Source organism: Paractinoplanes globisporus DSM 43857 (assembly GCF_000379645.1).
GTDB classification, from domain to species: Bacteria; Actinomycetota; Actinomycetes; order Mycobacteriales; family Micromonosporaceae; genus Actinoplanes; species Actinoplanes globisporus.
In genome coordinates this window covers 1047-58297 of record NZ_KB903312.1, presented here as the reverse complement: position 1 = coordinate 58297, position 57251 = coordinate 1047, and the positions used below count along the sequence as shown (strand labels likewise).

Annotated in this window: 52 protein-coding genes, 1 tRNA gene and 1 pseudogene (1 of these 54 only partly in view); 16 read left to right on the top strand and 38 right to left on the bottom strand. The window is 70.8% G+C overall.

Translation table 11 applies throughout. The features are described 5' to 3' along the window. The 4 genes in view from A3CQ_RS0126855 to A3CQ_RS0126840 are tightly spaced (at most 47 nt apart) and all read left to right on the top strand, a layout consistent with a single transcriptional unit that may run on beyond the window. On the top strand, positions 1-408 hold the final stretch of the coding sequence (locus tag A3CQ_RS0126855; protein WP_020514045.1) for a bifunctional DNA primase/polymerase. The gene continues 459 nt to the left of window position 1, outside the view; the window shows 408 of its 867 coding nt (coding positions 460-867); the start codon falls outside the window, past its left edge; the stop codon is at positions 406-408. After that, the gene (locus A3CQ_RS0126850; RefSeq protein WP_020514044.1) at positions 408-1517 is read left to right on the top strand and encodes an AAA family ATPase; all 1110 of its coding nucleotides are present in this window, start codon (positions 408-410) and stop codon (positions 1515-1517) included. Before A3CQ_RS0126855 ends, A3CQ_RS0126850 begins: the two co-directional genes overlap by 1 nt. 2 nt (positions 1518-1519) lie before the next feature. Next, the gene (locus A3CQ_RS63025) at positions 1520-1936 is read left to right on the top strand and encodes a helix-turn-helix transcriptional regulator (RefSeq protein WP_245577341.1); all 417 of its coding nucleotides are present in this window, start codon (positions 1520-1522) and stop codon (positions 1934-1936) included. Positions 1937-1983: 47 nt separating this feature from the next. Then, the gene (locus A3CQ_RS0126840; protein ID WP_020514042.1) at positions 1984-3141 is read left to right on the top strand and encodes a site-specific integrase; all 1158 of its coding nucleotides are present in this window, start codon (positions 1984-1986) and stop codon (positions 3139-3141) included. 332 nt (positions 3142-3473) lie between these two features. Here A3CQ_RS0126840 and A3CQ_RS61765 read toward each other — a convergent pair whose 3' ends face one another. From A3CQ_RS61765 to cmk, 5 genes are all read right to left on the bottom strand, one after another. Beyond that, complete coding sequence (locus A3CQ_RS61765) at positions 3474-4178, bottom strand: hypothetical protein (protein ID WP_169516310.1); 705 nt, start codon at positions 4176-4178, stop codon at positions 3474-3476. Further along, complete coding sequence (locus A3CQ_RS59380; protein WP_084699233.1) at positions 4151-4486, bottom strand: helix-turn-helix transcriptional regulator; 336 nt, start codon at positions 4484-4486, stop codon at positions 4151-4153. The genes A3CQ_RS61765 and A3CQ_RS59380 overlap by 28 nt, the downstream gene beginning before the upstream one ends. Before the next feature lie 242 nt (positions 4487-4728). Beyond that, positions 4729-4802: transfer RNA gene (locus tag A3CQ_RS0126835), tRNA-Pro, on the bottom strand. A 53-nt stretch (positions 4803-4855) separates the two neighbouring features. Next, positions 4856-6253 (bottom strand): ribosome biogenesis GTPase Der, encoded by a 1398-nt coding sequence (gene der, locus A3CQ_RS0126830; protein ID WP_040432915.1) that lies wholly within the window; start codon positions 6251-6253, stop codon positions 4856-4858. Then, positions 6250-6930, bottom strand: a complete 681-nt coding sequence (gene cmk / locus A3CQ_RS0126825) for a (d)CMP kinase (RefSeq protein WP_026206241.1) — start codon at positions 6928-6930, stop codon at positions 6250-6252. The genes der and cmk overlap by 4 nt, the downstream gene beginning before the upstream one ends. A gap of 109 nt (positions 6931-7039) precedes the next feature. On the opposite strand from cmk, the gene A3CQ_RS0126820 reads away from it, so the two are divergent. Further along, on the top strand, positions 7040-7750 hold the full coding sequence (locus A3CQ_RS0126820; RefSeq protein ID WP_020514039.1) for an enoyl-CoA hydratase-related protein: 711 nt from the start codon (positions 7040-7042) through the stop codon (positions 7748-7750). Here A3CQ_RS0126820 and A3CQ_RS63020 read toward each other — a convergent pair whose 3' ends face one another. From A3CQ_RS63020 to A3CQ_RS0126800, 4 genes are all read right to left on the bottom strand, one after another. Beyond that, on the bottom strand, positions 7751-7954 hold the full coding sequence (locus A3CQ_RS63020; RefSeq protein ID WP_040432976.1) for a DUF397 domain-containing protein: 204 nt from the start codon (positions 7952-7954) through the stop codon (positions 7751-7753). It abuts the gene before it with no gap. Positions 7955-8429: 475 nt separating this feature from the next. Then, the gene (locus A3CQ_RS0126810) at positions 8430-8774 is read right to left on the bottom strand and encodes a hypothetical protein (RefSeq protein ID WP_157296366.1); all 345 of its coding nucleotides are present in this window, start codon (positions 8772-8774) and stop codon (positions 8430-8432) included. A 173-nt stretch (positions 8775-8947) separates the two neighbouring features. Further along, the gene (locus A3CQ_RS54115; protein ID WP_020514036.1) at positions 8948-9844 is read right to left on the bottom strand and encodes a helix-turn-helix domain-containing protein; all 897 of its coding nucleotides are present in this window, start codon (positions 9842-9844) and stop codon (positions 8948-8950) included. Positions 9845-10141: 297 nt separating this feature from the next. Next, the gene (locus A3CQ_RS0126800) at positions 10142-10744 is read right to left on the bottom strand and encodes a TetR/AcrR family transcriptional regulator (RefSeq protein WP_020514035.1); all 603 of its coding nucleotides are present in this window, start codon (positions 10742-10744) and stop codon (positions 10142-10144) included. Between the two features lie 84 nt (positions 10745-10828). On the opposite strand from A3CQ_RS0126800, the gene A3CQ_RS0126795 reads away from it, so the two are divergent. Further along, a complete protein-coding gene (locus A3CQ_RS0126795; RefSeq protein ID WP_026206240.1) occupies positions 10829-11740 on the top strand; it encodes an NADP-dependent oxidoreductase in 912 nt (303 codons plus the stop codon). Positions 11741-11756: 16 nt separating this feature from the next. Here the strand turns inward: A3CQ_RS0126795 and A3CQ_RS0126790 are convergent, their stop codons facing one another. From A3CQ_RS0126790 to ald, 7 genes are all read right to left on the bottom strand, one after another. Then, positions 11757-12518, bottom strand: coding sequence for a pseudouridine synthase (locus A3CQ_RS0126790; RefSeq protein WP_051115363.1), 762 nt, complete (start codon positions 12516-12518; stop codon positions 11757-11759). Beyond that, positions 12487-13512, bottom strand: coding sequence for an SMC-Scp complex subunit ScpB (scpB, locus tag A3CQ_RS59370; protein ID WP_370657625.1), 1026 nt, complete (start codon positions 13510-13512; stop codon positions 12487-12489). Before scpB ends, A3CQ_RS0126790 begins: the two co-directional genes overlap by 32 nt. Before the next feature lie 488 nt (positions 13513-14000). Further along, positions 14001-15092: a segregation and condensation protein A gene (locus A3CQ_RS54110; RefSeq protein WP_245577339.1), complete on the bottom strand. Its 1092-nt coding sequence runs from the start codon at positions 15090-15092 to the stop codon at positions 14001-14003. 97 nt (positions 15093-15189) lie between these two features. Continuing rightward, positions 15190-15858, bottom strand: a complete 669-nt coding sequence (locus A3CQ_RS0126775; RefSeq protein WP_020514030.1) for a zinc metalloprotease — start codon at positions 15856-15858, stop codon at positions 15190-15192. Between the two features lie 3 nt (positions 15859-15861). Beyond that, positions 15862-16794 carry a ParA family protein gene (locus A3CQ_RS0126770; protein WP_026206239.1) on the bottom strand — a complete coding sequence of 311 codons (933 nt, stop codon included), beginning with the start codon at positions 16792-16794 and terminating at the stop codon, positions 15862-15864. A gap of 115 nt (positions 16795-16909) precedes the next feature. Beyond that, positions 16910-17809, bottom strand: a complete 900-nt coding sequence (xerD, locus tag A3CQ_RS0126765; RefSeq protein ID WP_026206256.1) for a site-specific tyrosine recombinase XerD — start codon at positions 17807-17809, stop codon at positions 16910-16912. Continuing rightward, the gene (ald, locus tag A3CQ_RS0126760) at positions 17806-18921 is read right to left on the bottom strand and encodes an alanine dehydrogenase (RefSeq protein WP_020514027.1); all 1116 of its coding nucleotides are present in this window, start codon (positions 18919-18921) and stop codon (positions 17806-17808) included. Before ald ends, xerD begins: the two co-directional genes overlap by 4 nt. Positions 18922-19069: 148 nt before the next feature. Between ald and A3CQ_RS0126755 the strand changes: the two genes are divergently transcribed. Continuing rightward, on the top strand, positions 19070-19858 hold the full coding sequence (locus tag A3CQ_RS0126755; protein ID WP_157296362.1) for an SAM-dependent methyltransferase: 789 nt from the start codon (positions 19070-19072) through the stop codon (positions 19856-19858). Between the two features lie 3 nt (positions 19859-19861). Here A3CQ_RS0126755 and A3CQ_RS0126750 read toward each other — a convergent pair whose 3' ends face one another. Next, positions 19862-20131, bottom strand: a complete 270-nt coding sequence (locus A3CQ_RS0126750; RefSeq protein WP_157296360.1) for a hypothetical protein — start codon at positions 20129-20131, stop codon at positions 19862-19864. 137 nt (positions 20132-20268) lie between these two features. Between A3CQ_RS0126750 and A3CQ_RS0126745 the strand changes: the two genes are divergently transcribed. The 3 genes from A3CQ_RS0126745 to A3CQ_RS0126735 all read left to right on the top strand — a co-directional run bounded on the left by A3CQ_RS0126745 (position 20269) and on the right by A3CQ_RS0126735 (position 23607). Continuing rightward, positions 20269-20712, top strand: coding sequence for a Fur family transcriptional regulator (locus A3CQ_RS0126745; RefSeq protein WP_020514024.1), 444 nt, complete (start codon positions 20269-20271; stop codon positions 20710-20712). Beyond that, complete coding sequence (katG, locus tag A3CQ_RS0126740; RefSeq protein ID WP_370657624.1) at positions 20621-22897, top strand: catalase/peroxidase HPI; 2277 nt, start codon at positions 20621-20623, stop codon at positions 22895-22897. The genes A3CQ_RS0126745 and katG overlap by 92 nt, the downstream gene beginning before the upstream one ends. A 191-nt stretch (positions 22898-23088) precedes the next feature. After that, positions 23089-23607 (top strand): DUF3455 domain-containing protein, encoded by a 519-nt coding sequence (locus A3CQ_RS0126735; protein ID WP_040432970.1) that lies wholly within the window; start codon positions 23089-23091, stop codon positions 23605-23607. Here A3CQ_RS0126735 and ileS read toward each other — a convergent pair. After that, complete coding sequence (ileS, locus tag A3CQ_RS0126730) at positions 23577-26687, bottom strand: isoleucine--tRNA ligase (protein ID WP_020514021.1); 3111 nt, start codon at positions 26685-26687, stop codon at positions 23577-23579. The genes A3CQ_RS0126735 and ileS overlap by 31 nt on opposite strands. Before the next feature lie 370 nt (positions 26688-27057). Here ileS and A3CQ_RS0126725 point away from each other — a divergent pair, with 370 nt between their 5' ends. Continuing rightward, the gene (locus A3CQ_RS0126725; RefSeq protein ID WP_211216690.1) at positions 27058-27657 is read left to right on the top strand and encodes a TetR/AcrR family transcriptional regulator; all 600 of its coding nucleotides are present in this window, start codon (positions 27058-27060) and stop codon (positions 27655-27657) included. 47 nt (positions 27658-27704) lie between these two features. On the opposite strand, the gene A3CQ_RS0126720 is transcribed toward A3CQ_RS0126725, so the two are convergent. From A3CQ_RS0126720 to A3CQ_RS0126710, 3 genes are all read right to left on the bottom strand, one after another. Then, positions 27705-28496, bottom strand: a complete 792-nt coding sequence (locus A3CQ_RS0126720; protein ID WP_020514019.1) for an SDR family NAD(P)-dependent oxidoreductase — start codon at positions 28494-28496, stop codon at positions 27705-27707. Positions 28497-28672: 176 nt separating this feature from the next. After that, positions 28673-31945, bottom strand: a complete 3273-nt coding sequence (locus A3CQ_RS0126715; RefSeq protein WP_020514018.1) for a TIM-barrel domain-containing protein — start codon at positions 31943-31945, stop codon at positions 28673-28675. Positions 31946-32070: 125 nt separating this feature from the next. Continuing rightward, positions 32071-33597, bottom strand: a complete 1527-nt coding sequence (locus tag A3CQ_RS0126710; RefSeq protein ID WP_026206237.1) for a cellulase family glycosylhydrolase — start codon at positions 33595-33597, stop codon at positions 32071-32073. 110 nt (positions 33598-33707) lie between these two features. On the opposite strand from A3CQ_RS0126710, the gene A3CQ_RS0126705 reads away from it, so the two are divergent. The 3 genes from A3CQ_RS0126705 to A3CQ_RS0126695 all read left to right on the top strand — a co-directional run bounded on the left by A3CQ_RS0126705 (position 33708) and on the right by A3CQ_RS0126695 (position 36703). Beyond that, positions 33708-34493: an alpha/beta fold hydrolase gene (locus A3CQ_RS0126705; RefSeq protein ID WP_040432913.1), complete on the top strand. Its 786-nt coding sequence runs from the start codon at positions 33708-33710 to the stop codon at positions 34491-34493. 52 nt (positions 34494-34545) lie between these two features. Further along, positions 34546-35754 carry a helix-turn-helix domain-containing protein gene (locus A3CQ_RS0126700; RefSeq protein WP_040432912.1) on the top strand — a complete coding sequence of 403 codons (1209 nt, stop codon included), beginning with the start codon at positions 34546-34548 and terminating at the stop codon, positions 35752-35754. A 289-nt stretch (positions 35755-36043) separates the two neighbouring features. Then, a complete protein-coding gene (locus tag A3CQ_RS0126695; protein ID WP_040432967.1) occupies positions 36044-36703 on the top strand; it encodes an NUDIX domain-containing protein in 660 nt (219 codons plus the stop codon). An 18-nt stretch (positions 36704-36721) separates the two neighbouring features. Here the strand turns inward: A3CQ_RS0126695 and A3CQ_RS0126690 are convergent, their stop codons facing one another. The 13 genes from A3CQ_RS0126690 to A3CQ_RS0126630 all read right to left on the bottom strand — a co-directional run bounded on the left by A3CQ_RS0126690 (position 36722) and on the right by A3CQ_RS0126630 (position 51610). Further along, on the bottom strand, positions 36722-37318 hold the full coding sequence (locus tag A3CQ_RS0126690) for an NUDIX domain-containing protein (RefSeq protein ID WP_020514013.1): 597 nt from the start codon (positions 37316-37318) through the stop codon (positions 36722-36724). Beyond that, entirely contained in the window at positions 37315-39003 is a 1689-nt protein-coding gene (pyrG, locus tag A3CQ_RS54105; protein ID WP_040432911.1) for a CTP synthase, read from the bottom strand. The genes A3CQ_RS0126690 and pyrG overlap by 4 nt, the downstream gene beginning before the upstream one ends. Before the next feature lie 135 nt (positions 39004-39138). Then, positions 39139-41307, bottom strand: coding sequence for a hypothetical protein (locus tag A3CQ_RS54100; RefSeq protein ID WP_020514011.1), 2169 nt, complete (start codon positions 41305-41307; stop codon positions 39139-39141). Next, the gene (locus tag A3CQ_RS0126675; RefSeq protein ID WP_020514010.1) at positions 41304-42407 is read right to left on the bottom strand and encodes a glycosyltransferase family 4 protein; all 1104 of its coding nucleotides are present in this window, start codon (positions 42405-42407) and stop codon (positions 41304-41306) included. Before A3CQ_RS0126675 ends, A3CQ_RS54100 begins: the two co-directional genes overlap by 4 nt. Positions 42408-42424: 17 nt before the next feature. Continuing rightward, on the bottom strand, positions 42425-43990 hold the full coding sequence (murJ, locus tag A3CQ_RS0126670) for a murein biosynthesis integral membrane protein MurJ (RefSeq protein WP_020514009.1): 1566 nt from the start codon (positions 43988-43990) through the stop codon (positions 42425-42427). Then, positions 43987-44802: a hypothetical protein gene (locus tag A3CQ_RS63015; RefSeq protein ID WP_020514008.1), complete on the bottom strand. Its 816-nt coding sequence runs from the start codon at positions 44800-44802 to the stop codon at positions 43987-43989. Before A3CQ_RS63015 ends, murJ begins: the two co-directional genes overlap by 4 nt. Before the next feature lie 25 nt (positions 44803-44827). After that, positions 44828-45763, bottom strand: a complete 936-nt coding sequence (locus A3CQ_RS0126660) for a copper transporter (protein ID WP_020514007.1) — start codon at positions 45761-45763, stop codon at positions 44828-44830. A gap of 20 nt (positions 45764-45783) precedes the next feature. Continuing rightward, positions 45784-46962: a putative cytokinetic ring protein SteA gene (gene steA / locus A3CQ_RS0126655; RefSeq protein ID WP_020514006.1), complete on the bottom strand. Its 1179-nt coding sequence runs from the start codon at positions 46960-46962 to the stop codon at positions 45784-45786. Between the two features lie 141 nt (positions 46963-47103). Then, positions 47104-48849, bottom strand: a complete 1746-nt coding sequence (gene recN, locus A3CQ_RS0126650; protein WP_020514005.1) for a DNA repair protein RecN — start codon at positions 48847-48849, stop codon at positions 47104-47106. A 96-nt stretch (positions 48850-48945) separates the two neighbouring features. Beyond that, positions 48946-49833, bottom strand: a complete 888-nt coding sequence (locus tag A3CQ_RS0126645; RefSeq protein WP_026206233.1) for an NAD kinase — start codon at positions 49831-49833, stop codon at positions 48946-48948. Next, the gene (locus A3CQ_RS0126640; RefSeq protein ID WP_020514003.1) at positions 49830-50687 is read right to left on the bottom strand and encodes a TlyA family RNA methyltransferase; all 858 of its coding nucleotides are present in this window, start codon (positions 50685-50687) and stop codon (positions 49830-49832) included. Before A3CQ_RS0126640 ends, A3CQ_RS0126645 begins: the two co-directional genes overlap by 4 nt. Before the next feature lie 4 nt (positions 50688-50691). Then, complete coding sequence (locus A3CQ_RS0126635; RefSeq protein ID WP_020514002.1) at positions 50692-50955, bottom strand: hypothetical protein; 264 nt, start codon at positions 50953-50955, stop codon at positions 50692-50694. A gap of 4 nt (positions 50956-50959) precedes the next feature. Next, positions 50960-51610, bottom strand: coding sequence for a phasin family protein (locus A3CQ_RS0126630; RefSeq protein WP_026206232.1), 651 nt, complete (start codon positions 51608-51610; stop codon positions 50960-50962). A 124-nt stretch (positions 51611-51734) separates the two neighbouring features. Here A3CQ_RS0126630 and A3CQ_RS0126625 point away from each other — a divergent pair, with 124 nt between their 5' ends. Further along, the gene (locus tag A3CQ_RS0126625) at positions 51735-52070 is read left to right on the top strand and encodes an SCP2 sterol-binding domain-containing protein (protein WP_020514000.1); all 336 of its coding nucleotides are present in this window, start codon (positions 51735-51737) and stop codon (positions 52068-52070) included. Here the strand turns inward: A3CQ_RS0126625 and A3CQ_RS0126620 are convergent. The 4 genes from A3CQ_RS0126620 to A3CQ_RS63010 all read right to left on the bottom strand — a co-directional run bounded on the left by A3CQ_RS0126620 (position 52048) and on the right by A3CQ_RS63010 (position 56162). After that, positions 52048-52689: a flavin reductase family protein gene (locus A3CQ_RS0126620; RefSeq protein WP_020513999.1), complete on the bottom strand. Its 642-nt coding sequence runs from the start codon at positions 52687-52689 to the stop codon at positions 52048-52050. The genes A3CQ_RS0126625 and A3CQ_RS0126620 overlap by 23 nt on opposite strands. A gap of 77 nt (positions 52690-52766) precedes the next feature. Then, the gene (locus A3CQ_RS0126615) at positions 52767-54041 is read right to left on the bottom strand and encodes a methyl-accepting chemotaxis protein (RefSeq protein WP_051115362.1); all 1275 of its coding nucleotides are present in this window, start codon (positions 54039-54041) and stop codon (positions 52767-52769) included. A 55-nt stretch (positions 54042-54096) separates the two neighbouring features. After that, on the bottom strand, positions 54097-55101 hold the full coding sequence (locus A3CQ_RS0126610) for an HAD-IIA family hydrolase (RefSeq protein WP_020513997.1): 1005 nt from the start codon (positions 55099-55101) through the stop codon (positions 54097-54099). Beyond that, positions 55098-56162 carry a hypothetical protein gene (locus tag A3CQ_RS63010; RefSeq protein ID WP_020513996.1) on the bottom strand — a complete coding sequence of 355 codons (1065 nt, stop codon included), beginning with the start codon at positions 56160-56162 and terminating at the stop codon, positions 55098-55100. The genes A3CQ_RS0126610 and A3CQ_RS63010 overlap by 4 nt, the downstream gene beginning before the upstream one ends. On the opposite strand from A3CQ_RS63010, the pseudogene A3CQ_RS61760 reads away from it, so the two are divergent. Further along, positions 56112-57251 (top strand): annotated as a pseudogene (locus tag A3CQ_RS61760) (hypothetical protein); the annotation flags it as partial. The gene A3CQ_RS63010 and the pseudogene A3CQ_RS61760 sit on opposite strands and share 51 nt — an antisense overlap.

The following is a 57251-nucleotide window of genomic DNA, read 5'->3' as shown; positions in this document are numbered from 1 at the left end:
GCCGGCTCGATCGTCGCCGGACGGCCGTACACGGTCCGGCAGGACACCCGCACGGCCGTGTTGCCCGGCTGGCTGGCCGAGCGGCTACAGCCCGCACCGCTGCGGCCCGCGGGACCACCGGTGGTCGTCGAGCTGCCTGCCGATCGGCGCGGCGCGTACCTGCGGGCTGCGATCGACGGCACGTTGGGCAAGCTCGGCGAGGCGGGTGAGGGCGGCCGGAATCGGGCGCTGTTCATGGCCGCGCAGACCCTCGGCCAGCTCGTTGCCGGTGGCGCGGTGGCCGAGGACACCGTGACCAGCGTGCTCACCGACGCCGCGGCCCGGCTCGGACTCGGCCCGCGCGAGGTTGAGAACACGATCCGGTCCGGACTGGCCGCCGGTGCCCGTCGGCCGCGGCAGGTGGCGTGATGACCGCCCCGACCCCGGCCGAGCGGCCTGCGCTGCGGGTGGCCGGGCCGGACGACGCCGCGGCGGTGCTGTCCGCGGCCGACCAGACCGCCCGGCTGCGCACCGCGTGGACCGCCGCGGACATCATGGGCATGCACTTCGCGCCGCCCCGGTGGGCCGTGCCCGGCGTGATCTCCGAGGGTTTCAACCTGCTGTGCGGACCGCCGAAGGTCGGCAAGTCGTGGATGTCGCTGGCCCTCGGCGTGGACGTCGCTCGCGGCGACCGGGCGTTCGGTGCGATCGACGTTGAGCCCGGCCCCGTGCTCTATCTCGCCCTGGAAGACACCGCCCGGCGCCTGCAGACCCGGCTGCGCAAGGTCCTCGGCGACCGGGACGCTCCCGCCGGCCTCACTCTCGCCACCCAGTGTCCGCCGCTGCCGCAGGGCGGCGACGTGGCCATCGCGGCGTGGCTCGACAAGCACCCGTCCGCCCGGCTCGTGATCATCGACGTGTTCGCCAAACTGCGGGGCAGCGCCCCGCCGGGGATGTCCGCGTACGACGGTGATTACTGGGCCGTGAGCAAGGCGAAGAAGGTCGCCGATGACTACGGCGTCGCCGTCGTCGCCGTGCACCACGTGCGCAAGGCCGGCGCGGACGACTTCCTGTCCGAGGTGTCCGGCACCAACGGCCTTGCTGGCGCGGCCGACGCGACCCTCGTGCTCAAGCGGGCGCGCAACCAGGGCGACGGTGTCTTGCACGTGACCGGCCGGGACGTGGACGAGGCCGAGTACCCGCTGACCTTCGACCCTTCCGCGGGCGCGTGGCGAATGCTCGACGGCCCGGCCGAGGACTACCAGGTCAGTGACACCCGCGCGGCGATCCTGCGATGGCTGCGCGGCGCGCCCGGCTCGACGCCCAAGGTCATCGCCGAGGGCGTCGGACTCAAGGCGGACACCGTGCGGCAGACCTGCTCGCGGATGCTCGCGGACGGGCAGCTTGCCGCCGAGCCGGGCGGCCGGTACCGGGTGCCGGGTGTCACCGCTGTCACTCCTGTCACTGCTGTCACTCAACCCGCGCTGACCTGCGGAAACGAGAGTGACAGTGCGAGTGACACCGAAGAGGAGGCGTGATCATGGCGGACCGGCTGAAACACGGAGGATCCGCCATGATTCCGGTCGGATGCATAGGAACACCCCAGGACATCGGAGATCTTGGCTCAGCGCGGCTCTCAGCGGGCCTCGCAGAGGGCCGCAGCGACATCGACCCCCGTACCCTCGCCATAACCCCGACACAGCACCGGGAGGCCGTCACCGTGCGACTCAGGGCCGTAGACAGCATCGACACGACCACTGCCGAGCCCGACCTGATCACCACGGAGGAGCTGGCGCGGATGCTGCGCGTGGATCCGTCCAGCGTGCGCCGCTGGCGGACCGCCCGGCCGCTGCAAGGCCCACCGTTCATCGCCCTGTCCGAACGCGTGATCATGTACTCGATCGAGGACGTCCGCGCGTGGCTGGCCAGCCGTCGAGTCACCCCGGAGGCAGCGTGACCAGCACAGCGCAGCACCCGCCCCTCAGTGTTTCAGTCAAGTCCGACGTGGAGTATCGCGCCGGGCGGCCCAAGCCCTACAAGGCTCGCGTCCGCTGGACCGACCCCACGACCGGTGACCGGCGATCCAAGTCGCACTCGACGGCCACACCCGAGGAAGCCCAGGAGTGGATCGACGGCATGATCCGCGCGGCCAACGGCGGGATCAACCCCGCCGCGGCCACGCAGCGACTCGCCGAGTACGGCGCAGACGTGATGCCGCTGGCCATTCGCGGGTTGGAGCGCAAGACACTCGATCCGTACCTGGCCGGCTGGCGGCTACGCGTCGTGCCGACCCTCGGCCACATCCCCACGGCGATGATCACCAATGGTGTGGTGGACCGGGCCGTCTACTCGTGGATCGAGGACGAGTGCAGCCGCTCCACCGTCAAGAACACCCTTGCCATCCTGGTCAGAGTGCTTGAACAGGCCATGCGCGATGGCGTCGTAGATCGCAACGTCGCGCGGGTCAAGGGCTGGCAACGCCAGTATCAGCAGGCCGAGGACGAGTTGGACGATCCGCGCTCGCTCGCCCTGCCGAGCTGGGAGGCACTGACCACCCTCGCGGACGCGCTCACCGCGAGATCGCACGACCACTTCACCGGGTGGGGACACATCGTCACCTTCGCAGCGTGCACCGCGGCCCGGATCGGCGAGGTGTCCGGCGTCCGGGCCGGCGACATCGACCGAGCAACGTGGACGTGGACTGTGCGGAGGCAGACCACGCCGGGACCGGGCGGGCTGATCGACAAGGGCACCAAGGGCAAGCGCGCCCGCAAGGTGCCGATCATCGAAGAGGTCCGGCCGATGGTGATCGGGCGACTCGACTCAGCGCCCAGTCCGGACGCCCGGTTGTTCACCGGCCCGCGCGGCGGCCGGATCAGTACCGCGGTGCTGCGGGACGCCACGCACTGGGACGAGGTGGTCACCGAACTGGGCTACGAGCACCTGCGACGCCACGACCTGCGGCACACCGGACTGACGTGGCTGGCCGATGCCGGCGTCCACGTACACGTGCTACGGAAGATCGCCGGGCACGGTTCGCTGACCACCACACAGCGGTACCTGCATCCGGATCAGCGCGCGATCGAAGAGGCTGGAACGGCACTCAGCGCGCACCTGAAAGCACCTCGGACGCCAAAGAGGGCTCAACTCAGGGCTGTTTAAAGGGGCAACCTTGAAGCCGGGCTCGCCATACCCCGGAACTCGTGATCCGTCATACATGCAGCGCACGCCGTGTTGATCTACCATTCAGGAAGCCCTGTCACCGAGGTGCTGATTTCATCTCGGTGACAGGGCCAACTCTGCTCGGCCGGGTTATACCAGGCCGTCACTTCCGCCAGCCTCGATCTTCGGCGGGGTCGTGCCATCATCATTGGCAGGAGGGCCCTGCCGTCGCCAAGCGGCGATAAGGCGTTCAGCACGCCGTAACGGCTCACCGGACGGCGCGAGAATAACGATGGCGACAAGGGCCACAACTGCGATAACGACCCAAGGGTTCATGATTCGTCCTGCCGGATCCCTGCTACGCCCAAGCGGTGCGGGTTCACGCCAGCAAGGTTGCGGCGATGACTTCCCGTTTGGATAAGGAGGTAGAAGGCGAAGTCGAATTTCCTGGCCCACGTCTCTTGCTCTCGAAGTTCTCCCATCCATTCCTCGTAAAATCGTCCCTGATGCATTACCGGCGTAAGCCGGACAGCCCCTCGCACCATCGAGGCCGGAAGCCGACGATGCCACCGCTCGTCAACCCCGACACACGTCTTACGTGTTGATACAGCCGCTCGATCGAGCATCAGATCTTGCGCTCTCTCGATCGCCGTCAGTAACAGTCCCTGGATTCGGTGCGCCTGCTCATCGAAGCGCGCCACAGCCCCAGGCCCTCGACGGATCGTCTTGTGAAACGCCCGATCGAGGTTGGTGTTCAGTGATCTACTCTCCCGCCGAATCGCGCGAAAAAGTCTACGAAGCTCCCAGTCGTCTGCCGCCCCGGCATCCGCTGCCTCCCCCATCGTCTCGGCCAACTTGGTCAGTCGGCCAGCACTTGCGCTTGCCGCGTTAAGGTTCGACGCGTGCGCCCTCCGATACGTCATCGGAAGTCCTGCTGCGATCGCGAGTGCCTGAGACAAGACGTCGACGACTTTGAAACGGTCGGCGACGCCAGTATCTTCCATTAGATTCAACCCCCGGCCAATCCTGGCTTCCATGCCTGTATGCGTGCGCGCCTCTGCTCCGCATTGGCAACAAGTACCCTCGCTGATTCAGCACCTGCTGAACTCAACCGGTAATAACGACGGCGTGGTCGTCCTCGCTCCTGTGGATTGATATCCTCCCATTTACTTTCAAGCCACCCAAGCCCTTCCAGCCTTGCCAGAATTGGATGAATGGTCCCGCTCGCCAATCCGGCCGCTGCACAGATCTCCGTCCCGTACATCTCCCGGGAGGAGTTGTCCAGCAAGGCGCGCAGGACCGCGACCGTTTGTGGGGTCCCTTTCGGTCCAACCGCGTTTGCCATAGGTCGTACTCTACCAAGCCCTACGTAGAGTACGACAATGGGGGTCCCTAAAGTGGCCCGGCTCACTCCTCGCCGACGCGGTCTGCCGCCCCGGCCGAGCAGTCAGTTGCCCAGCAGCGGCGCCGACGGTCCCCAAACGGTCCCCAATGCCGAGTAAGGCGGTAGGGGTATGAGGATCAGGATGGAAAGCGGAAAGGCCACCAACCAGGGTTGATACCCTCGTTGGCGGCCTTTCTTGATCGTCGGGCTGACAGGATTTGAACCTGCGACCCCTTGACCCCCAGTCAAGTGCGCTACCAAGCTGCGCTACAGCCCGATGCCACCCGGCCCACCAGAGCACCGCGCGGCAACTCCCATACCTTACAACCTCTACCCGTGTGCCTTGCCGCGACCCCCCGGGCCCGTCTTCTTGCGGGGCTTGACCGACAGCTCGATCGGGGAGCCCTCGAAGCCGAACTCCTCGCGGAGCTTGCGCTCGATGAACCGTAGATAACCCGCGTCCAGCGGGCCCGTCGTGAAAAGCACGAACCGCGGCGGCGCCACGCCCGCCTGGGTGGCGAACAAGATGCGGGGCGCGCGTCCACCCCGTACGGGATGGGGGGTGGCTTGGGTCAGAGCCGTCAGCCACTGGTTCAGCGCGCCGGTCGGGATCCGCTGCTCCCAGGACGCCAGCGCCTTGCGAATCGCCGGGGCCAGCTTGTCGACCGCTCGGCCGGTCTTGGCCGAGATGTTGACGCGGACCGCCCACGGGATGCGCTTCAGCTCGCGGTCGATCTCCTTGTCGAGGTAGAAGCGGCGGTCGGCGTCCACCAGGTCCCACTTGTTGAAGGCGATGACCAGCGCCCGGCCGGCCTCGACGACCTGGGTCAGTACGCGCTGGTCCTGCTCGCTGATGACCTCGCCGGCGTCCAGCAGCACGACTGCGACCTCGGCCGCTTCGACGGCGCCGGCCGTACGCAAGGACGCGTAATACTCCGTACCGGAGGCTTGGTTGACTCTTTTGCGAAGGCCGGCCGTGTCGACGAATTGCCAGATCTCGCCGTCCATCTCGACGAGGCTGTCGACCGGGTCGACGGTCGTGCCGGCGGCGGAGTCGACTACCGCGCGCTCCTCTTTCGAGAGCTTGTTCAGCAGCGACGACTTGCCGACGTTGGGGCGGCCGACCAGGGCGACCCGCCGAGGGCCACGCGGGCCGTCCTCGACGATCAGCGGGGGCTCGGGCAGCGCGGCCAGGATGTCGTCGAGCAGGTCGCCCGAGCTGCGGCCGTGCAGCGCGGAGATCGGGTGCGGCTCGCCCAGGCCCAGGGACCAGAGGGAGACAGCCTCCATCTCCAAATTCTGGTTGTCGGCCTTGTTCGCGACCAGGATCACCGGCTTGTGGCTGCGCCGCAGCATCTTCACGGCGGCCTCGTCGACGTCGGTGGCGCCCACGGTCACATCGACGACGAAAACAACAACATCAGCGGTCTGTACGGCGATTTCGGCCTGGGCGGCGATGGCGGCGGCGCGGTCGCGGGCGTCGGGCTCCCAGCCGCCGGTGTCGACGACCGTGAAACGGCGGCCGTTCCACTGGGCGTCGTAGGGAACGCGGTCCCGGGTCACCCCGGGTACGTCCTCGACGACTGCCTGGCGGCGGCCGATGATGCGGTTGACCAGCGTCGACTTGCCCACATTGGGCCGGCCGACGACAGCAACCACGGGAACCGGGCCGGCGGAGGACAAATCCGGATTATCCGGGATGTCCAGGCCGACGGGGAGCTCACTCACTTATTCACCCTGCTGTCAAGAAGCTTCAAGAGGTACGCGACGACCTCGTCGATCCCCAAGCCGGTCGTGTCGACCTCGAGGGCGTCGGACGCCTGTCGCAGCGGGTCGGCGGCTCGGGATGAATCCAGTTTGTCACGTCGCACGAGCGAGGCCTCGGTCGCGGCGACGTCGGTGGCGTCTTCCGCGCTGCGCCGGGCGGCCCGGGCGGCGGCGGAGGCGGTCAGATAGACCTTCAGGTCGGCGTCGGGGGCCACGACCGAGGCGATGTCCCGCCCCTCCACGACGATCCGCGGCTGCCCGGCGATGATCGCCCGCTGCAGGGCCACCAGCTGGCGGCGCACGGCCGGCACGGCGGCGACGGCCGACACGGCCGCGGTGACCTCCGGCCCCCGGATCGGCCCGTCGACGGGAACGCCGTTGGCCGCGAAGTGCGGCGCGGAGGGATCGGTGCCGATCGACAGCTCCGTCTCCAGCGCGATCTTCGCGATCGCCTCGGGGTCGGAGAGATCGGCCCCGGCCTGCAGCACCGCCCAGGTCACCGCGCGGTACATCGCGCCGGTGTCGAGGTACACCCCGTCGATGGCGGCGGCGAGTCGCCGGGAGACGGTGGACTTGCCCGAGCCCGACGGCCCGTCGACGGCCACCACACACTTCTCCGGCTGCACTTCTTCCGCCACCGTTCCTCCCCAGTTCGCCCGCCCGACCCAACCCTCCCATTGTGCCCGCCGTGGAAAGCATCGACGAACTAGGGTATGTTACTGACGAGTAACGCCGGAGGGAGCGAAAATGCCCACGCTCGACCGTCAGGACGCCGTCTTCGTGCTCGACCTCGGCGACACGGAGAACCGATTCCACCCCGACTGGATCACCTCCGTGAACGCCCTGCTCGACGAGGTGGAGAAGGGCGACGAACCACGCGCCCTCGTGACCACAGCGACCGGCAAGATCTGGTCCAACGGCCTCGACCTCGAGTGGCTGTTCGAGCACCCGGAGCGCTTCCCGGCGTACGCGGCCCAGGTCCACACCCTCTTCGCGCGGGTGATCCGCCTGCCGATGATCACTGTCGCTGCCCTGCAGGGCCACACCTTCGCCGCCGGCGCCATGCTCTCGCTCTGCCACGACCTGCGCGTCATGCGCGCCGACCGCGGCTACTGGTGCCTGCCCGAGGCCGACATCAACATTCCGTTCTCGGTCGGCATGAGCGCGCTCATCCAGTCGCGGCTGACGCCGCAGACCGCCCATGAAGCCATGGTCACGGCCCGACGTTTCGGCGGCATTGACGCGTACGCGAAACAGATCGTCGACGAAGCCGTGCCCGAACCGGACGTCCGCGTGCGCGCGCTGGCCCTCGCCCAGCAACATGCCCCCAAGGCCGGGCCCGCACTTCACACCATCAAGACGAGGATGTACGCCTCCGTCCTGGCGGCCCTGGACTCCGAGGCGGAGAACGCCCCCGATTCCGCCCTGTTCCGCTCGAGCGGGCCGTCCGACAGTTGATCAGCTCTCGCGCCGCGGCCGTTCCGGCGGGTCGGCCAGCAGCGCCCGCCAGGACTCCCTGCTGAACTTCAGCACGGGACCATCGATGTCCTTGGAGTCCCGAACCCAGACGGCATCACCCACGAACGCCACCTCGACGCAATCTCCGCCACCGCTCCGGCTGCTCTTGAACCAACGGGGCTCACCCTGGCCAGTACTCGTCACGTCCGCCTCCTTGATGAGGCGCTTGATCGGGCGCGGGCGGCCCGTCGGCTTCCCCGTCGCCCACGCCTCCGTTGTACGTGTCGCACGGCCGATCACAAGGAACCCACATTCCGTCATCGGCAGATATACCGTCAGTGTAGATAGCGGTTGGTCGATCTACTAGGTACGTGAACTGCACTCACGGTCATCAGGCTGAGGGATTCAGTCCGATAAGCTCCAACTCACGTCCACTACCGGCCAGTAGGCATTAGGCTCAACGAACTCACGGCTGGACAGCAAGGACGCCGCCCAGAGGGAAGCCAGGACGCGAGGTATCCGCGGAGGTGGCACCGTGGCCGAGCGGCAAGAAGTCGAGACTTCTCGAAGCACGCTGAGCTGGCCGACGTTCGCCGCCGGCGGCCTCGTTGCGGGGGTCTTGGCCATGGGCCTCGGCCGTGCAGCCCGGTCAGTTTTCCCTCGCGATGCAGATACGGCCCTAGCGGCTCAGATCGTCGTCGTCATCGTCATCACGATCTGCGCCGGCGCCGCCTTCGGGACGAGTGATCTGCTCCTGGCCCGCTGGCGGCAGCTTCGTCGCCGGTAGCCCGCCTCGCCCGGCCACCCATCGTCGTACCGAGACGACGACCTTTCCCACGGTCATGGCAACCACGCCCAAGCCGACGACGGCGCCCCAACGCCGCGGGTCAACCTTCAGATAGAAGACGATGGTCGCCACCAGCGCCAGAAAGACCAGGATGCCTACGATCGGGGCCGCCATCAGGACAACGGCTCGCATCACCCTGGGCCAGCTGCTCAGCAGCCACCGGACCAAGTCGATCATTTCGGACCTGTCCGGGCGCCGCCCGGTAGGTTCAGGGGTGGCCATGACGACCACCCCCACACGGACGACGCGCACGCACGAACGACGACATCGTCTCGCCGTGCGTGCGCCTCGATCTCATGAGCCACCTCACTGAGGTGCGCGGGCGGTCCCGTCACCGCCCGGCTGTCGCGTTAGGTGTTCGACTCAGGTGCGTCGTTTCCGGCCGGCTTAGGGTTGAAGTCCGCCAGTACTTTGTCGAGAAATCCGTTGAGTTCCCAAGGCTTCGTTGCCACCGCTTCCAGATCCCAGAACAGAGTCAGGTACCGCTCGGTCTCGGCCTCCATGTCACGAGAGGCAAGACCACCCGCGGCGTCGTCGATGTAGAGGACGTAGTCCTCGCCTTCGGCGAACTCCAGGATTTGGAACGGGCCGCGAATCCCGCCATGAACCCCGAGCTCGAACGGCAACACCTGGATGGTGAGCCGGTCGGCCTCGGCACGCTTCTTGAGTCGATCGAGCTGATTGCGCATCACCTCGGGGCCGCCCACCCACCGCCGAAGTGCAGCTTCATCGATCATGAAGTAGAGCTCCGGCCGATCCTCTCGGTCGAGCAGCCCCTGCTGGTCCATGCGAGCCGCGACGCGATCATCGATGTCCTCGCTGGAGAGATCGGGCGTCGAATACGACGTGATCACCTCCCTGGCGTACTCCTCCGTCTGAAGCAGGCCCGGGATGAGGAGAGTTTCGAATTGCCGAACCCGGACCGCCGATGAGCGAAGGTTCCAAAACTTGATCGTGCTGGTGGGCACCGACTTGCCATACGTCGCCGTGGTCAACTTGCGCGATCCTTGGGCGAGCCTGGTCAGTTCGTCGACCTGCTTCCCGCGGACACCGTAGTGCCCGAGCAATGCCCGCAGGTCGGTGACGGTGATGCCGACCGCGCCGTTTTCGATCCGAAGCAATTTGGAAGGTGACCAGGCCAGCGCGTCCGCGACTTCCTTCTGCGACTGCCCAGTCGCCTCTCGAGACTTCCGTAGCTCGATCTGCAACCGGCGACGCAGGACTGCCGGGTCCGGGCTCTCGGCCATTATCAAGATCTCCTAGAAGGTGGCTATCTGCTACGTAGCAGACGGTAGCATGCAGAGGGCTACCTAGCACGCAGGGACTTGTAATAGATTTGGATGCATTCTGAGCTGCCACAATCCCAGAGATCACAACAGCAACAGGCGCATCGTTAGCGAGCCGTCTGCTACCTAGCAGATTGCATGCGGCCAGGTGCACGTCCCCAGCAGACACTACCCGTGTTTCGGCGGGCCCTGTCCAGCGGAGCGGGTCATCGTCTCCGAGCAGGGGAAACTTGAGACTTGAGGCAATGACGGGCGGAGTTACCGCACCGAATCGGTGCCTGGCGCCGGCGGCGAGAGGGGGTGCGCGCCCTCCGGCCGCAGCCCGTCGACGACCAGCGCCAGATATCGCCGCCACAAGTCGGGGGGCGCGTCCGGGACGAAGCTGACCACGTGGGCCGGGACGCACATCATCAGGATCACGTCCAGGCCGGTTATGTCGGCGCGGATCGCGCCTGCTCCCTGGGCTCGCGAGACCAGGCCGACTATCGCGCCGAACAGCCGCTCCCGGGCGTCGCGCAACCGGTCGTTGATGTCGCCGGCGTCGCGCAGGAACGAGAAGTCGAGCTGTTGCTGCTTTCCGGCCGCTGCCTCCAGGAACTCGAACAACGCCGGGCCGGGGTCGTCCCGCACATACAGCTGGCGGGCCAGGGCGGCGAGCGAGTCGACCCGATCCAGCACTACCGCGGCCAGCAAGTCGTCCTTGGTCGGGAAGTGGCGGAAGACCGTGCCCTTGCCGATCCCCGCGCGGCGGGCGATGTCGGCGACCGAGGCCTCCATGCCGCGGGCGGCGAACTCCTCGGCGGCCGCCGCCAGCAGCAGCGATCGGTTGCGCGCGGCGTCGGCGCGGAGGGCTCGGGTCACAGGGCGACACTAACAAGTTGACCGGCCGGTCCGGTTACGCCTAACGTGACCGGACGGTCCGCTTAGAGCTGAGGAGCAAGCGACATGAAGGCTGTGCTGGTCGACCACTACGGGCCGCCCGAGAAGTACCGGGTCGGCGAGATCGAGACGCCGCACGCCGGGGCGGGGCAGATTCAGGTGCGGATCGCGGCGAGCTCGCTGAACGCGATCGACCTGCGCTTGGCGACCGGCGCTTTCGGAATCGCTTTGACGTTCCCCCACGTGCCGGGCTGCGACTTCGCCGGGACGGTCACTGAGGTCGGGGACGGCGTCACCGCGTACGCCATCGGGGATGAAGTTTTTGGTCATGGAATTCCGCGGGCTCTGAAGGGAATGCTGCCGTTCCCGAAGCCGAGTTTGACCACCGGCACGCTGGCCGAGTTCGCGGTCTTCGAGGCGGACACGCCGTTCATCGCGCCTCGGCCGGCGACACTTCCGGCAAGAGAAGCCGCCGCGCTGCCGACCGCCGGACTGACCACCAACGCCCTGCTGGCCCAGGCGAAGATCCAGCCCGACGAGACGGTGCTGGTGATCGGCGCGACCGGCGGAGTGGGCACGACCCTGCTGCCGGCGCTGCGAACAAAGCGAACAATTGCCACAACCAGGCCGGGCGATGAGATCGTCGGAGCGGACGAAACCGTCGGATACGGCGAATACCCCGGCGAAATCGACGTGGTGATCAACCTGGTGCTGCCGACCGACCAGCTCAAGGAGGCGGCGAAAAGCCTCAAACCAGGCGGCCGGCTCTACACGATCACGTTCCCCGCGCCCAAGCCCGAATACATCGACCGCGACGACGTCACCTTCGAGATGGTCCTCGACATGGAGAGCGGTGTCCGAGATGTCACGACGCTCATCCCGACAATCATGAAGACCTACAGCCTCGACGACGGCCCCCGAGCGATGGTCGATTTCGCCCGGGAACACACCGTAGGAAAGCTAGTCGTCGTCCCGTGACACGGCCTGGGACAAACTAGTCGTTGTCCTTTGAGACAGCCTTATACAAAGCGGTGACCTCCGCCGGGGACAGGTGCCGGAAACCGCCTGGCCGCAGGTCACCGAGGCGAATCGGGCCCACCGCCGTGCGGATCAGGCGGGTCACCGGGTGGCCGACGGCGTCCATCATCCGGCGGACGATGTGCTTGCGGCCCTCGTGCAGCACGATCTCGACCTGGGCGGTCTTGCCGAGCGCGTCGACGAGCTTGAAGGCGTCGACGGTGGCGGGCCCGTCCTCGAGCTCGACGCCGGCCAGCAGCTGACGGCCGACGGTGCGCGGCAGCGGGCCGACGACCTCGGCCAGGTAGGTCTTCGCGATCCCGTACGACGGGTGGGTCAGTTTGTTGGTCAGCTCGCCGTCGTTGGTGATCAGCAACAGGCCCTCGCTGTCGGCATCGAGCCGGCCGACGTGGAAGAGCCGCTGGTCGAACTGGCCGAGGAAGTCGGCCAGCTCGGTGCGACCCTTCTCGTCGTCGAGCGAGGTGACGACGCCGCGCGGCTTGTTCATCGCGAGGTAGACGAGCTTGGTGTCGGTGATCACCCGCTGGCCGTCGACGAGAATCTCGGCGGTGGCCGGGTCGACCTTGTCGCCGAGCTTGGCGACCTTGCCGTTGACGGTGACTCGCCGCCGGAAGATCAGGTCTTCGCAGGCGCGGCGGGAACCGACACCGGCGGCAGCCAGCACTTTCTGGAGGCGTTCGGCGGTGTCAGCCTGGGGCATCGAGCACTTCTTCCACATCGTCGGGCAGGAATGGGGCGAGCGGCGGCAACTGGTCGACCGAGTTGATCCCGAGTTTCTCCAGGAACAGCGGCGTCGTGCGGTACAGGTAGGCCCCCGTCTCGCCCTCGACGCCGCACTCTTCGATCAGTCCGCGCGTGACAAGCGTACGCATGACCCCGTCGCAGTTGACGCCGCGGATGGCGGAGATCCGCGACCGGGTCACCGGCTGCTTGTAGGCGACGACCGCGAGAGTCTCGAGCGCCGCCTGGGTCAGCCGCACCGACTGCCCGTCGAGCACGAACCGTTCCACGTAGGCGGCGTATTCCGGCCGCGTGTAGAGACGCCAGCCACCCGCGGCCCGCCGCAGGTCGAACCCGTGCCCCGCCGCGGTGTACCGCGCCGACAGGTTCTCCAGCATCGCCCCGATCCGCTCGGTGGGCTGCTCGAGGATCTGCGCCAGCTGCATCTCCGCAACCGGCTCGTCCACCACGAGCATGATGGCCTCCAGCGCCGCGCAAAGCTCGGCGTCGTCGGTCAATTCAGGCAATTCTTCGGCCGTACGCGCGGACGGCTCCCCAACCGCAGCGGAACCGCCCCGACTTCGGCGGCCCTGCTCGGGAACCGCCGCCGTCACGGGCGCCCGGTCGGCACCGTCGTCCGCCGCCGGCTGCGTGCTTCCTTCGTCTCCCCCGGCGGCGTCCTCGATCGGCACCAGTTCCTCGACCGGCGGGTCGACCGCCTCATCGTCGCTGACGTCGTCATGGGCCGCCTGGTCGAAGACACCACCCGCGTCATCCCCGTCGAGCGGCAACGCCTCATCGACAACCGGCTCGTCCTCGGCGCCTTCCTCGGCCGCGTCCTGCACGGCCTCCGGCAACGACAGATCGGGCCCGATCTCGCCCACGCTCGGCTCCGGCGCAACCTCCTCCGTCGGCAGCCTACGCGGCTGGTCCACGCTCGCCGGCGCGTCCGCGGCCCCGCTCAGCGCCGCCTGCTCCGCCGGCTCGGACAGCGCCGCCTCTTCAGCGGGCTCGGACAGCGCCGCCTTTTCGGCCGGATCGGACAGCGCCGCCTCTTCGGCCGGCCCGGTCAGCGCAGCCTCTTCGGCCGGCTCGGTTAGCGTCGCCTCTTCGGACTCGTCGCCATACCCCGGCGGATTGGGGCGCTCGAACGCCTCGTCGAAGTCGTCATCGTCGTCGGAGAGCCCCGCCTCTGACCGCTCCTCGTCGTCATCGGGCCGCCCGTGAGGCTCCTCATCGTCGGACGCGTCCGCACTGATCTCGTCGACGACCGCATCGTCCTCGTCGACGAGATCGTCGGCGGCCGCCAGCTCCTCCGCCTCGGCGAAGTCGTGCTCGTCGCCCCGCTCGGCCAGGCGGGCCTCCGCGTCCGCCTCGGCCGCTGCCTGGAAAGCCCGGTCCGGCGGTCGCTGCTGGCGCTCCCACGGCGGCACCCACGCCGCCGCCTGCTGGGCAAGCGATTCGGCTCGCTCGTCGTCGCTCACGATCGCTCCTCCTGCACGGCGTCGTCGTTGTCATCGTCAAGATCATCAAGGCTCGCGGCCTTGTCAAATCCGCTCGGCCCGGATGTGCCCGGCTCCCAGGCCTCCGAATCCTCCAGCTCGTCCGAATTGTCCGGCGGGATGACGGCCCGGTTGGGGTCGGGCGGGCTGCCCTCGTAGTCGTCCTCCGGCTCGTCCGGCTCGTCCGAATTGTCCGGAGAGGCCGCGGCCCGGTCCGGGTCGGGCGGGCTGCCCTCGTAGTCGTCGATGTCGAGCTCGGCATCCGCCGCGTCCCCGCCGACCCACCGCACCGTCAGCTCGTCTAGCGAGACCGGCTGCTCGAACTCGACCAGCCCTTCGCGATAGAGCTCGAGCAGCGCCAGGAACCGGGCGACCACCTCGAGCGTGTTCTCGCAGTCGGCGATCAGCAGCGAGAACGTCGCGCTGCCCGCCCGCCGCAGCCGGTCGCGCAGCAGTTGGGCATGCTCGCGCACGCTGACCCGCACCTGGTGGATGTGCGCGATCGAGACCTGCGGCGGCCCGGGCTTGGGCGTGAACTGCTTGAGCGCCAGCTTGAACAACCGCTCCACCCCGACGCCGAGCACCAGGTCGGGCAGCGCCTCGGCGAACCGTGTCTCCATCGACACCGCGCGCGGCCAGCGTTTCGCCCCGGTCGCCTCCAGATCGGAGATGAAGGCCGCCGCCTCCTTGAAGGCCTTGTACTGCAACAGCCGGGCGAAGAGCAGGTCGCGGGCCTCGAGCAGGGCCAGGTCTTCCTCGTCCTCCACCTCGGCGGCGGGCAGCAGCCGGGCCGCCTTGAGGTCGAGCAGGGTGGCCGCGACCAGCAGGAACTCGCTGGCCTCGCCGAGATCCCAGTCGTCGCCCATGGCGCGGATGTACGCGATGAAGTCGTCGGTGACCGTGTGCAGCGCGACCTCGGTGACGTCGAGCTTGTGCTTGCCGATCAGCTGCAGCAGCAGGTCGAACGGGCCGGTGAAGTTGTCGAGGCGTACGAGAAATTTGCCGGAGTCCTCCGCGGCCTGAGCAAGCTCAAGGCTGTCGGCGGCGGGTTCCACGGCGTCTTCAGGCACCTGCTGACCGTAGACCACGGGGACGACAAGCTGTTCCGGGCTCACAACCACGTTTCAACGCCGCAGGTCAGCACAGGTGACTGGGGCGAAGGGAAGATCAGCCCCACAGGCGCAGGAAGACGAGTCCGAGCGCGTTGAGGATGCGCATCAGGAACGGGTACGGCAGCGGGAACAGGCAGCAGATCAGCAGGATGAGCACGCCGAGGTTCTTCTCCTCGAACCACAGCCGCATCCACTGGATGCCGTTCCCGGGCCGGCGCAACGCGTAGTAGAGCACGCCGAAGCCGTCCAGCGGCGGGATGGGGATGATCGCGAGCAGCCCGAAGCTGAGCAGCCCGACCCCGAGCGACAGCAGGATCACCGGTCCCGTGTCGCCCTTGACGCCCTGCAGGACGATCCCGGGCGTAAGAAAATCCAAACCACCATTCGGGTACGCGAGCGCGTACGCCCCGATGATGATCTCGCCGAGGACGATGGTGACCAGCGGGCCGGACAGGAAGACCAGCGCGGCCCGCCCCCGGCTGCGATACCGGTAGAACTCGTCGACGGAAAGCTTGTGGCCCCAGCCCATGCCGCCGAGCGCGGCCGCGACCGCGCCGAACGGGTCGACGTCCTCCCGCAGGCTCGGCCGGATCGATTCCCGGCGGTCGGCGAGGCCGAGGCTGCGCGCGGTGAGCCGGATCGCGATCGCGCGCAGCATCAGACCGAGGAGAAAGGAGACCAGCAGGGCGGCGAACGCCTTGGGCGTCCCGAGCGCGAAGAGCACGGATCAGCCGCGCTCGGCCTTGGCGGCGATGACCTCGCGGGCGAGCTGACGGTAGTTGCGGGCGCCGGAGGAGGCCGGGTCGAGGCTGGTGATCGGCGAGCCGGCCACCGTGGACTCGGGGAACTTGACCGTCTTGGTGATGACGGTCTGGTAGACCTTGTCGCCGAACGCCTCGACCACGCGCTGCAGCACCTGGCGGCAGTGGGTGGTGCGGGAGTCGTACATGGTGGCGAGGATGCCCTCGAGCTCGAGGTCGAAGTTGAGCCGCTCGCGCACCTTGTCGATGGTGTCGAGCAGCAGCGCCACGCCGCGCAGCGAGAAGAACTCGCACTCGAGCGGGATGAGCACGCCGTGCGCGATGGTCAGCGCGTTGATCGCCAGCAGGCCCAGCGAGGGCTGGCAGTCGATCAGGATGAAGTCGTACTCCTTGCGGACCGAGCGCAGCGCCCGGGCCAGCGCCATCTCGCGGGCGACCTCGTTGACCAGCTGGATCTCGGCGGCCGACAGGTCGATGTTGGCCGGAAGCAGGTGCAGGCCGGCCACGTCGGTCTTGATGATCACGTCTTCGGTGGCCACGTCGTCCTGCATGAGCAGGTTGTAGATGCTCAGGTCGAGGTTGTGCGGGTTGACGCCGAGGCCCACCGAGCAGGCGCCCTGGGGGTCGAAGTCGACGAGGAGGACCTTCCGCCCGTACTCCGCGAGGGCCGCGCCCAGGTTGATGGTGGTCGTCGTCTTGCCGACGCCACCCTTCTGGTTGGCCAGGGCGATGATCCGCGCGGGGCCGTGCCGGTGCGTCGGCATCGGCTCGGGGATGGGGCGGCGCATCGTGTACGCCGTGGGGTCGGCCGGGCCCAGGTCAGCGCCGAGATCGAGCGAGCCCTGCTGCTCTCGCAAAGCGGAGGTCCAGGCCTCCGCCCGTGAATCGTTGCTTGACAACTGCCTTCGCCCCCTTCCGACTCGCGCAGCCGGAGCCGATGCCCGACTGTACGCCACGCGCGCCGCGCGATCGGGGTGCCTGTCCGGCGTGTCGCCATCTATGGGTGCGCAGCGTCTAACGAGCGCGAGGGTGAGCGGTCGCGTACACCTCGCGGAGCCGCTCGACGGTCACCAGCGTGTACACCTGCGTCGTCGTCACCGAGGCGTGCCCGAGCAACTCCTGCACGACCCGAACGTCGGCGCCGCCGTCGAGCAGATGGGTCGCGTAGGAATGGCGCAGCGTGTGCGGGCTGACGGCCAGAATGCCGGCCGTTCCGGCGGCGCGGTGCAGGATCGTCCACGCGCTCTGCCGCGACAGCCGTCCGCCCCGAGCGTTCAGGAAGACGGCCGGCGTGCCCTTCCCCTTGGCCGCGAGCGCCGGTCTCCCCCGTACGAGATAGGCATCGATCGCGGCCTTGGCGTAACCGCCCACCGGAACCACCCGCGTGCGCCCGCCCTTGCCATGCAGGACCGCCGCCGGTTCGCCGGCCAGGTCGAGGTCGTCGATCGCCGCACCCACGGCCTCGGAGATCCGCGCCCCGGTGCCGTAGAGGAACTCCAGCAGAGCCTTGTCCCGCAGGCCGAGCGGCGTGTCCTCGCCGGGGACCGCGAGCAGCCGCTCGACCTGGTCGACGTCGAGCGCCTTGGGCAGCCGCTTGGGCGGGGCGGGCGGCTTGACCTCGGCGGCCACGTTCACCGCGACCAGCCCCTCCCGGGCGGCGAACCGGTGCAGCCCCCGCACGGCGCTGATGGCCCGCGCCGCGCTCGCCGACGCCAGCCCGTCCTCGCGCAGCTCCGCGAGATGACCGGTGACGTCGGCAGCACGCACGTCGCCCAGCGAATCGATGCCCGACGAGGCCAGGGCCCGCGCGTAGCGGTCGAGATCGCGCCGGTACGAGGCGAGCGTGTTGCGCGACAACCCACGCTCGACGGTCAGATGGTCGAGGTAGGCGTCGATCGCGCGGTCGATGCTCAGCTGATCACCTCGGCCGTGGGCAGGACCGGCATGCCGTGCGCCTCCGCGACCGGTCCGTAGGTCACGTTCCCGTCGAACGTGTTGAGGCCGAGGGCGAGCGCGGGATCGGCTTTCAGCGCCGCGCGCCAGCCCAGGTTGGCCAGCTCCAGAGCGTACGGCAGAGTGACGTTGGTGAGTGCGTAGGTGCTCGTGTGCGGGACCGCGCCGGGCATGTTGGCCACGCAGTAGAACATCGACTCGTGCACGCGGTAGACCGGGTCGGCGTGCGTGGTCGGCCGCGAGTCCTCGAAGCAGCCGCCCTGGTCGATGGCGATGTCGACGAGCACGCTGCCCGGCTTCATCCGGCTCACGAGCTGGTTGGAGATCAAGTTCGGGGCCTTCGCGCCGGGGACCAGCACGGCGCCGATCACCAGGTCCGCGTCCAGGACGGCCTTTTCGATCTCGTACGCGTTGGAAGCGATCGTTTGAAGATGACCGCGATAGTCGGCGTCGGCAGCGCGCAGCTTGTAGATGTTGCGGTCCAGGACGAGCACCTCGGCCTGCATGCCGAGCGCGATGGCGGCCGCGTTCATCCCGGAGACGCCGGCGCCGATGACCACCACCTTGGCCGCGTAGACGCCCGGGACGCCGCCCATCAGCACGCCGCGACCGCCGCCCGAGGCCATCAGATGGTACGAGCCGACCTGCGGCGCGAGCCGGCCGGCGACCTCGGACATCGGGGCGAGCAGTGGCAGCGACCGATCGGGGAGCTCCACCGTCTCGTACGCGATCCCGGTGACCCGCCGGTCGACGAGCGCGTCGGTGCACTCCTTCGACGCCGCGAGGTGCAGATAGGTGAACAGGACCTGGCCGGGCCGCATCCGCGGGTACTCCTCGGCGATCGGTTCTTTCACCTTGAGAATCAGTTCGCCGGTCTCCCAGATGTCGCCGGCGGTGGGCAGGATGGTCGCTCCGGCGGCCTGATAGTCACCGTCTGTGATCGACGATCCGGTACCGGCGCCCGACTGCACGTAGACCTCGTGCCCCGATCGGGCGAATTCGTAGACTCCGGCCGGGGTGATGGCCACCCGGAACTCATTGTTCTTGATCTCGGTGGGAATGCCGACCTTCACAGCCGACACCGTCCTTTCTCAACGCTGAGTGACGTCCCGTCTTGCCGCAGAGTACCCCTCACCCGGGCCGACCTACGACCGATTCGTCCGGGTTTCGGAGATCGAACTGTGTCGCGGTAGCAAATAGACGGTGAGGTAGCTTTCTCTCATGCCAGTGGATCTCAACACCTCGGTGCCGCACTCGGCCCGGATCTACGACTACCTGCTGGGCGGCAAGGACAACTTCGAGGCGGACCGCGCGGCCGCCGCCGCCATCGTCGAGTCGTCACCGAGCCTGCCGATCTCCATGCGGGCGAACCGGCAGTACATGGCCCGGGTGGCCCACTACCTGGCCGCCGAGCGCGGGATCCGGCAGTTCCTCGACATCGGCACCGGCCTGCCCACCTCGCCCAACCTGCACGAGGTGGTCCAGGGCGTCGACGCGACCTCCAAGATCGTGTACGTGGACAACGACCCGATCGTGCTCGTGCACGCCCGGGCGCTGCTCACCTCGTCGCCGCAGGGCTCCACCGCGTACCTCGACGCCGACCTGCGCGCCGTCGAGCAGATCCTCTCCTCCCCCGAGGTGAAGCAGAACGTCGACTTCACCCGGCCGGTCTCGGTCAGCCTCATCGCGGTCCTGCAGTTCATCACCGACGAGGACGAGGCCCACCGGATCATCGACGGACTGCTCGAGCCGTTCCCGGCCGGCAGCACCCTGTCGATCTCGACAGTGACCGCGCACAACCCGCAGGCCGTGCAGGCCGCGGCGACGTACCGGGCCCGCGGCATCGCCGCCAAGGAGCGCACCGACGACGAGGTGACCGCCCTGTTCCGCGGCCTCGACCTGGTCGAACCGGGCGTGGTCCTGGTCAACCGCTGGCGCCCGGACGCCGAGGCGGCGGCCATCGAGGACACTCACGTCCAGATGTCGGGCGGGGTCGCCGTCAAGCATTGACCCCTACTCGACCAGCCAGCGGCCCTTCTGGTCGCGCCAGCCCTTCGCGAGGCGGCCCGCGGGGAAGGGGCCGACCTGGCGGCGGGGCGGCAGCGTCGCGTCGAGCTCGACCATGTACGCGTCGGACGGCATGTTCTCGCGGTGCTCGACCGCGGCGATCCGGCCGTAGTGCTGGAAGTTCAGGATGTACGGGTCCGCGTCGTACGGAGGAAGCACCGTGACTAGGTCACCCACCTTGAACGAGTCGTTCCTGGGTGGGCCGGCATGCGGCATCGTCGCCTCCCTGAGCTGCGTTACCTACAAAATGTAGGACCCGCAAACGTTCAAGGAAAGTCACCGGTCGGTCACTGATCGAAAACCTCCGCGCGGTTTTCTTGACTCATTCCAGAAAACAGGCAAGACTTCTGCCCGTGCGAAGTGCGTTCGAAGCCGAGCCTCTGCTGCGCGCAGCCGCGCTGCGCGTGACCCGGCCCCGGGTGGCGGTCCTGACCGCCGTGCACGACCACCCGCACGCCGACACCGACTCGATCGTCCGCCGGGTCCGCGCGGCGATCGGCGACGTGTCCACCCAGGCGGTCTACGACGTGCTGCGGGCGCTGACCGCGGCGCGCCTGGTGCGGTGCATCGAGCCGGCCGGCTCGGTGGCCCGCTACGAGACCCGGGTCGCCGACCACCATGACCACCTCGTGTGCCGGTCGTGCGGCGACATCGTCGACGTCGACCGCGCCGCGGGCGAGGCGCCCTGTCTCACCGCCACCGGCGATCACGGCTTCACCGTCGATGAGGCCGAGGTCGTCTTCTGGGGGCTCTGCCCCGCCTGCGCACGACTTCCCCCTGTTGACCGAAACCGCTAAGGACGGGAATCACCGAATGTCAGACCAAGGCAAGTGCCCGGTCGCGCACGCCTCGCACGGCGGCCGCAGCAACCGTGAGTGGTGGCCGAACCTGCTGGACCTGAGCGTCCTGCACCAGAACCCGCCGGCGGGCGACCCGATGGGCGCCGGCTTCGACTACGCGGCGGAGTTCGGCTCGCTCGACCTCGCGGCCGTGAAGGCCGACCTCAACGAGGTGCTGACCTCGTCGCAGGACTGGTGGCCGGCCGACTTCGGGCACTACGGCCCGCTGTTCATCCGGATGGCCTGGCACAGCGCCGGCACGTACCGGACCTTCGACGGCCGCGGCGGCGGTGGCTCCGGCGACCAGCGCTTCGCCCCGCTCAACAGCTGGCCCGACAACGGAAACCTGGACAAGGCGCGCCGCCTGCTCTGGCCGGTGAAGAAGAAGTACGGCAAGAAGATCTCCTGGGCCGACCTGATGATCCTGGCCGGCAACGTGGCCCTCGAGTCGATGGGCTTCAAGACCTTCGGCTTCGCCGGCGGCCGCGCCGACGTCTGGGAGCCGGAGCAGATCAACTGGGGCACCGAGGACACCTGGCTCGGCGACAAGCGCTACAGCGGCGACCGTCAGCTGGACAGCCCGCTCGGCGCGGTCCAGATGGGCCTCATCTACGTCAACCCCGAGGGCCCGAACGGCAACCCGGACCCGCTGGCCGCCGCCCGCGACATCCGCGAGACGTTCGGCCGGATGGCCATGAACGACGAGGAGACGGTCGCGCTGATCGCCGGCGGTCACACGTTCGGCAAGACGCACGGCGCCGGCCCGGCCGCCCACGTCGGCGCCGAGCCCGAGGGCGCGCCGCTGCAGGCCGAGGGCCTGGGCTGGATCAGCACGTACGGCACCGGCAAGGGCGCCGACGCGATCACCAGCGGCCTCGAGGGCACCTGGACCCCGACCCCGATCACCTGGGACAACTCGTTCTTCGACGTGCTTTTCAAGTACGAGTGGGAGCTGTCGGAGAGCCCGGCCGGCGCGAAACAGTGGGTGCCGACCGACCCGGCCGCCGCGGGCACCGTGCCGGACGCGTTCGACGCCGAGAAGCGCCACGTCCCGGTCATGCTCACGACCGACCTGGCGCTGCGGGTGGACCCGATCTACGGCCCGATCTCGCGCCGGTTCTACGAGAACCCGGAGGAGTTCGCGCTCGCCTTCGCGAAGGCCTGGTACAAGCTGACCCACCGCGACATGGGCCCGATCGCCCGCTACCTGGGCCCCGAGGTGCCGGCCGGGCACGAGCTCTGGCAGGACCCGGTACCGGCCCCGACCGGCGAGCCGCTCGGCGCCGACGACATCGCGGCGCTCAAGCAGGCGATCCTCGCGTCCGGCCTGACCGTCTCCGAGCTGGTGTCGACCGCGTGGGCGTCGGCCGCGACGTTCCGTGGCACCGACAAGCGCGGCGGCGCGAACGGCGCCCGGATCCGGCTCGCCCCGCAGAACGCGTGGGAGGTCAACGAGCCGGCGAAGCTGTCGAAGGTGCTCGGCACCCTCGAGGGCATCCAGCGGCAGTTCAACGCCGGCGCCAAGCAGGTCTCGCTGGCCGACCTGATCGTGCTGGGCGGCGCCGCGGCCGTGGAGAAGGCGGCCCGGGACGGCGGCGTCGAGGTCGAGGTGCCGTTCGCGCCGGGCCGCACCGACGCGACGCAGGAGTGGACCGACGTCGAGTCGTTCTCGGTGCTCGAGCCGGCCTACGACGGCTTCCGCAACTACCTCGGCAAGGGACACACCCGCCCGACCGAGCAGCTGCTGGTCGACCGGGCGCAGTTCCTGACGCTGACCGCGCCGGAGATGACCGTCCTGGTCGGCGGCCTGCGGGTGCTGGGCGCCAACCACGAGCAGTCGGCGCACGGCGTGTTCACCGACCGGCCGGGCGTGCTCAGCAACGACTTCTTCGCGAACCTGGTCGACTTCGGCGCCGTGAAGTGGTCGCCGGTCGGTGAGGACGAGGAGATCTTCGAGGGCCGGGACGCCGCGACCGGCGCGGTGCGGTGGACGGCGACCCGGGCCGACCTGGTCTTCGGCTCGAACTCGCAGCTGCGCGCGCTGGCCGAGGTCTACGCGACCGACGACGCCCAGGAGAAGTTCGTCCGCGACTTCGTCGCCGCCTGGGTGAAGGTCTCGAACCTCGACCGGTTCGACATCTGACAAACGGAATCGAGGGGCCGTTCGTACCGTCCACATGGTACGAACGGCCATCCTCGGCAATGATCTTCATCGAAATAGAAGATCACCCCCGTGAGGCGTGATGGCGGGTAGGGGCCCGCCTCACAACCCTTGGGGGGCACACATTGTTCAGCACGACTCGATCGCGCGTGCGCGCGCTTGCCGTGGCCGGCATGGCCGCCGTGGTAGCCGCCGTCGGCGCGGTCAGCTACAACGCGTCGGCCGCTGAGGTCACCGACGCCCGCAGCGTGGCCGTCCCGGCGATCGCCACGATCATCAAGCCGCCGCCCGGCTCCCGGCCGATCGGCGCGTACGTCGTCACGAAGGGCACCCAGAGCTACACCTGCGGGGCCGACGGGGTCTACCCGACGACGACGTCGGTGCCCGAGGCGCAGCTCATCGGCACCGGCGGCCGGATACACCACTTCGCCGGCCCGAGCTGGCAGTCGCTGCGGGACGGCTCGCTGGTCACCGCGGTCCGCCTGCAGTCCTCGCCGCGCGAAGGGGCGATCGCGGAGCTGCTGCTGCAGGTCAACTCGCACAGCGGCAAGGGGATCCTGAGCAAGGCCGACTACATCAACCGGCTGTACACGTCGGGCGGCCTCGCCCCGGCCGGCTCCTGCACGCCCGGGCAGATCGCGAGCGTCCCGTACGGCGCGGTCTATGTGTTCTGGGACGACCCGGCGGTCTGAATCCAGAACCTGAGCCCGAGTGACTCGTCGGTGAAGACGCGGGCGTCCGGCCCCGGTTCGCCCGGACCGAACGCCGTCGCGAGCACCTCGTCGGCGACCAGGCCCGCATGCTCGGTGAGAGCGAGCGCGGTCTGGTCGTCGGCGGTGGCGTACCGCAGCGCGATCCGGTCGGCCACGTCGAGGCCGCTGGCCTTGCGCGCCTCCTGGATCTGGCGGATCGCCTCCCGGGCCCGGCCCGCGCGCAGCAGCTCCGGCGTGAGCTCGAGGTCGAGCGCGACCGTGGCGCCGGCATCGGAGGCGACGGCCCAGCCCTGACGCGGCGTCTCGGTGATGATCACCTCGTCGGGACCGAGGGTGACGGTCTCGCCGTCGACGGTCAGTGACGCGGAACCGGTGGCGCGAAGATCCGCGGCGAGCGCCGCGGCGTCGGAACGAGCGATTTCCCGCGCGATCTCCTGCACTCGCTTCCCGAAACGCTTTCCGAGCGTACGGAAATTGGCCTTGGCCTGGGAATCGACAAGCGAACCGGTGAGCGGGGCGATCTCGCCGACGTTGAGCTCGGCGGCGATCTCGGCGAGCAGCTCGCCCGGCAGGCCGTCCGCCGAGACCAGCGCGCGCGACAGCGGCTGGCGCACCTTCAGGCCCGACTCGGCGCGGGCGGCGCGGCCGAGCTCGACGAGCCGGCGCGCGACCGCCATCCGCGCGGACAGCTCGGGATCGCGCAGTTCCGGGGACGCCACCGGGAACGCGGCCAGGTGGACCGACTCCGGCGCCTCCGGCTCGACCGGTCTCACGAGGTCCTGCCAGACGCGCTCGGTCACGAACGGGGTCAGCGGCGCCATCAGCAGCGTCACGGTCCGCAGCGCCTCGTGCAGGGTCGCGAGGGCGGCCGGGTCGCCGCGCCAGAAACGGCGGCGGCTGCGGCGCACGTACCAGTTGGAGAGGTCGTCGACGAACGCGGCCAGCAGCCGGCCGGTCTCCTGGGTGTCGAAGTCGGCCAGCGCGGCGTCGACCTTCTCCACCAGCGCGGCCAGCTCGGAGAGCACCCAGCGGTCGAGGACCGGCCGCTCGGCGGGCGCGGGGTCATCACCGGACGGCGTCCAGCCGGCGGTGCGGCCGTAGAGGGCCTGGAACGCGACCGTGTTCCAGTAGGTCAGCAGGATCTTGCGGACGACCTCCTGCAGCGCGGTGTGCCCGACGCGCCGCGCCGACCAGGGCGAGCCGACCGCGGCCATGAACCAGCGGACCGCGTCGGCGCCGTGCGTGTCCATCAGCGGGATCGGCTCGAGGATGTTGCCGAGGTGCTTGGACATCTTGCGGCCGTCCTCGGCCAGGATGAGGCCGAGGCAGACGACGGTCTCGTAGGACGAACGGCCGAACACCAGCGTGCTCACGGCCATCAGCGTGTAGAACCATCCGCGGGTCTGGTCGATCGCCTCGGAGATGAACTGCGCGGGGAAGCGCTTCTCGAAAAGATCCTTGTTCCGGTACGGGTAGCCGAACTGCGCGAAGGGCATCGAGCCGGAGTCGTACCAGGCGTCGATGACCTCCTCCACTCTTGTCGCCTCCTCCCGACATTCCGGGCAGCTGAACGTGACCTCGTCGATGAACGGCCGGTGCGGGTCCAACTCCGACAGATCCTGGCCTGTCAGGCGGCTGAGCTCCTCGCGCGAGCCGACGCAGGTGAGGTGGCCTTCGGCGCAGCGCCAGATCGGCAGCGGCGTGCCCCAGTAGCGGTTCCTCGACAGCGCCCAGTCGACGTTGTTGACCAGCCAGTCCCCGTACCGCCCGTGCTTGACGTTCTCCGGCTGCCAGGTGGTCTTCTCGTTCTCCCGCAGCAGGTCATCCCGTACGGCGGTGGTGCGCACGTACCAGGAGGGCATCGCGTAGTAGATCAGCGCGGTGTGGCAGCGCCAGCAGTGTGGGTACTGGTGCTCGTAGGGCTCGTGCCGCCACAGCAGGCCGCGCTCGCGCAGGTCGGTGACCAGCGGCTCGTTCGCCGCCCGGAAGAACAGGCCGCCCACCAGCGGGATCTCCGCCTCGAAGGTGCCGTCCCGGCGCACGGGGTTGACCAGCGGCAGGCCGTACGCGCGGCAGTTGGCGAGGTCGTCCGGGCCGAACGCCGGGGACTGATGGACCAGTCCGGTGCCGCTGTCGGTGGTCACATAGGTAGCCAGGATGACGATATGAGCATTGGGCACCTGGACCAGGTCGAACGGTGGCTGGTAGGACCAACGCTCCATCTCGCGGCCCGTGAACTGCTCGCCCGTTGTCTCCCAGCCGGCCGGGAGAAGGGGTTCCGCCACGACGATCCGCTCCTTGCCGTCGGTGGCGACGACATAGGTCACGTCCGGATGCACGGCCACCGCGGTGTTGGAGACCAGCGTCCACGGGGTTGTCGTCCAGACCAGCAGACTTGCTTTCCCCGCGAGCGGACCCGAGGTGAGCGGCAGACGGACATAGACCGCCGGGTCGACGTCGGTCTCGTACCCCTGGGCCAGCTCGTGATCGGAGAGCGTGGTCTGGTCGCGCGGGCACCACGGCGCGACCCGGAAGTCCTCGACCAGCAGCCCCTTGTCGAAGATCTGCTTCAGCGACCACCAGACCGAGTCGATGTAGTCCGGGTCCATCGTCCGGTACGCCTCGTCGAGGTCGACCCAGTAGCCCATCCGCTCGGTGAGCTCGGCGAACGCGTCCGTGTGCCGGGTGACCGACTCGCGGCATCGTTGGTTGAAGTTCGCGATCCCGTACGCCTCGATGTCCTTCTTGCCGGTGAAGCCGAGCTCCTTCTCGACGGCGAGCTCGACCGGCAGCCCGTGGCAGTCCCAGCCGGCCTTGCGCTCGACGTGGAAGCCCTTCATCGTCCGGTACCGCGGGAACACGTCCTTGAAGACGCGGGCCTCGATGTGGTGGGCGCCGGGCCGGCCGTTCGCGGTCGGCGGCCCCTCGTAGAACACCCACTCGGGGCGGCCGCGGGTCTGCTCGAGGCTGCGGGCGAAGATGTCTTCCCGCCGCCAGAAGCCGAGGATCTCGTGGTCGAGCACGGGCAGGTCGACCTGGGCCGGCACCGGGCGGTACATCGCATTTCCTCCGTCGGTCATCGTTGCCACCAACGGAGGGACGAGGCGGCGAGGCCCCGCGGTACCACCCTCCTTGGCCGTGCGCCGGGCACGACCCTCTCTCGGTGCTGCGGCCGGCTCTACTCGGCCCGCGCGCGGGCCTTTCCTCCGGCGGCTCCGGGGTGATTTTCGCGCCGCGCACTCCCCCGGGCTTCCACCGTCCCCGGGTCTCTCTCGGCTGCGTGCGGCGGTACTCGTCCCCATCAACGCCTGCGCCGTCATGCTACCGCTCGCCAAAACCGATTAACGTCTCAGCGGGCCGAGCCGACCGCTGCCGCCCCTCCCCGTTTGTTGGGGCACGCTCCCTAACATCGGCGGGTACCATGGCTTCATGCCCGGAACGGCCGGCGAGCGACGCCCACGACGAAGCGCGGCGGAGACCCGTGCGCACATCCTCGACGTGGCCGATCGGCTCTTCTACTGGGACGGCCTGCACAACACCGGGGTCGACAAGGTCGCCCGGGCGGCGGACATCGCCCCGACCACGCTCTACCGTTCCTTCGCCGACAAGGACGACCTGGTCGCCGCCTACGTCGAGCGCGCCGACCTGCTCACCCGCGAATGGATCGACGCGGCGATCGCGGCGTCGGACGGCACTCCCCGGTCAGCGATCCTCGCCGTCTTCGCCGGGCTGCGACCGCGGCTCGCACCGGCCGTCTACCGGGGCTGCGCCTGCCAGATGACGCTGGCCGAATATCCCGACGCGGAATCCGCGCCCCATCGCAACGCCGTGGCGGCCAAGGATTGGTTGCACGATCGGTTCGCCGGGCTGCTGGCGGACGCCGGCGTCGACGACCCCGGCGGCTTGGCGGGCCAGCTGATGGTGATCTACGACGGAGCGCTTGCCTCCGCGCAGCGTCTCCGTAGCGCGGAGCCCGCGCTGCACGCCGGCCGCCTCGCCGAGGTGCTGCTCGACAGCCGGGACCTGTAGGCACACGCGGACAAGTCCGGGCGGCGCCGTCGGCCCGGCCACGGCGATCAGACGTTCTTGATGATGCCTCCGTCGATGAGATATTCCGCGCCGGTGATGTTGTTCGGCGAGGCGACGAACGTGATGAGCCGGGCCACCTCGTCCGGCGTCGTGAGCCGGCCGGTCGAGGCACCGAGCGCGCCCTGCAACTGCGCCGAGAAGGTCTCGTGCGCGACCCCCTGGCGCCGGGCGAGCTGCCCGATGAAGCCGTCGGGATCCGTCCACAAACCGGTGCTCACCCCACCCGGCGCCACGGTCACGGCCCGGACGCCCCGGCCGCCGTACTGCTCGGCGATCACCTTGGTCAGGGCATTCAGAGCCGCCTTCGACACGTTGTAGTGCGCGGGACCGGCACTGACCAGGCGCGCACCGGCCGAGGAAACGTTGACGACGACGCCGTGCCGCTCGACCAGGCTGGGCAGCAGTGCGCGGGTGACCCGCAGCGCGCTGTAGAAGTGCAGGTCGAAGACGTCCTGCCAGTCGCTGTCGGGCAGGTCCGCCAGGCTCTTCACGGCGGCGTCGGCGAGCTTGTCCGCGTCACCGATGCCGACGTTGTTGACGAGCACATCGACGCCGCCGAGCTCGGCCAGCGCCCGGGTGGCGAGCTCGGTGGCGCCCTCCGGGGTGGCGAGGTCGACGGTGACGGGCACGGCCGCTGTCGCCCCGAGCTCGGCCGTGATCGTCCGGGACCCGGTCACGACCCGCATCCCCTCGGCAAGCAGGTCCCGCACGACCGCCAGGCCGATGCCCTTGCTGCCGCCGGTGACGACGGCGGTCTTGCCGGCCAGCTGAAGATCCATCTGTTCCCCCTGTTGTTCGCCCGATCGAACAACACCGTAGCATTGCAAGGGAACGATCCCTAACATTTGCTTCGCGGGATGCGAGGACCATTCGCGGACGCCGTCGACCACCGCGGGCTGGGCGACGCAGGGAAGCCCGGACCCCACCACCCGCGGCTCGACTGAACCGCGGGTGCCTACGAGACGGTGAAGGCGAACGCGTAGGGCTCCCGGATCGGCACACTTCCCGCCCCGGTGCTGCTGACGTTGGCGACCATGCCGGTGTAGCTGCCCGGGGGCAGGGGCTCGGACGGGGTCCAGACCAGCACGCCCGGCGAGGTCTCGGTGACCGTGCCGCCGACGGTGCCGAAGACGCCACTCACCTCGACCGAGCCGGTGAAGTCGGCGCCGGTGGGCTGGACGTCGCGCTCGAAGTTCACGGTGACCGCGGTGGCAGTGGCGCTGGTGGAGACGACGAGCGGGTCGCGCCAGTACTGGACGGCCAGGTGGTTGTCGGGCACGCCGGGCACGCCCCACTGGGTGGACGTGTCGTCGACCACCATGGTCTGGGTGATGCCGCCGTCGACGACCACGTCGCGGTTGGTGGTGCCCACGATCGAGCCCCAGTCCTCCACGGTCTCCCACGTGCCGCGGGTGTACTTGTACTGGATGTCGGTGCCGTCCAGCACGCTGACCGTGGCCTCCCAGATACCGTTGCCGCGGTTGGTCATCGCGACCTTGCCGGGGTCCCACGGCCCGAGCTGATCGATGTTCCCGGGCACGTAGAGGGTGGCGTCGGCCGGCGTGCCCGGCGGCGCGAGCACGCGGAAGGTGACCGCGACCGGGCGGACGGGCACGGTGAGTGCCGCGGGCACGCTGGTCGCCGTGCCGTCCGGGTTCTTGTAGGCGACCCGCGCGATCACATTGGCCGTACGGGGCGAATCGCCGGCGGGCGTCACGTCGTAGGTCACGGTGAACGTCGCGCCGGCCGCCAGCGAGGACTTCGTCGTGCTCGTCCGCGGCTCGATCACCCAGCCGGCCGGTGTCGCGACGCTCGCGGCGAGGTTGCGGATCGTGCCCGGCCCGGCGTTGCGCACGGTCGTCACCAGGCGGCTGGTGGCGCCGGACTGCAGGCCGTCGGGCGCCTCGAAGGTAACGTCGACGGCGGGCTGCTGCGCCACGGTGAGCTGGTCGCCGTCGTGCGTGACGGTCACCGACCGGCCGCTCGCCGTCGCCGGAACGGCCACCGTGAGCAGGTGTTTCTTGGCGTCGTAGGTGAACGAGGCGCGGCGCCCGCCGACGGTGACCGTGTGCGGACGGCTCACCCCGGCGAAGGCGACGCTGTAGCTGCGCGCGGCCGGAGCGCCCGGGTAGCTCCCGTAGACCGGCCCGACGGTCAGCGAGGACGTGCGGCCCTCGTCGTACCGGACCGGGATTCGCTGGTACTGCCCCAGCTTGTAGCCGAGGCCGTCACCGGCGTCCTGGTAGACGCTCGTGTAGCCGTCCGCGTGCGGGTAGGCCGTGAGCGTCAGCCGGTCCTTCGGCTGCCCGGCCACGTTCGCCGTGCCCTGGGCCTGGGCCACGATGCCGCCGGCCCGCACGTAGACGGGCATGTGGTCGGGGGTGGCGCCGACCGTGCGCGTGGCCGGCCCGCGGAAGGTCGCGCCGGTGAAGAAGTCGGTCCAGGTGCCGGGCGGGAACCACACCGAGGTGGTGGTGCTCAGCCCGGGCGTGGTGACCGGCGCGACGAGCAGGTCGTCGCCCAGCAGGTATTGCGTGTCGTGTTGGTACGCCTCGTTCAGCTCGGGCCATTGGAGGTAGAGCGCCCGGGCCATCGGCACGCCGGTGTCGTAGCTCTCCCGCGCCGCCGTGTACAGATAGGGCACCAGCGACTCGCGCAGGCGCAGGAAGTCGGCGGTCGAGCCGCTGACCGCGTCCGAGTACTCCCAGGGGAGCCGGTCGCCGTGGTCGGAGTGCAGCCGCAGGATCGGCTGGAACGCGCCCAGCTGCACCCAGCGCAGATAGAGGTCGTCGGGCAGGTGCTTGCCGGCGAAGCTGCCGATGTCGTGGCTGACGTACGGCTCGCCGATGCTGGCGCCCTCGGCCGGGGTCATCTTGGCCGCGAACGCGAGCGTCGCGAAGTCGGGCCGGGTGTCGCCGGTGAAGTGCACGGTGCTGCGGTGCTCGGCCCACGGGCCGGAGCCGCCGGGCACCGTGTAGGCCGGGAAGGACGACCCGATCCGCGACAGCGAGAAGCCGCGCTGGCCGCGGGCGTCGCCGTCGCGCTTGTACAGCTCGTTGACCCAGCTGTCGGCGGTGACGCCGGGCGTGCTCACCACGCTGTCGTCGCAGCAGTAGTCGAGCCACCACTGCCGGACGCCCTGCGCCTCGAACGGGTCGTGCAGCGACTCGAAGGCGGCCGCCTGGTCGGCGTCGCCCCAGTCGAACCGGTACGGGTTCGGCGCGAAGCTGCTGGTGGCGGGGGCCAGCTTGTCTTTCGCGATCGCCTGCGCGGCCGCGAAGCGGGGGTCGTCGCCACTGATCGCGGCGTGGACGTTCAGCGTGGCGTTGATGCCCTGCTGTTTCAGCTCGGCCAGGAACGCGTCGGGGTCGGGGAAGAGGCTCGAGTTCCAGTTCCACCCGGCCCAGGAGTTCGGCGCCTTCCAGTCGGTGTCGATGACCAGCGAGTCGAGGGGCACGTTGTGCTGCTTGAAGGCGGGCAGCAGCTGGGTGCGGTAGTCGGCGGTGCTGTACGCCTGGTACTTCGAGAACCACGTGCCGAAGGCCCATTCCGGCGGGAGCAGCGAGGGGCCGGTGAGCGTACGCAGGTCGGACAGCCCGCGCTGGTAGTCGTGGCCGTACCCGAAGAGGTAGCCGTCCTGGTAGTAACCCGAGTGCGCGGGGCGCGCGGTGAGCCAGTCGTCGCCGGTGCGCAGCGCGGTGGCGGTGTCGTCCAGCAGGTACCACCCGCCGCGGTTGAGCATGCCGGGGTGCAGGGTGAGCTGGTCGACCGGGCCGGCCTGGCCGGCGTAGTAGTCGAGACCCCGGTACCACCCGCCGAGCGTGTCGTCGCGGACCGGGGTGCCGAACGCGGGGTGCACGCTGACCCGGCGGCCGGCGACGGTGAGGTCGAGCGTCGTGTTCGCGTCCGTTACCGGGCCGCTGTCGAGGCGGTAGTGGAGAGTGACCGCGCCGGTGTCGACCCGCAGCTCGCCGGCGGCCGTGCTCGCCCGGAACCAGGTGTAGCCCGGTGAGCGGTCGATCGCGTTGAACGTCGGGCGGTCCTCGAAGGCGTCGGCCTCCGAATACTCCAGGCGCAGCAGCGTGGGGCTCAGCACTTGGACGCGCAGGTGACCGGAGCGCACGGTCTGGCCCTGGATCTGAGCGGCCGGCGGCGCGGCGAGCGCGGCGGCCGGTGCCACTCCGAAGCCGAGCAGGACCGCCAGGAAGACGGCGACACGCTTGACCATCACGAACCCCCGATCGGGTTGGTTCCCGAATGACAGTGGAGCCTTCCCCTGGGGGAGAGTCAATAGCGCGGCGTCAATATGGGCCGAACGCCCGGGTCCGTGTGGACCCGGGCATTCGGGCGCAGTCAGTTGGAGACCGTCGCCAGGCGACTCTTGAGGCCTTGGCCGTAGTTGGTGGCCGTGCCGTTGTAGTCGCTGATCAGCGAGGGGCCGCTCGAGCAGTCCCAGGTGTTCCAGGTCCAGCCGAGGTACCCGATGCTGTGCGAGTCGGCCCAGTTCATGAGCCCGTCGACGAACCCGTGGGCGCAGTCGTTCTCGCCGATCTCGGTGAGCGTGACCGGGACGGTCTGTGCGGTGGTGCCGATCTGACTGTCCCAGCAGGACGTGTTCGCGCAGGTGTTGAAGTTGTAGATGTGCGCGAACGCGGCCAGGTTGTTCTGCGGGTCGGTGGGCTTGTAGGTCAGCCATTGGCTCATGTTGTTCGAGTACGCGAGCCCGCCGATCATGATGACGTTCGTGGCGCCGGTGTTGCGGACCGTCGTGACCAGCGACTGGAAGCCGGCGACCTGGTAGCCGATGCCGGTGCAGGTGCCGCCGTCGCGCCAGCACTTCCAGCCCGACGTGTCGTCGCCGGTGGCCCGCTCCGGGTAGGGCTCGTTGAACAGGTCGAGGACGACCGCGTCGTTGCCCTTGAACGCGTTGGCGACGCCGGTCCAGAACGACGGGGCGTACTGGGCGTCGGGCATCGGCTTCTGGCAGGTCGCCTTGACGTCGCTGCAGCCGGCGGAGTTGCCGGTGTAGAGGCCGTAGCTCCAGTGCATCTCGACGATCGGCGTGATCCCGTTCTGGACGAGCAGGTTCACGTACGTCTTGACCTGGTTCTGGTACGCGGTGCCGCCGTAGGCCGCCGGGACGTCGGCGGTGCCCAGCCAGCACTCCTCGTTGAGCGGCACCCGGACCGCGCGGATCTTCCAGGTGCGCATCGTGGTGATCGAGGCCTGGTCCATCGGGCCGTCCCAGAAGCCGTTGCCCTGGATGCAGGCGAACTCGCCGCCGGAGCGGTTGACGCCGTACAGCTTGATCGTCGCGCCGGTGGACTTGTTGACCAGCTTGTTGCCGGAGACCTTGATCGCCGGCGCGGCCCCGGTGGGAGGCTGCGACGTGGGCGGGGTCGTCGGCGGCGTGGTCGGCTGGGTGGTCGGTGGCGTCGTGGGCTGAGTCGTCGGCGGCGTCGTGGTCGTGCCGCCGGTGCAGGTCACGCCGTTGAGGGTGAAGGAGGCCGGCACCGGGTTGCTGCCGCCCGACGAGCCGATGAAGCCGGCCGAAGTGGTGGCGTTCGTGCCGAGCGAGCCGTTCCAGGTCTCGTTGGCGACGGTCACGTGGGCGCCGGACTGGCTGAACTTGCCGCCCCAGCCCTGCGTGACCTTCTGCGCCGAGTCCGGGAAGTCGAAGCCGAGCGACCAGGAGCTGACCGCGTCACCGAGGTTGGTGATCGCGATGTCGCCCTGGAAGCCGCCCGGCCAGGAGCCGGTGACCTTGTAGGTGACGGAACAGCCGGTGGTGGCCGCGGACGCCGGGGACAACGTCACGGCCAGCGCGCCGGCGGCGACCGGCACAACGGCCGCGGCCAGGCACAACGAGCGAAGTCTCATGGTGAGCCAATCGACGGGGATGATTCTGGGAGCGCTCCCAGATTCGCTCCATCCGACATCGTTGTCAAGCCACGGAATTCCTGTCGTACCCCCGGTCTAGCGTCTCGGTCATGGCAGATTCCTTGCTCTCCCGCCCGGGTGCCGATCTTGCTTTTGCCGTACGGGGGGAGGGCCCGCTCGTCGGTTATTCGCACGGCCTGTTCTTCAGCCGCGCCGCCGAGGACGCGGCCGACCTCGTCGATCTGGCCCCGCTCCTGGCCGAGCGCCGCCTGCTGCGCTATGACGCCCGCGGCCACGGCCGGTCCGGCGGCGAGCCCGACCCCTCTCGGTACACCTGGGACAGCCTCGCCGACGACCTGATCGCGATGGCCGACGAGGTGCGCGGCGGCGAGCCGGTCGACTGGATCGGCCAGTCGATGGGCACCGGCTCGCTGCTGCACGCCGCCGTCCGCTCCCCCGACCGGTTCCGCCGCCTGGTCCTCGAGATCCCGCCGACCACCGGTGAGACCCGCGCCGGCGCGCGGCAGATGTACCGCGACGGCGCCGACTTCGTGGAAAGACAGGGCCGCGAGGCGTGGCTCCGCGGCATGCAGCAGTTCGGCGTCCCCGAGATCCTCGCCGACGTCCCCACCTATCGGTACGTTGCCGACGTGCGCGCCGAGACGCTGCCGTCGGTGCTGCGCGGCGCCGCCCTCACCGACCTGCCGCCGGCCGAGGCGCTGGCCGCCCTGCCCCATCCGGCGCTGATCCTGGCCTGGGAGTCCGATCCGGTGCACCCCGTCTCCACTGCGGAGTTCCTGGTGAAGACCCTGCCCGACGCCCGCCTGCACGTCTCGTCCGACTCCGCCGACGTGCGCACCTGGCCGGCCCGGGTCGCCGAGTTCCTCCGTTCGTGAGGCGGTACAACCATGTACCACACTGATCCGCGACCCGGGTTACGGTTCCGGCATGACTCCACGTCCGACGGCCGACCCTGCCATCGGGGAGCGCATCCGGGCTCGCCGCCTGCTGCGCGGGTGGAGCATGCGGTATTCGGCCAGCCGCGCCGGGATCTCGCACGCCACCTGGAGTCGCATCGAACGGGGGCGGCAGGCGGCGGACAACCGGTTCATGCTGGCCGACATCGCGGCGGCGCTGGAGTGCTCGCCCGCCGACCTGGCGGGCGGCCCGGTGCCGGCCGCCGACCGGGCCGCCGCGGCGGCGCTCGCCGGGGTGCGCGGCATCCGGCAGGCTCTGGTCGACATAGACCTGGCCGAGCCGGCCTCGGCCGCCGCACGGCCGTTCGCCGAACTGGCCGCCACCCTCGAGCTGGCCCGGTCGCTCGACCACGCCTGCGACTACGCCGGCGCGACCCGCCTGCTGCCCGGGCTGATGCGCGACCTGCACGCCGAGACCGCCGGCCCCGACCGCGGCCCGGCCCTACGGCTGCTCTGCGACGCCACCTTCATCGCGTCCTCCCTGCTGCGCAACCTCGGCCACCCGGCCGAGGCGTGGCTGGGCGCCGAGCGCTGCCGGGAAGCGGCCGACGCCACCGGCGATCCCGTCCTCCAGGGGTACGCGGCATACGCGCTCGCCACCGCCGCCAACGAGTGCGGCTCGTTCCAGCGCGGGCTCACCCTCGCCGAGCGGGCCGCCGACGACCTCGGCCGTCACCTGGGCCGTCCGGGCGGCGCCGAGATTCTCGGCTCGTTGCGGCTGGTCTGCGCCTACGCGAGCCTGGGCCGCGACCGCCTCGACGACTGCCGCGGCTGGCTGGCCGACGCGGCCGAGCTCGCCCGCCGCACCGGCGAGACCACGACGATGGGCATGTACTTCGGCCCGACCAACGTGGACCTCTGGCGCATCAGCATCGAGGTCGACCAGGGCGACCCGGCCCGGGCCGCCGAGATCGCCCGGCGCGCCACCCCCGCCGCGATCTCGGCGCCGCAGCGGCAGGTCTACTACTACGCCGACGCGGCCCGCGCCCTGACCGGCGTCGGCGGCAACGACCGCGAGGCGATCCGCTTCCTGCTCACCGCCGAGCGCCTGGCTCCCCAGCACGTCCACACCTCCGACGAGGTACGCGCCGCGACCCGCACCCTCCTGGAACGAGCCCGCACCCGCTCCGCCGGCGCCGACCTGCGCGGCTTCGCCGAACGCATGCGCCTCGACGTCTGACCGCCCACCCCGAGGGCGCGAAACCCGCGGCGGTGCGGCCAGTGGCGCGCCGTGACCGGCGGTGGGTTCGCGTGGCGCGTAGGTCTCGGCGGCCCGCGCGGCGAGCGCACGCTTCTTGGCAGCCTCGTAGGGGTCACCCGGTGGTGAGGCCGGCGCGGTGAGGCCGGCGCGGTCGTGAGGCCGGCGCGGTCGCGAGGCCGGCGCGGTGGCGAGGCCGGCGGGGTGGTGACCAGGGCCGCGGCCAGGTCCGGCTGTGGGTGACGATCGTGGCCCGCGTACGGTTTTGGCCGTGACCACACCAGGGATCGACGTGCCCGACGCGCGCGGGCGGACCGGCCTCGACCGGGCCGGGCGCGACCTCGCCGGCAACCCGGATGTCGTGATCCGCGACGTCGAGCTGCTCGCCACGGCCTGGCACGTGCTGCGCCGCACGACCTTCGACTACCGGCACGCCGACGGCCGCTGGACGCGCGAGCAGCGGGAGACGTACGACCGCGGCGACGGCGCGACGATCCTGCTCTACGACCCGGCCCGGCGCACGGTTTTGCTGACCCGGCAGTTCCGCTATCCGGTCTACGTGAACGGCCACCCCGACGGCATGTTCGTCGAGACCGCGGCCGGCCTGCTCGACGACGACGACCCGGCCGACGCGATTCGCCGGGAGGCCGCCGAGGAACTGGGCGTCGAGGTCGGCGCCCTCGAGTATGTCTTCGGCGCCTGGATGAGCCCGGGCTCGATCACCGAGCGCCTGCACTTCTACGCGGCGCCCTACTCCCCCGCCACGCGCATCACGACCGGCGGCGGCGTGGCCGAGGAGGGCGAGGACATCGAGGCCGTCGAGCTCCCCTTCGACGAGGCCCTGAAACAGATCGCCGACGGCCGCATAGCCGACGCGAAGACCATCATGCTGCTGCAATGGGCGGCCCTGACCGGCCCCTTCAGTCTCTGAAGGGACCGGGAGGAACCGTCAGGGCTCGGGGAACTCGACCGGCCGCAGCGTCGCCCAGCCCTCGTCGCGGGCCTTGGCCGCCGCGAGCAGACCGCCGACCGCCGCCGCGTTGGTGATGTCGCCCCGGAAGATCATGGCGACCGCCTCGTCGAGGTCGACCCAGGCGACCTCGAGGTCGGCCTCCTCGTCGGTGCGCTCGTGGCGGTCGCCGTCGGGCACCGGCACGAGGTCGCGGGCCAGGAAGATCCGGATGATCTCGTCGGTGAAGCCGGGCGACGTGTGCAGGTCGACCAACAGGTCGTACCGGGCGGCCGTCAGGTCGGTCTCCTCGGCCAGCTCGCGGGCGGCGCCCACCACCAGGTCCTCGCCGTCGACGTCGCGCAGGCCGGCCGGCAGCTCCCAGAGCACCGCGCCGACCGCGTGCCGGTACTGCCGGATCAGCACCACCCGGTCGACGTCGTCGATCGCCACCACGCCGACCGCGCCCTTGGCCGCCACCACGTCGCGGCTGACCGTACGGCCGCTGGACATGGTGACCTGGTCGGTGCGGACCGAGAAGATCGCGCCCTGGTACCGAGGCTCCTCGGACACCGTGAGATGGGCGAACGCGGTCACGACGCGTCCACCTCGACCGGCAGTTCGTCCGCGGCCGCGTACACGACGGCGGCCTGGACCAGGCCGTCGAAGAGCGGGTGCGGGCGCGTCGGCCGGCTCTTCAGCTCGGGGTGCGCCTGGGTCGCCACGAAGTACGGGTGCGTCGCGCGGTCCAGCTCGATGAACTCGACCAGACGCCCGTCCGGCGAGGTGCCCGAGAAGACCAGCCCGGCCTGGGCCAGCTTCTCCCGGTAGTCGTTGTTGACCTCGTACCGGTGGCGGTGGCGCTCGGAGATCTCGGCCACGTCGCCGTAGACGCCGGCGATCACCGAGCCCTCGAGCAGGACGGCCGGGTAGGCGCCCAGCCGCATCGTGCCGCCCAGGTCGCCCTTGCCGGCCACGATGTCCTCCTGCTCGGCCATTGTGGAGATCACCGGGTACGGCGCCCGCTCGTCGAACTCCAGCGAGTTCGCTCCGGCCAGCCCCGCGAGGTTGCGCGCGGCGTCGATGGTCATGCATTGCAGGCCGAGGCAGATGCCCAGAATCGGAATCTGGCTCTCCCGGGCGTACCGCGATGTATTGATCTTGCCTTCGATCCCGCGAACGCCGAACCCGCCCGGGATGACGATGCCGTCCACGCCCTTCAGAGCGGTGGCCGCGCCGGACAGGGTCTCGCAGTCGTCGCTGGGCACCCAGCGGATCTGGATCTTGACATTGTTCGCGAAGCCGGCGGCCCGGATCGCCTCGCTCACCGACAGGTACGCGTCGGGGAGGTCGACGTACTTGCCGACCAGCGCGATCGTGATCGTGCGCTTCGGGTGGTGCACCCGGTGCAGCAGATCGTCCCAGGTGGACCAGTCGACGTCGCGGAAGGAAAGACCAAGACGCCGCACGACGTACGCGTCGAGGCCCTCCCGGTGCAGCACCTTGGGGATGTCGTAGATGCTCGGCGCGTCCGGGCAGGCGATGACGGCCTCGCGGTCGACGTCGCAGTACAGCGCCAGCTTGTGCTTGAGCTTCTCGGGGATCTCCCGGTCGCTGCGGCAGATCAGAGCGTCCGGCTGGATACCGATGTTGCGCAGCGCCGCCACCGAGTGCTGGGTCGGCTTGGTCTTCAGCTCGCCGGACGGCGCGAGGTACGGCACCAGGGAGACGTGCAGGTAGAAGACGTGGTCCCGGCCGACCTCGTGGCGCACCTGGCGGATCGCCTCGAGGAACGGCAGCGATTCCATGTCGCCGACGGTGCCGCCGACCTCGGTGATCACGACGTCGGGCACCCGGCCCGACTCGTCCGGGTCGGCCATCGCGAAGATCCGGCTCTTGATCTCGTTGGTGATGTGCGGGATGACCTGCACGGTGTCGCCCAGGTACTCGCCGCGCCGCTCGCGCGCGATGACCGTCGAGTAGACCTGCCCGGTCGTCACGTTCGCCTTGCCCGAGAGCGCCCGGTCGAGGAACCGCTCATAGTGACCGACGTCGAGGTCCGTCTCGGCGCCGTCCTCGGTGACGAAGACCTCACCGTGCTGGAACGGGTTCATCGTGCCGGGATCGACGTTGAGATAGGGGTCGAGTTTCTGCATGACGACCCGCAGTCCGCGCGCGGTCAGAAGGTTGCCGAGGCTCGAGGCGGTGAGACCCTTGCCCAGCGAGGAGGCGACGCCCCCGGTGACGAAGATGTGCCGCGTGTCGCGCACTGATGAGGCCAACGCCCGCTCCCGTGGGTTGTCTGTGGTCGGACATGCAGACCGGGACTCGAGGCCCCATCCACGGGAGTCCACCGTAACACCTGGGAGCGCGGCCGCACGTTCGGGCTGGTCGCGGCGCGTGTCAGCCGGATCACGTCAGCGGGGCGCGAGGTGATCTTGACCGGATTTGCGTAGGAGTGGGCCTCCGGGGCCGTCGGACTCGCCCTCGGGCCGGGTGCGGTCGGCCGCGTGCAGCAGCACCCGCAGCGCGGTCAGCACCGCTATCGGCACGGCCGCCGCGGCGGCCGCCCCGGCCACGGTCAGCGCCGATCCGCCCAGCACGCCGGCGATCAGGGTCGCCACGGTCGTTCCGGCGCCGGCCGCCCGGATCGCCGGATGCAGCCCGAAGAGGCGGTTCAGCCCGCCCCACGGCGAGAACTGGCAGAAGGCGAGCATCAGCACCCCGACGATCGCCAGGATCGTCAGCGGGCTCGCCAGCAGCGTCTCGCCGTTGGCCGCCGCCATCCGCTGCAGCGCCGGTCCACCCGACCCGTCGCCGAAGGCGGAGAGGAACCGGCCGAGGCTGCCCTGCTCGAGCTCGGGGCGGCGCAGGTCGACCACCGCGAAGGCGATGGTCACCGCGAGCCCGGCCAGCGCGGCCCAGGCGAAGCGGGTGAACGTCAGCCAGCCGCCGGTGCTCATCGCCGCGGCCACGCAGACGCCGGCGGTCACCGCGATCGCGCCGATCGGGTCGGCGCCCAGGTACGGGCTGCCGACCATGACCACGCCGACCCCGCCGAGCAGCACGAAGATCAGCGGCCGGTACGCCTTGGCCACCGACTGGGCGGTGCACCCGGCCAGCACCAGCAGCCCCGTCACGAACACGCCGAGGCCGACTCCGCCGACGCCCGCGTACCGGGCGCCGTTGATCGCCGAGTACCCGGCCACGCCGTTGAGCTGCAGCTGGGCGCCCGTGAGCAGATCGAGGCCGACCACGATCGCGCCGCACGCGGCCACCGCCGCCATCGGCCACAGGGTGCGCCGGTAGCGCGGGGCGAGGCGTACGGCGGCGGTGCCGGCCACGATGAGCGCGCCGGTGACCAGCCCGAAGACCCAGGCGGGGTGGTGGGCGCGCCACCAGGGCGACGCGTCGGCGAGCAGCGCGGCCGGGATGGCCAGTGCCGCGGCGATCAGCGCGAGCTCGACCGTCTCGACCACGCGCGCCGACGGAAGCGCCGGCCCCTTCGGCCCGCTGTGCCGTCGTGCCCGCACCATCACCGGCACGATCGCTGCGAACAACAGGAACTGCAGGATCGCCAGCACGGTGAAGAAGATGGTGGCCACGCCGCGCTGGGCGCCGGCCCGCTGGTCGGCGTTGTGCGGGCCCTGCACCGCGTCGGCGACGTTCGCGGGTTTGCCCGTCACGACCGACGCCGCGCGGCCGGCGAACAGCTTTTCCGGCTGCGCCTTGCCCAGCGCCGTGAGGATCGTCGGGGCCAGGTCGATCAGTTGCAGGTAGCCCTGGCGGCCGGTGCCGGCCGAGGTGAGCCAGCCGCCGTTCCAGCCCGGTCCCTCGGCGATCGCCACGTGCAGCCGGGAGGTGCGGTCGGTGTCCGAGACGCCGGCGACCAGCAGCAGCGACCGGTCGGGGCGGGCCGCGACGACCCGGGCGAGAGTGGCGTCGGCCTGCTCGACCAGCGTCGCGCGGGACGCCCCCGAGCCGGTGATCGTGCCGAGGTCGATGAAGCTGAGCACGCAGTCGGAGAGCAGGCTCCTCGGGTCGGCCGGCAGGGTGGCCTGGTACTTGTCGACGCGGCCGAACGGGCGGGCCGCCGCGATCGCCGCGCCCGGGCCGACCGCGACCGTGCAGCGCACCGACTCGGCCAGCGAGCCGGGCACCGCGCCGTACGGCAGCCGGTCCTGGTTGTCCTGCACAATGTTGCGCTGGTTGGTGATGTTCGCGCCGATCGCGTCGGGCTGGTCGAGCTCGGGCGCCAGCGGGCCGCAGCGGCTGGAGCCGGTGAGGATCCGCGGGTAGGCGGCGTAGTTGCCGGCGCCGAGCGTGACCCAGCCGTCGGACGGGCAGGTGACCCGCTGTGCCGAGCGCACGGAGAGCCAGCCGATCGAGCCCTTGGTCGCCTCCTGCCACAGCGTCGGGGTGCGCTGCGGGTCGAGGTCGTCCCAGCGCAGTCCGGCCGCGCCCGCGACGATGACGTAGTCGGCCGTGCTCTGCGGCGCGCCCTTGGCCGGGCGGACGGCCAGTCCCCCGAGACTCGCCAGGACGGCGAGCAGGACGAGGGCGTACGGGACCCAGAGCCGTCTCATACCCGGGCCGTGACCTCGGCGTACGCGGCCCGGACGGCCGACACGGTCTGCTCCTCGGTCGGCCAGGTGGCGGCCTGGACCGGCCCGCGCACCGCGTAGTCGGCCCGCAGCTGCGGGTCGGCCAGCATCCGGCGGACGGCCTTGTCGAGCGCGTCCACGTCGCCCGGCGGGATCAGCAACGCCGCGTCGCCGACCAGCCCCGGCACCCCGCCCACGGCCGTCGCGATCAGCGGCGTCCCCGCGGTCAGCGCCTCCTGGGCGAACAGCTGCCGCGCCTCCCAGTCGCTGGTGACCACCGCGAGGTCGGCCCCGCCGAGCAGGTCGGGCACGTCGGAGCGCCGGCCGAGCAGGTGGAACGGCGCGTGCCGCTCGGACGACTGCTGGGCGAGCGACATGTAGCTGGGCCCGGAGCCGGCCACCACCACGACCGGGACCGGGGTGAGCTGACGCCACCGCGCGGACGCCTCGATCAGCAGGTCGTAGCGCTTCTGCGGGTGCAACCGCCCGACCGAGAGGATCAGCGGCGCGCCCGGGGCGAGCCGGAACTCGGCGCGGACCGCGGCCCGGGTGCGCTTGGGCGCGGCCGGCGTGGGCGCGGCCACCTCGCCGAGCCGGGCGTTGCGCGCGCCGAGCGTCCGGGCCCGGGCGACGAGGTCGTCGGAGGCGCCGAGGGTCAGCGTGGCGCTGCGCGCGACAACCCGCTCGACCAGCGCCGACGCCTGCCCGCGCAGGCCCTTGGCCAGCACCGAGTTGTGCCAGGTGACGATCAGCGGGACGCCGGGGCGGGCGAGGCCGGCGACCAGGCCGGCGCGCAGCCCGTGCGCGTGCACGACGTCGACCGGGCGGGACGCGAGGGCGGCGCGCAGCTGGCGGACGGCGCCGGCGTCCTGCGCGCCCGGGTTGGCCGGGATCTCGACCGCCGCGAAGGTGGCGCCGGCCGCGGAGAAGCCGAACAGGTCGTCGGTGGCGGCCGGCCCGCAGACCAGCACCTCGCAGCCGGCCGCGACCAGCCCCCGGGCCAGCGAGGCGACGTGCTGCCCGATCCCGCCGGTGCTCGAGGCGAGCACGAGAGCCACCGAACCGCGCCATCCGTCGTCCACGGACCCAACACCCCTTCTCAGCCGCGCCGCCGCAATCGGGTGGCCAGCACGTTGACATCACGCCGGTCAAGAACGAACACCACCGCGCCGAACACGGCCAGCACGGTGAGCCCGCCCAGCATGCCCTGCCCGAGACTGTCGACGACGGTCGGGCCCGGACCGGTCAGGTGTCCGATTCCGGTCACTACGCCATACCCGGCGGCGGCGGCGATACCCGCGGCAACGATACCGACCGTGGTGGCGCGGGCCAGCCCGGTCAGGGCGGCGGGCCCCGCGTGCCGGCGGACGGCGAGCACGAGCAGCACGCCCAGGACCGTCATGCCGGCCGAGTTGGCGAGGCTCAGGCCGAGCACCTGCCGCTGGTCACCGAGGCCGGAGAGCGCGAGCGCGGCCCCGGCGGCGACCAGCCAGCCCACCGCCGTGGAGAACGCCGCCGCCACCGTCGCGCCCCGCGCGTAGAGGGCCCGGGACAGCAGGGCGAACAGCGCGTAACCGAAGAGGCCGGGGGCGAAACCGGCGATGCCGGGCGTGGCGGGCACCGCGCCCATCAGGTGCGCGATCGGCACGGCCAGCGCCGCGAGCGCGGCCGCTCCCAGCCCGGCCAGCAGCATCACCGACCGCGCCGTCCGGGACAGCGTCGTGCGGTACGCCTCGTCGTCGCCCCGGCTCGCGGACGCGGCGAGCGAGGGGTAGGCCGCGGTGGCCAGCGGCACGGCGAGAACCGCCCACGGCAGCAGGAAGACCGTCTGCGCCACGGTGAACGAGGTCAGGGCGTTGCTCACGGCGAGCGCGATGACGACCACGGTCATGATCTGCTGCGAGCCGACCGTGACGGCGCCGGCCCAGCCCAGCCGGACCGCCTGACGCCCCTCGCCGCCCGGGAAGCGCAGCGTCGGACGCAGCCGGAGCCGCACCCGGCGCAGCGGAATGAACAGGCAGAGCGCGAGCACGACCACGCCGGCCGTGGTGCCGGCCGCCAGCGCCAGCTCACCGGGGCGGCTCAGACCGGCGAAGTCGGTCTTGGCGCCGTCGATCAGCGCGTACGTGAGGTACGCGCCCATCACGGTCACGCTGGACAGCAGCGGGGCGATCACCGGCCAGGCGAACCGGTGGTGGGCCTGCAGGATGCCGGTGAGCACGATGCCGATGCCGTACAGCGGCAGCTGGGGGGCGAAGACCCGCAGCATGCTCGCCGCGGTCGCCTGGTGCTCGGGCGTGACCTTGGGCAGCAGCCCGGCGATCGGCCCGGCGAGCAGGCCGACCAGCAGGGCCAGCGGCACGAGCAGCACCAGCACCCAGGTGAGCAGCCCGGACGCGACCGCGTCGACCCGGTCGCGGTCGCCGGCGGCCACGTGCCCGGCCAGCAGCGGCACCACGAGGCTGGCCAGCGCGCCGCCCGCCACCAGCTCGAAGATGATGTTCGGGATCGTGTTGGCGGCGTTGTAGATGTTCGCGAGGTCGCCGATGCCGACCGTGTGCACGAAGACGAACGTGCGGGCGAAGCCGGCGATGCGGGCGACCACCGTGAGGACGGTGATGAGCGCCGCGGCCCCGGCGATCTTCGTAGCGGTCGTCGCCGTCACGCGGGACGGCGGCCCAGCTCGTCGACTCTCCGGAGCCAAGGCGTGTCCTGGATGACCTTGGTGTAGCTGACCTTCTCGCTCGCGGCGGTCAGGGCCACCAGCGCCGCGAGTGCGGAAAATCGACCCCATGTTCCCGTACGGGAGGTGAGCGCCACGCCGAGCAGGGAGCCCATGGCGTTCGCCCCGGCGTCGCCCAGCATGATCTCCTCGCCGAGGTCCTCGGGCAGCAACGCGGTCGCCGCGCCCAGGGTCCCGGCCGCGACTCCCCCGCCGACCGGCACCCCGATCGCGACGCCGGCCTTGATCGCGCGCCCCGGCCGCAGGTCGAGCAGGTTGACGAAGTTCGCCATCCCCGCGATCACTCCGGCGCCGAGCACAACATCCGTGGTGCGACCTAGGAAGCTAGTTCGTTTGCTGCCGATCAGCGCCGACGCGGCCAGGCCCGCCGCACCGAGTCCGACGATCTTGACGAGCCCGCTGGTCACCTGACCCTCGCGCAGCGCACCGAGGTGCCCGGCGAATCCCTTCACCGACTTCTGCGCGGGCTGGTTCCCCGCCATGTCGTCATAAAAGCCCACCGACCCGGACGTCATGCCGGCGGTGACGGCGGCGGCCGCGGTCCGAATGTCGGGAGCACCGGCGACGGCACCGACCGTGGCACCGAGCGCGAGCGCGGGACCGCCGGCCAGCGAGACCGTGCGACCGTGGAAGTTCGTCCGCTCCAGCGCACCGGCGCGCTGGTCGCGACGGATCCAGCCGAGGGCGGCACGAGCGACGGAGGCGCCGAGACCGAACGACCTGAGGACAGCCATGGCTGGGAAGTCTAGAGACCCGGCGCTAAGCCGCGGCCTTCGGCACCAGCGAGGTCGACCCGGCGCCGAGCCCGTACTGCCCGACCTTGTTCTGGACCATGCGTTCGGCGGTGACCATCGCGGTCGCGACCTGCCCCTGCACGGTGCTCGCGTTGTCCACCGTGGAGATCTCCTTGACCAGCGTCGGGTCGCCGCGCACGCCGGAGATCAGGTTTCCGTCGCCGACGCTCACCCCGGCCACCACCAGCGGCCGATCCTTGCCGAACTGGGTGGCCAGGGTCACCGCGGACTGGTTCTTCTTCGCGGCGTCCTTGTCGGTCGGCGGCTCGCCCGAGACGATCACGGCGCCCTCGGCGCCACCGACGGCATTGTCGCCGACGGCGAGATAACCCTGTTTCGTGTACGCCGTGAGCAGCGCCGCCACGTCGTCGGCGCTGGGCTGGGTCGCGCCCACCCGCTGCAGCAGCCCGAGCGCGAGCTGCGCGCTGGCCGTCTCGACCCCGTCGGAGTTGAGCGGCAGCCCCTCCATCGGGATCGTCGGCTGCGACGACTGACCGGCCAGGTCGAGCAGCTCGTACGTGTTGGCCGGCTCGAAGAACTTGTCCTGCACCGTGACCTTCGCGGTGACCGTGGCCCCCGCGACCTTGAGCATCGAGATCACGCCGTCGGCGTACTCGGACGTGTTCGGCAGCGCGATCACCACGATCTTGCGGCCGGTCAGCTGCCCGTTCAGGTACGCCGGGGCGATCTCGGTGGCGAAGTCCTGGTTGCGGTTGAGCTCCTCGCGGTACTGGTTGATCTGGTCGCGCTTGTTGTTGTTGTCCTTGCTGAGCGCGCTGATCTGGTTCTTGAGGCTGTCGGCCACCGGCCCGTTGAGCGCGGCGGTGCCCACGACCAGGCCGATGGCCAGGGCCAGGAAGACCGCGGTGAGCGACACCACGTGGTACCGGAAGTTGATCACAACAAACGCCTCGGTGATTTCTAGAAGAGGTGGCCCAGCTGGAAGACCAGATTGTCCCACCACTCGGAAACCACGGTGAGGTACGCCTTGCCGACGGTGGACACGGCCACCGCCGACGCCATCGCGGCGACGGCGGAGAGCACGAGCAACAGCAGCGCCGAGCCGGAGATGTTCTGCCGGTAGAGCCGGCTCACCCCCTTGGCGTCGACGAGCTTGCCGCCCACCTTGAGCCGGGTGAGGAACGTCGAGGCCATGCCGCCGCGCCCCTTGTCGAGGAACTCGACGAGGTTGGCGTGCGTGCCGACGGCGACGATGAGCGTGGCGCCCTTCTCGTCGGCCAGCAGCATGGCGAGGTCCTCGCTGGTGGCGGCGGCCGGGAAGGTCAGTGCCGACACGTCCAGCTTGTGTACCCGTTCGAGGCCGGGAGCGCGGCCGTCCGGGTAGGCGTGGACGACCACCTCGGCGCCGCAGCGCAGCACGTCGTCGGTGACCGAGTCCATGTCCCCGATGATCATGTCCGGGGTGTAGCCGTTCTCGACCAGCGCGTCGGCGCCGCCGTCGACGCCGATCAGCACCGGCTTGTACTCGTGGATGTACGGCCGCAGGACGTCCAGGTCGTCCTTGTAGTCGTAGCCGCGCACCACGATCAGCACGTGCCGGCCGGCGATCTTCGTCTGCACGTCGGGCACGCCGACGCCGTCGAGCAGCAGGTCGCGTTCCTGCTTGAGGTAGTCCATGGTGTTCGCCGCGAACGCCTCGAGCTGCACGGACAGTCCCTCGCGCGCGTCGGCCATCGCGGCGGACACGGTGTCGGCGTCCTGCCGGACCCCGCTCGCGACCGGGTCGCCGCCCAGCAGCACGGTGTCGTTCTCGATGGTGACCAGGTCGCCCTCGTGCAGCCGCTCGAAGACCTCCTCGCCGAGGTCGTCGACGAGCAGCACGCCGTTTTTGATCAGCACCTCGGGTCCGAGGTTCGGGTACCGCCCCGAGATGGACGGCTTGGCGTTGAGAACGGCGGCCACCCCGGCCGCGACCAGCGCGTCGGCCGCGACCCGGTCGATGTCGACGTGGTCGATCACGGCGATGTCGCCCGGGCGCAGGCGTCCGGTGAGCCGCTTGGTGCGGCGGTCGAGGCGCGCGGTGCCGGTGACCGCCTCGGGGTCGAGGCTCCGGGCACGGCGCAAGGTGGGAAGTCGCATCCCGGCCATCCTGACATGCCGGATCACACGCCTGGCACGCGACATGCGCGATCTCACCCACAAAAAGGGCGCAAGTCCCATTAAGGGAAAATCGGCCCCGCTAGTCCTTGTCGCTATCTTGCCACGTGCGGGCGAGACTGATCAGCCCCTTTTCTCGCGCCCCGCGACGGCCAGCAGCTCCTCCGCATGGGCGATACCGAGATCGGAGTCGGGCAGGCCGGCGAGCATGCGGGCCAGCTCGCGGGCACGCTCGGTCTCCTCCACTATCCGCACGCCGCTCGTGGTGATCGCGCCGCCGGTGTCCTTGGCCACCACGAGGTGCCGGTCGGCGAACGCGGCCACCTGCGGCAGGTGGGTGACGACCAGGACCTGATGGGTGCGGGCGAGCCGGGCCAGCCGCCGGCCGATCTCGACCGCGGCCTGACCGCCGACGCCGGCGTCGACCTCGTCGAAGACCAGGGTCGGCGGGCCGCCGGCGCCCGCGAAGACCACCTCGATGGCGAGCATCACCCGGGACAGCTCGCCGCCGGACGCGCCCTTCTGCAGCGGCAGCGACGGCGCGCCGGGGTGCGCGACCAGCCGCAGCTCCACCTCGTCGGCGCCGTCCGGGCCGACGGCGAGCGCGTCGATCGTCGGCTCGTCCTTGCCGGCGGTGCGGGGAACCACCGCCACCTCGACGCGGGCGTGCGGCATGGCCAGACCGGCCAGCTCGACGCTCACCGCCTCGGAGAAGCGCACCGCCGCCTCGGCCCGGGCCGCGGTCAGCCGCTGCGCCAGCTCGCCGACCTGCGCGGCGAGGCGCTGCCGCTCCTTGTCCAGCTCTTCCAGCACCTCGTCGGAGGTGTCGAGCGCGGCGAGGCGGGTGCGGGCGTTTTCCGCCCAGGCGATCACGCCGTCGATGTCGTCCGCGTATTTCCGGGTGAGGGCACGCAGCTCGGCCCGCCGCTCGTAGATCTGCTCGAGCCGGGCGGGGTCGGCGTCCAGCGAGCTCAGGTAGGCCGAGAGCTCGGCGGCGACGTCGCCGACCAGGGTGGCCGCCTCCTCCAGCCGGGCGGCCAGGTCGGACAGCGACGGGTCGACCGACGCCTGCGCCTCGAGAGTGCGCCGGGCCGTGCCGAGCAGCTCGGTCGCGTCGGGCGTCTCGTCGGCCGCCTCGACCCCGCTCGCCAGGGCCTGGGCCGCCGTGGCCGCGGCGATCCGCAGACCCTCGGCGTGCTCGAGCCGCTGCACCTCGGCGCGCAGCTCGTCGTCCTCCCCGGGCTGGGGGTCGACCCGGGTGATCTCGTCGAGGCCGAGCTTGAGCAAGTCGGCTTCCTGCGAGCGGGCGCGGGCGTTGCGCCGGCGGTCGGCCAGATCCTCGACGACCGCGCGCCAGCGGGTGAACCCCTCGCGATAGGTCTCCAGCAGTTTCTCGTGCTCGGGGCCGGCGAACCGGTCGAGCGCGCCGCGCTGCTCGGCCGGGCGCAGCAGGCGCAGCTGGTCGGACTGGCCGTGCACGGCGAGGACCTGCTCGCCCACCTCGGACAGCATCGCCACCGGCATGCTGCGGCCGCCGACGTGGGCGCGGGAGCGGCCCTCGATGGTCACCGTGCGGCTCAGCAGGATCGAGCCGTCGTCGTCGACCTCGGCGCCGGCCTCGGTGATGCGGGTCTGCACCGCGTCGGCCAGCGCGCCCCGCAGGCGCAAGCGGCCCTCGACGACCGCGCGGCCCGGGTCGGCGCGCACCCGGCCGGCGTCGGCCCGGCCGCCGAACAGCAGGCCGAGGCCGGTCACGACCATCGTCTTACCCGCACCGGTCTCACCGGTGATGACGTTCATACCCGACGTCAGCTTCAGCGTCGTGTCGTCGATGACGCCGAGACCGGTGATCCGCAACTCCTCCAGCACAGGGCAGACAGTAACGGTGCCCACCGACAATTGCCCACCGCGGATCCCACGAGCTCTACCGACCCGCGGCGGAAAACCCCAGAAAAAAACCGTCGATCAACGTCGATTACCCCGCCATCCTTCGACGGGCAGCGCGAACTTCGCCACGAGGACATCCGTGAACGGCCGGGGCGCGAGCCGCACCAGGCGTACGGGAAGCTGCCCACGCTCCACGGTGACCTTCGCGCCCGGCGGAAGGTCCCACGTGCGGCGCCCGTCGCAGCAGAGCACAGCGAACGACGTGTACGGGTCGACGGTGACCACGAACGACGAGGTCGGTCCCGTCACCAGCGGTTTCGAGAACAGGGCGTGCGCGCTGATCGGCACCAGCAGCAGCGCCTCCACCTCGGGCCAGACCACCGGGCCGCCGGCCGAGAACGCGTACGCCGTCGAGCCGGTCGGCGTCGCGCACACCACGCCGTCACAGCCGTAGCGGGCCAGCGGGCGGCCGTCCACGTCGACGAGCAGCTCGAGCATCTGCGCCCGCTGCCCCTTCTCGACACTGACCTCGTTGAGCGCCCACGACTCGGCGATGACCCGGCCGCCGTACTCGGCCCGGACGTCCAGCGTGAGCCGCTCGTCCACCTTGTACGTGCCGTCGACGACCTCCTTGACCGCGGAGTCGATGTCGCCGATCTCGGCCTCGGCCAGGAAACCCACCTTGCCCAGGTTGATCCCGAGCAGCGGCGCCTTGAACGGACGGGCGAGCTCGGCCGCACGCAGCAGCGTGCCGTCACCACCCAGCGCCAGCACGATCTCGACACCCTCGGCCGCCCGCGGCCCGGTCACCGGGGTGACCTCCTCGGGCAGGTCGAGGTCGGCCACCTCCTCGGCCACCACGCGCACCTCGAAGCCGGCCACGAGCAGGTCCCGGGCCACGGCCCGGGCGTGCTGCGCGCTCTGCCGCCGCCCGGTGTGTGTGACCAGCAGCGCCGACCGCATCATTCATCCTCCAACGAGACGGCCGGATCGTTCTCCGGCGCGCCAGAAGCTACCTCCCCGGACGGCCCCGCGGCGACCACTCTTTCGATCTCCACGCGGTCGGCCGCGGGCGCGTCGCGGCGGAACCAGACGAAGAACTCGACGTTCCCGCTCGGGCCCGGCAGCGGGCTCGCGGTCACGCCGGCCACGCCCAGGCCCAGCTCGGCGCCGGCCGCGGCGACGTCCAGCACGGCCTCGGCGCGCAGCCGCCAGTCGCGCACGACGCCACCCGCGCCCACTCTTTCCTTACCCACCTCGAACTGCGGTTTCACCATCAGCGCGAGATCGCCGTCGGCCCGGGTGCACGCGGCCAGCGCGGGCAGCACGAGCCGCAGCGAGATGAACGAGAGATCGGCCACGGTCAGGTCGGCCTGCCCGCCGATGATCTCGGGCGTGAGCGTGCGGACGTTGGTGCGCTCGAGAACCACGACCCGGTCGTCGGTGCGGATCGGCCACGCCAGCTGCCCGTAGCCGACGTCGACCGCCACCACCCGCGCGGCGCCGGCCCGCAGCAGCACGTCGGTGAAGCCGCCGGTGGACGCGCCGGCGTCGAGGCAGCGCCGCCCCTCGACGGCGAGGCCACCGAATGCCTTCAACGCGCCGGCCAGCTTGTGGCCGCCGCGCGAGACGTACTCGGTGGCCGGGTCCTCGCCCGTCACCAGGACCGGGTCGGCCGGGTCGACCATGGCGGCGACCTTGCGGGCCACGGTGCCGCGCACCTGCACCCGCCCGGCCTCGACCAGCGCCGCCGCCTGCTCCCGGGAGCGAGCCAGCTTGCGGCGCACCAGCTCGGCGTCGAGCCGGGCACGACGAGCCATCCGCTCAGCCCTCGATGCTCGAGAGGGTCTCCTGGAGCACCTGGTGCGCGGCCTCGTACGCGGCGATCTGCTCCCCGGGCGCCAGTTGCGCGGCGTTCGCGAGCGAGCGCAGCACCGCGTCGACGGCCGGGTGCCCGGTCTCCTCGACGATCCGTCGTTCGGCGGGCACGGCCGGCTCGGCGTACGGCCGCGGCGGAGTGGGCGAAGGCACCGGGCGGAACCCACCACCGGCCGGCGGCCCGGGCTTCGGATACTGCGGGAACGTCATGGACCTAGGCCTCCGGCTGGGTGCTGGGCGCGGCCTTCTTGACCGCCTTCTTGACCGCCTTCTTGGCCGGCGCCTTCTTCGCGGGCGCCGTGTTGGACGGTGACGCCTCGGGCAGCGGAACCTCCGCCGTCGCTGCCTTGACCGGCGCGGTCGGCGCCTCGGTGGTGCCCGCGGGCGCGACCTTCCGCACGGCCTTCTTCGCGACCGTCTTCTTCGCCACCGTTTTCTTCGCCGGCGCGACCGGGGTCGTTCCCGCCGCCGGCATCGCGTTCGGCGTCGCCGCGACGGCCTTCTTGGCGACCTTCTTCGCCACCGGTTTCGCCTCGGCTGCGCCATCGGCCCGCGCAACCTTTGCTTGCGCCGCCCGCAGGTCCTTTTCCAGATCCCGTACGCGTGCGGTGAGCTCGTTCACCTCGTCGGCCGTGGCCAGTCCGACCCGGCCGAGCGCCTTGTCCACCTCGTAGCGCACGATGTTGGTCAGCGCCTCGCGGTTGGCCATGCCGGCCGACAGCAGGTCGCCCACCAGTCCCTGCAGCTGCGCCGCGGTCGCGCCGCCGCGGTTGACCAGGTCACCCACGGCTTTCTCGGCGCGCTTGCGCGGTGTCTCGGTCAATCCGAGCGCCATTTCCAGGTACGCCCGCCATGCGTCCGGCATATTCCGCTCCTCTCGGGGCTCACGTCGGGTGTCACGCTACCGGGCGGTTCGCGTGCGATCGTGAGGTACCGTGCGCAACGGCGTGCGGTGTCGCGGGAAGTCGCCGCCAGGGAGGGTGTGACGGATGGCCACCGTGGACGAATGCCGGACGGCCCTGCACGGTCTCGCGGCGAAACTCGACGAGAACGTGGAGGCCCGCGGCAAGCTCGATTTCGAGCGGACGCTCGCCTGCCGCGTGACCGATCTCGGCACGGCCTTCCACGCCCGGCTCAGCGGCGGCCGCCTGCTCGACATCGCGGACGGCGACGACCCTAGGGCGAAGATCGCGCTGACCGCCGCGAGCGACGACCTGATCGCCCTGCTGGCCGGCAAGCTCGACGTCACCCGGGCCATCGCGTCCCGTCAGATCTCCGTCAAGGCGAACCCGTTCGACCTGCTCAAGCTGCGGAAACTGCTGTAGCCGCCCGGGGCATGTTCCAGCCCTCGGCCAGCCGCGACGGGTGCACGTTCTCCGCCCCGCCGAAGAAGTCGCAGAACTTCATGATCAGCGGGTCCCAGCGCAGCGGGTCGACGTACGACGTGCCCGGGATCACCAGCTCCTCCTCGACGTGCGCGCGCAGCACCCGCACCTCGTAGCCGTGCGCGCTCGTGTCCGGCGCGCCGAACGCGTGGTGCGCGGTCACCGTGCACTCCAGCTGGATCGGGCACTCGCGCACCCGCGGCGGCTCGACCAGGTCCGACTGCTGCTCGGTGAGCCCGGCGTGCGCGAACTTGTCGGCCACGTGCCGGTAGCCCTGCGCCCGCTTGTAGCCGATGATCTCGGGCTTGCCCGTGGTCAGCGCGATCCGGTCGACCGCGTCGACCATGTCCGACGACGGCAGGTTGAGCACGCACTCCCCGTGCCGCTGCAGGTTGGCCGCGGTCTGGCTGTTGTCGCCCATGCCGAGCATCGCGGACTGGCCGAGCCACCACGCCGAGGACATCGGGGCGAGGTTCGCGGTGCCGTCCGGGTTGATCGTGCTGACCAGGACGACCGGGGTGCCGTAGTAGTGAACCTTGAGTCCGGGTACCAGATGCATGCCTCAATGCTCCCGTCTCGAGGGGCCGCTGGCTGGCGGAAATCGGACCTCTCGATCGCTTAGGACAAGGTCCTTCATCACGAGGCAAGCCGGTCTAGACCGGCGAGGACCTGGTCGGCGGCAGCGGTCGCCTGCGACAGCTGGCCGGTGATCTCGGCGAGCACGGTCGCCTGCTCCTCGACGGACGCCGCGATCGACATCTGCAGCTCGTGGATGCCTCCCACCGCGTCCGTCGTGGTCGCGAACGTCTGCGCGACGTCGCCGGTCTCGGCGACGATCGCCGTGATCACCTCGTTGACCTTGCCGACGGACGTCGCCGTCTCCCGGGCGAGGTCCTTGACCTCGCCCGCCACGACCGCGAACCCCTTGCCGACCTCGCCGGCCCGCGCGGCCTCGATCGTCGCGTTCAGCGCGAGCAGGTTCGTCTGGTCCGCGAGCGACGCGATGAACGCGTTCACGTCCGCGATCTCCCCGACGGACCGCTCCAGGGCGCGCACCTTGTCGCCGGCCGACGACGCCGCCTCCTTGCCGCTCGCGGCGGTCTCCGCGGCCTGCCCCGACCGCGACGCGATATCCCGCACCGACGACGTGAGCTCGCCCAGCTTCCGGTCGACCTCACCGACCGCCCGGATCGCCGCGTGCGCCTCCGCGCTGATCGCCGCCACCGACTCGGTGATCTGCCGTGCCTGCTCCGCGGCCTCCTCCGAGCGCTGCCGCAGCGCCGCCGCGGCCTCGTCCCGGGCGAGCCGCTCGGCCTCCTCGGTGTCCCGCCGGGCCTGTTCGGCCTGCTCGGCGAGCGTCTCGTTCTCCTTCTCGGCCAGCTCGGCGAAGTGCCAGAAGATCACGATCCCGGTTACCTCGATCGCGGCGAGGCCCGCGTGCAGCGCGACCTGCCCGATGGCGCCCAGGTGCGACAGGTGCATCCCGAACACCCGGTGCGGCGCGACCAGCCCCAGCACGCCGTGATGCACCACCACGACGACCACCGAGCAGATGAGCGGCGACCACTGCTGATAGAGCGCCACGAAAATCAGAATCGCGTACAGGTGGATATGCGTCGACATCGCGCCACCGGACAGCTCGATCGCCACGAAGGTGCACGCGATCAGGCCCACGCTGGTCAGCGTCGCCTTGGCGCCGGGCGTCGGCATCAGCCGGGTGGCCGCCGCGATGACGGCGATTCCGGCCGGCAGCAGAATTCCCTCCGCGACCGGCCGCGGCCCCAATATGCCCAACAGCAGGAACGCGGGCACATGCAGCCACAACAGTCCCAGGACAATCCGGTGGCGGGCCAGCCAGGAAGTCTCGGAAAGCCGCGCGCCCCGAGGCAACCCGGAAAGAGCAGAAGGCATACCCCTGATCATCGATGCTGAGCGGGCTCGCTCACGCCGAAATCAGAGGTTCCGCCTACAGACCCCAGTTCTCGAAAAGGGCGGCCGCGGCCGGCGAAACGGGCTCGAGCGCCGTGACGGCCACACCGTCCCACGTCTCGCCGCAGAGCAGGCGCAGGGCCGTGATCGGGTCGCCGTCACCGTCGAGCCTCGCGCGGTCGCCGTCCCGGGTGACCGTCCAGCCGCCGGCGGCCGGGAGGTTCAGCGGGAGCAGCGCGTCCTCGCCCGGGCGGAACAGGCCGCTCAGGTCGGCCGCCACGTAGGTCGGGCGGCGCTCCGGCGGGGCGGCCAGAAGCTCGGCCGGACCGGAGACGCCGGTCAGCACGAGCAGGCTGTCCATGCCGGCGCCGACGGCGCCCTGGATGTCGGTGTCCAGCCGGTCACCGACGGCCAGTGGGCGCTCGGCCCCGGAGAGCGAGGCCGCGGTGGTGAACAGGGCCGGTTCGGGCTTGCCGACGACCAGGTCGGGCTCGCGGTCGAGCGCGGTGCGCAGCACGGCGACCAGCGAGCCGTTGCCGGGCAGCGGACCGCGCGGGCTCGGCAGGGTGCGGTCGGTGTTCGTCGCCACCCAGATCGCACCGGCCCGCACCGACAGCGCGGCCTCGGCGAGGATGCGCCAGCCGACGTCCGGGCCGTAGCCTTGCACGACGGCGGCCGGATTGTCCGCCAGTGTCTCCACCGGCGTCAGCCCGGCGTCGCGCACCTCGGCCCGCAGCGCCTCGGCCCCGACGACCAGCACGGGCGCGCCGGCCGGAAGCCGCTGGGCGAGCACCGCGGCCGACGCGCCGGCCGAGGTGAGCACCTCCTCCGGCTTCGCCGGGACACCCATGCCGGTGAGCAACGCGGCGACGTCCGGCGCGCGGCGCGACGCGTTGTTCGTCGCGTACGCCACCGCGACGCCGTTGCCGCGCAGTCGCTCCACCGCCTCGGCCGCGCCCGGGATCGGCTTGTCGATCAGGTAGACGACCCCGTCCAGATCGAAGATGACCAGGTCGTAGCCGCTCGCCAGGCCGTCACTCACTTGCCGGCGGCCTTCGCGTCCCCGTCGCTCCGGACGTCGGCGCCGGCCTCGGCGTCGAGGTCGTCCTCGTCGTCCTCCTGGTCGGCGGCGTCGTCGGCCTTGGCCTTCACGTCGTCGTCGACGAAGTCGTCCTCGTCGTCCTCGAGGTCGTCGTCATCGTCGTCGTCGGGCAGACCGTCGACGCGGGCGGTGGGCTCGTCCTCGTCTTCCTCGAGGTCGTCCTCGTCGTCGTCCTCGAGATCGTCGTCGAGCCCATCGTCGACGTCGTCGTCCTCGACCTCGTCGAAGTCGTCGTCGTCCTCGCCGGCCGGGGGTCCGGCGCGGTTCTCGGCATCCCGGTCGGCGTCGTCCTCGTCGTCCTCGTCGCGCTCAGCGGCGTCGCGGAGGTCGTCCTCGTCCTCATCCTCGTCGTCGTCGCCCTCAGCGGCGTCGCGGAGGTCGTCCTCGTCGTCGCCCTCAGCGGTGTCGCGGAGGTCGTCGTCCTCGTCCTCGTCGTCGTCGTCGATCGTGATGCCGTCGAGCTCGAGCAGCCGCTCGGTCGCGTCGGTCAGCTGGTCCTCGTCGACGGCCGCGGCGCGGGAGAACCACTCCCGGGCCTCGTCCCGCCGGTCGGCGGCGAGCAGGGCGTCCGCGTACGCGTAGCGCAGCCGCGCCGCCCACTCGGCGTCGTCGCTGCTGGTCAGCTCCTTCACCTGCAGCATGGCCACGGCCGCGTCGTGCTGCCCGAGGTCGCCGCGCGCGCCGGCCGCGACGATCAGCAGCTCGATCGCGCCCGCCTTGTCCAGCGCCTCCATGTCGGCGCCGCGGAACAGGTCGACCGCCCGCTCCGGCCGGCCCAGGGCCCGCTCGCTGTCCGCGATCTCGGCCAGGTGCGTCTGCCGCCCGGTCATCCGGTGATACGTGCGCAGTTCCGCGATCGCGGTGGTCCAGTCGCCCGCCGCGTACGCCGCGAGACCGACCGCCTCCCGCACGACCGCGATCCGCGACGCGAGCCGCCGGGCCGCGATCGCGTGCTGCAGGGCGAGCTCGGCGTCCTCGTCGATGATCTGCCCGGCCGCCACGAGGTGCCGGGAGACCCTGTCGGCAGTGTCCCGGGCCAGCGAGATCAGCTCGGCCCGAACCTCCTGGTCGAGGTCGGTCGCGACGATCTCCTCGGGGATCTCGGGCGCCTTGAAGGCGTTCGGCTCGTCCCCACCGGCCGCCTCGCCCCGCTCCTGGTCGTCACGGAACCCGCGACGCGGCTCACGCTCCTGGTCGTCCCGGAACCCAGGACGCTCCTGGTCACCCCGGAAGCCGCCGCCCTGCGGCCGCTCCCGATCCCGATCCCCGCGGTACCCACCGCGGTCGCCGCCGCCCTGATAGCCCCCGCGATCGCGGTCGCCGCCACGGTAGCCACCGCGGTCGCCGCCACTCTGCGGACGATCCGACCGGTAGCCACCCCGGTCGCCACCACTCAGCGGGCGATCCGACCGGTAGCCACCCCGGTCACCACCACTCTGCGGACGATCCGACCGGAAGCCGCCACGGTCACCCTGGGGACGATCCGTTCGGTACCCGCCGCGGTCGCCCTGCGGGCGGTCCGACCGGAAGCCGCCGCGGTCACCCTGCGGACGGTCCGACCGGAAGCCGCCGCGGTCACCCTGCGGACGGTCGCCCTGGGGCCGGTCGCGGTCACCGCGGTACCCGCCGCCGCGCCCGGCCGGCCGGTCCCGATCCTGGTAGCCGCCCCGGTCCCGGTCACCGCCGCGGTAGCCACCGCGGTCGCCCTGCGGACGGTCGCCCTGCGGACGGTCGTCCCGGTAGCCCGGACGGTCCCGGTCCCCCCGGTACCCGCCGGAGCCACCCTGGTAGCTGCCGCGCGCGCCCTGCTCACGATCCCGATAGCCGCCACCCTGCGGACGGTCCGGCCGGCTTCCACCCTGCGGGCGATCCGAACGGTAGCCACCCCGGTCGCCACCGCCCTGATAGCCACCCCGGTCACGGTCGCCACCACGGTAACCGCCGCTCTGTGGACGGTCGGACCGGTAACCACCACGGTCGCCGCCACTCTGATAGCCGCCACGGTCACGGTCGCCACCGCGATAGCCGCCGCGGTCGCCGCCGCTCTGCGGACGGTCGGACCGGTAACCACCACGGTCGCCGCCACCCTG

Bases quoted from the DNA above. Each gene is read 5' to 3' on its own strand.
- A3CQ_RS0126850 (WP_020514044.1), top strand. From the start codon at position 408: ATGACCGCCCCGACCCCGGCCGAGCGGCCTGCGCTGCGGGTGGCCGGG.
- A3CQ_RS63025 (WP_245577341.1), top strand. From the start codon at position 1,520: ATGGCGGACCGGCTGAAACACGGAGGATCCGCCATGATTCCGGTCGGA.
- A3CQ_RS61765 (WP_169516310.1), bottom strand. From the start codon at position 4,178: ATGGAAGCCAGGATTGGCCGGGGGTTGAATCTAATGGAAGATACTGGC.
- A3CQ_RS59380 (WP_084699233.1), bottom strand. From the start codon at position 4,486: ATGGCAAACGCGGTTGGACCGAAAGGGACCCCACAAACGGTCGCGGTC.
- A3CQ_RS0126820 (WP_020514039.1), top strand. From the start codon at position 7,040: ATGCCCACGCTCGACCGTCAGGACGCCGTCTTCGTGCTCGACCTCGGC.
- A3CQ_RS0126810 (WP_157296366.1), bottom strand. From the start codon at position 8,774: ATGATCGACTTGGTCCGGTGGCTGCTGAGCAGCTGGCCCAGGGTGATG.
- A3CQ_RS54115 (WP_020514036.1), bottom strand. From the start codon at position 9,844: ATGGCCGAGAGCCCGGACCCGGCAGTCCTGCGTCGCCGGTTGCAGATC.
- A3CQ_RS0126795 (WP_026206240.1), top strand. From the start codon at position 10,829: ATGAAGGCTGTGCTGGTCGACCACTACGGGCCGCCCGAGAAGTACCGG.
- A3CQ_RS0126790 (WP_051115363.1), bottom strand. From the start codon at position 12,518: ATGTGGAAGAAGTGCTCGATGCCCCAGGCTGACACCGCCGAACGCCTC.
- A3CQ_RS0126755 (WP_157296362.1), top strand. From the start codon at position 19,070: ATGCCAGTGGATCTCAACACCTCGGTGCCGCACTCGGCCCGGATCTAC.
- A3CQ_RS0126750 (WP_157296360.1), bottom strand. From the start codon at position 20,131: ATGCCGCATGCCGGCCCACCCAGGAACGACTCGTTCAAGGTGGGTGAC.
- A3CQ_RS0126735 (WP_040432970.1), top strand. From the start codon at position 23,089: ATGGCCGCCGTGGTAGCCGCCGTCGGCGCGGTCAGCTACAACGCGTCG.
- ileS (WP_020514021.1), bottom strand. From the start codon at position 26,687: ATGTACCGCCCGGTGCCGGCCCAGGTCGACCTGCCCGTGCTCGACCAC.
- A3CQ_RS0126725 (WP_211216690.1), top strand. From the start codon at position 27,058: ATGCCCGGAACGGCCGGCGAGCGACGCCCACGACGAAGCGCGGCGGAG.
- A3CQ_RS0126720 (WP_020514019.1), bottom strand. From the start codon at position 28,496: ATGGATCTTCAGCTGGCCGGCAAGACCGCCGTCGTCACCGGCGGCAGC.
- A3CQ_RS0126715 (WP_020514018.1), bottom strand. From the start codon at position 31,945: ATGGTCAAGCGTGTCGCCGTCTTCCTGGCGGTCCTGCTCGGCTTCGGA.
- A3CQ_RS0126710 (WP_026206237.1), bottom strand. From the start codon at position 33,597: ATGAGACTTCGCTCGTTGTGCCTGGCCGCGGCCGTTGTGCCGGTCGCC.
- A3CQ_RS0126705 (WP_040432913.1), top strand. From the start codon at position 33,708: ATGGCAGATTCCTTGCTCTCCCGCCCGGGTGCCGATCTTGCTTTTGCC.
- A3CQ_RS0126700 (WP_040432912.1), top strand. From the start codon at position 34,546: ATGACTCCACGTCCGACGGCCGACCCTGCCATCGGGGAGCGCATCCGG.
- A3CQ_RS54100 (WP_020514011.1), bottom strand. From the start codon at position 41,307: ATGAGACGGCTCTGGGTCCCGTACGCCCTCGTCCTGCTCGCCGTCCTG.
- A3CQ_RS63015 (WP_020514008.1), bottom strand. From the start codon at position 44,802: ATGGCTGTCCTCAGGTCGTTCGGTCTCGGCGCCTCCGTCGCTCGTGCC.
- steA (WP_020514006.1), bottom strand. From the start codon at position 46,962: ATGCGACTTCCCACCTTGCGCCGTGCCCGGAGCCTCGACCCCGAGGCG.
- A3CQ_RS0126645 (WP_026206233.1), bottom strand. From the start codon at position 49,833: ATGATGCGGTCGGCGCTGCTGGTCACACACACCGGGCGGCGGCAGAGC.
- A3CQ_RS0126640 (WP_020514003.1), bottom strand. From the start codon at position 50,687: ATGGCTCGTCGTGCCCGGCTCGACGCCGAGCTGGTGCGCCGCAAGCTG.
- A3CQ_RS0126635 (WP_020514002.1), bottom strand. From the start codon at position 50,955: ATGACGTTCCCGCAGTATCCGAAGCCCGGGCCGCCGGCCGGTGGTGGG.
- A3CQ_RS0126630 (WP_026206232.1), bottom strand. From the start codon at position 51,610: ATGCCGGACGCATGGCGGGCGTACCTGGAAATGGCGCTCGGATTGACC.
- A3CQ_RS0126625 (WP_020514000.1), top strand. From the start codon at position 51,735: ATGGCCACCGTGGACGAATGCCGGACGGCCCTGCACGGTCTCGCGGCG.
- A3CQ_RS0126620 (WP_020513999.1), bottom strand. From the start codon at position 52,689: ATGCATCTGGTACCCGGACTCAAGGTTCACTACTACGGCACCCCGGTC.
- A3CQ_RS0126615 (WP_051115362.1), bottom strand. From the start codon at position 54,041: ATGCCTTCTGCTCTTTCCGGGTTGCCTCGGGGCGCGCGGCTTTCCGAG.